Annotated in this window: 55 protein-coding genes and 1 tRNA gene (1 of these 56 running past the window's edge); 38 read left to right on the top strand and 18 right to left on the bottom strand. The window is 58.6% G+C overall.

Features of this window, described 5'->3' with window-relative positions:
* Together AC1Q6D_RS08580 and AC1Q6D_RS08575 are read right to left on the bottom strand one after the other, a co-directional pair.
* Positions 1-700: the 5' portion of a glycine-rich domain-containing protein gene (locus AC1Q6D_RS08580; RefSeq protein WP_492573987.1), read on the bottom strand. Its footprint begins 161 nt before the window's first position; the window shows 700 of its 861 coding nt (coding positions 1-700); it begins with the start codon at positions 698-700; the stop codon falls past the left edge of the window.
* Positions 697-1,116 (bottom strand): hypothetical protein, encoded by a 420-nt coding sequence (locus AC1Q6D_RS08575; RefSeq protein ID WP_103404684.1) that lies wholly within the window; start codon positions 1,114-1,116, stop codon positions 697-699. The genes AC1Q6D_RS08580 and AC1Q6D_RS08575 overlap by 4 nt, the downstream gene beginning before the upstream one ends.
* A 145-nt stretch (positions 1,117-1,261) precedes the next feature.
* Here AC1Q6D_RS08575 and AC1Q6D_RS08570 point away from each other — a divergent pair, with 145 nt between their 5' ends.
* Positions 1,262-1,705, top strand: a complete 444-nt coding sequence (locus AC1Q6D_RS08570) for a hypothetical protein (RefSeq protein WP_256590275.1) — start codon at positions 1,262-1,264, stop codon at positions 1,703-1,705.
* A gap of 14 nt (positions 1,706-1,719) precedes the next feature.
* Here AC1Q6D_RS08570 and AC1Q6D_RS08565 read toward each other — a convergent pair whose 3' ends face one another.
* Entirely contained in the window at positions 1,720-1,938 is a 219-nt protein-coding gene (locus AC1Q6D_RS08565; protein WP_103404685.1) for a hypothetical protein, read from the bottom strand.
* Between the two features lie 272 nt (positions 1,939-2,210).
* Between AC1Q6D_RS08565 and AC1Q6D_RS08560 the strand changes: the two genes are divergently transcribed.
* The 6 genes from AC1Q6D_RS08560 (at position 2,211) to AC1Q6D_RS08535 (ending at position 5,733) form a co-directional block, all read left to right on the top strand.
* Complete coding sequence (locus AC1Q6D_RS08560; protein ID WP_103404686.1) at positions 2,211-2,690, top strand: hypothetical protein; 480 nt, start codon at positions 2,211-2,213, stop codon at positions 2,688-2,690.
* 47 nt (positions 2,691-2,737) lie between these two features.
* Positions 2,738-3,325, top strand: a complete 588-nt coding sequence (locus AC1Q6D_RS08555; protein WP_103404687.1) for a hypothetical protein — start codon at positions 2,738-2,740, stop codon at positions 3,323-3,325.
* The gene (locus AC1Q6D_RS08550; RefSeq protein ID WP_103404688.1) at positions 3,322-3,660 is read left to right on the top strand and encodes a hypothetical protein; all 339 of its coding nucleotides are present in this window, start codon (positions 3,322-3,324) and stop codon (positions 3,658-3,660) included. The genes AC1Q6D_RS08555 and AC1Q6D_RS08550 overlap by 4 nt, the downstream gene beginning before the upstream one ends.
* Positions 3,661-3,993: 333 nt before the next feature.
* A complete protein-coding gene (locus AC1Q6D_RS08545) occupies positions 3,994-4,395 on the top strand; it encodes a hypothetical protein (RefSeq protein WP_103404689.1) in 402 nt (133 codons plus the stop codon).
* 44 nt (positions 4,396-4,439) lie between these two features.
* Positions 4,440-4,682 (top strand): DUF4224 domain-containing protein, encoded by a 243-nt coding sequence (locus AC1Q6D_RS08540; protein ID WP_103404690.1) that lies wholly within the window; start codon positions 4,440-4,442, stop codon positions 4,680-4,682.
* A 1-nt stretch (position 4,683) separates the two neighbouring features.
* Positions 4,684-5,733, top strand: a complete 1,050-nt coding sequence (locus tag AC1Q6D_RS08535) for a phage integrase (RefSeq protein WP_103404691.1) — start codon at positions 4,684-4,686, stop codon at positions 5,731-5,733.
* Positions 5,734-5,833: 100 nt separating this feature from the next.
* Here the strand turns inward: AC1Q6D_RS08535 and AC1Q6D_RS08530 are convergent.
* Together AC1Q6D_RS08530 and adhP are read right to left on the bottom strand one after the other, a co-directional pair.
* A tRNA-Cys gene (locus AC1Q6D_RS08530) sits at positions 5,834-5,907 on the bottom strand.
* A gap of 409 nt (positions 5,908-6,316) precedes the next feature.
* Positions 6,317-7,327, bottom strand: a complete 1,011-nt coding sequence (adhP, locus tag AC1Q6D_RS08525; protein ID WP_103404692.1) for an alcohol dehydrogenase AdhP — start codon at positions 7,325-7,327, stop codon at positions 6,317-6,319.
* An 852-nt stretch (positions 7,328-8,179) separates the two neighbouring features.
* On the opposite strand from adhP, the gene AC1Q6D_RS08520 reads away from it, so the two are divergent.
* Both AC1Q6D_RS08520 and AC1Q6D_RS08515 read left to right on the top strand, forming a co-directional pair.
* Positions 8,180-8,569 carry a DUF2946 family protein gene (locus tag AC1Q6D_RS08520; protein WP_047529603.1) on the top strand — a complete coding sequence of 130 codons (390 nt, stop codon included), beginning with the start codon at positions 8,180-8,182 and terminating at the stop codon, positions 8,567-8,569.
* 112 nt (positions 8,570-8,681) lie between these two features.
* Positions 8,682-10,769, top strand: a complete 2,088-nt coding sequence (locus AC1Q6D_RS08515) for a TonB-dependent receptor (protein ID WP_103404693.1) — start codon at positions 8,682-8,684, stop codon at positions 10,767-10,769.
* A 390-nt stretch (positions 10,770-11,159) separates the two neighbouring features.
* Here AC1Q6D_RS08515 and AC1Q6D_RS08510 read toward each other — a convergent pair whose 3' ends face one another.
* The 4 genes from AC1Q6D_RS08510 to hpaA all read right to left on the bottom strand — a co-directional run bounded on the left by AC1Q6D_RS08510 (position 11,160) and on the right by hpaA (position 14,569).
* Positions 11,160-11,603, bottom strand: coding sequence for a GlcG/HbpS family heme-binding protein (locus AC1Q6D_RS08510; RefSeq protein ID WP_103404695.1), 444 nt, complete (start codon positions 11,601-11,603; stop codon positions 11,160-11,162).
* Positions 11,604-11,651: 48 nt separating this feature from the next.
* Complete coding sequence (locus AC1Q6D_RS08505; protein WP_207291503.1) at positions 11,652-12,917, bottom strand: MFS transporter; 1,266 nt, start codon at positions 12,915-12,917, stop codon at positions 11,652-11,654.
* 74 nt (positions 12,918-12,991) lie between these two features.
* Positions 12,992-13,414: a homoprotocatechuate degradation operon regulator HpaR gene (hpaR, locus tag AC1Q6D_RS08500; protein ID WP_103404696.1), complete on the bottom strand. Its 423-nt coding sequence runs from the start codon at positions 13,412-13,414 to the stop codon at positions 12,992-12,994.
* A 249-nt stretch (positions 13,415-13,663) separates the two neighbouring features.
* A complete protein-coding gene (gene hpaA / locus AC1Q6D_RS08495; RefSeq protein ID WP_103404697.1) occupies positions 13,664-14,569 on the bottom strand; it encodes a 4-hydroxyphenylacetate catabolism regulatory protein HpaA in 906 nt (301 codons plus the stop codon).
* A 178-nt stretch (positions 14,570-14,747) separates the two neighbouring features.
* Here hpaA and AC1Q6D_RS08490 point away from each other — a divergent pair, with 178 nt between their 5' ends.
* The 8 genes from AC1Q6D_RS08490 to hpaI all read left to right on the top strand — a co-directional run bounded on the left by AC1Q6D_RS08490 (position 14,748) and on the right by hpaI (position 22,043).
* Positions 14,748-15,407 (top strand): fumarylacetoacetate hydrolase family protein, encoded by a 660-nt coding sequence (locus AC1Q6D_RS08490; RefSeq protein ID WP_103404698.1) that lies wholly within the window; start codon positions 14,748-14,750, stop codon positions 15,405-15,407.
* Between the two features lie 11 nt (positions 15,408-15,418).
* Positions 15,419-16,189, top strand: a complete 771-nt coding sequence (locus AC1Q6D_RS08485) for a fumarylacetoacetate hydrolase family protein (RefSeq protein WP_103404699.1) — start codon at positions 15,419-15,421, stop codon at positions 16,187-16,189.
* Positions 16,190-16,194: 5 nt separating this feature from the next.
* Positions 16,195-17,655 (top strand): 5-carboxymethyl-2-hydroxymuconate semialdehyde dehydrogenase, encoded by a 1,461-nt coding sequence (gene hpaE / locus AC1Q6D_RS08480; protein ID WP_103404700.1) that lies wholly within the window; start codon positions 16,195-16,197, stop codon positions 17,653-17,655.
* Between the two features lie 104 nt (positions 17,656-17,759).
* Positions 17,760-18,617, top strand: a complete 858-nt coding sequence (gene hpaD, locus AC1Q6D_RS08475) for a 3,4-dihydroxyphenylacetate 2,3-dioxygenase (protein ID WP_047529646.1) — start codon at positions 17,760-17,762, stop codon at positions 18,615-18,617.
* Positions 18,618-18,662: 45 nt separating this feature from the next.
* Entirely contained in the window at positions 18,663-19,055 is a 393-nt protein-coding gene (locus tag AC1Q6D_RS08470) for a tautomerase family protein (protein WP_047529648.1), read from the top strand.
* Positions 19,056-19,106: 51 nt separating this feature from the next.
* Positions 19,107-20,411 (top strand): MFS transporter, encoded by a 1,305-nt coding sequence (locus AC1Q6D_RS08465; RefSeq protein WP_103404701.1) that lies wholly within the window; start codon positions 19,107-19,109, stop codon positions 20,409-20,411.
* A gap of 12 nt (positions 20,412-20,423) precedes the next feature.
* The gene (gene hpaH / locus AC1Q6D_RS08460; RefSeq protein ID WP_103404702.1) at positions 20,424-21,227 is read left to right on the top strand and encodes a 2-oxo-hept-4-ene-1,7-dioate hydratase; all 804 of its coding nucleotides are present in this window, start codon (positions 20,424-20,426) and stop codon (positions 21,225-21,227) included.
* A gap of 15 nt (positions 21,228-21,242) precedes the next feature.
* Complete coding sequence (hpaI, locus tag AC1Q6D_RS08455; protein WP_047529654.1) at positions 21,243-22,043, top strand: 4-hydroxy-2-oxoheptanedioate aldolase; 801 nt, start codon at positions 21,243-21,245, stop codon at positions 22,041-22,043.
* A gap of 104 nt (positions 22,044-22,147) precedes the next feature.
* Here hpaI and hpaR (AC1Q6D_RS08450) read toward each other — a convergent pair whose 3' ends face one another.
* Complete coding sequence (gene hpaR, locus AC1Q6D_RS08450) at positions 22,148-22,570, bottom strand: homoprotocatechuate degradation operon regulator HpaR (protein WP_103404703.1); 423 nt, start codon at positions 22,568-22,570, stop codon at positions 22,148-22,150.
* 288 nt (positions 22,571-22,858) lie between these two features.
* Here hpaR (AC1Q6D_RS08450) and AC1Q6D_RS08445 point away from each other — a divergent pair, with 288 nt between their 5' ends.
* From AC1Q6D_RS08445 to AC1Q6D_RS08420, 6 genes are all read left to right on the top strand, one after another.
* A complete protein-coding gene (locus AC1Q6D_RS08445; RefSeq protein ID WP_103404704.1) occupies positions 22,859-24,157 on the top strand; it encodes an NAD(P)/FAD-dependent oxidoreductase in 1,299 nt (432 codons plus the stop codon).
* 31 nt (positions 24,158-24,188) lie between these two features.
* Positions 24,189-24,554: a cupin domain-containing protein gene (locus tag AC1Q6D_RS08440; RefSeq protein WP_047529659.1), complete on the top strand. Its 366-nt coding sequence runs from the start codon at positions 24,189-24,191 to the stop codon at positions 24,552-24,554.
* Between the two features lie 52 nt (positions 24,555-24,606).
* Positions 24,607-25,266: a helix-turn-helix transcriptional regulator gene (locus AC1Q6D_RS08435; RefSeq protein WP_103404705.1), complete on the top strand. Its 660-nt coding sequence runs from the start codon at positions 24,607-24,609 to the stop codon at positions 25,264-25,266.
* Positions 25,267-25,351: 85 nt separating this feature from the next.
* Positions 25,352-26,173, top strand: a complete 822-nt coding sequence (locus AC1Q6D_RS08430; RefSeq protein WP_103404706.1) for a molybdenum cofactor biosynthesis F family protein — start codon at positions 25,352-25,354, stop codon at positions 26,171-26,173.
* Positions 26,166-26,966 carry an SDR family NAD(P)-dependent oxidoreductase gene (locus tag AC1Q6D_RS08425; RefSeq protein WP_103404707.1) on the top strand — a complete coding sequence of 267 codons (801 nt, stop codon included), beginning with the start codon at positions 26,166-26,168 and terminating at the stop codon, positions 26,964-26,966. The genes AC1Q6D_RS08430 and AC1Q6D_RS08425 overlap by 8 nt, the downstream gene beginning before the upstream one ends.
* Positions 26,959-27,726: an SDR family oxidoreductase gene (locus tag AC1Q6D_RS08420; protein ID WP_103404708.1), complete on the top strand. Its 768-nt coding sequence runs from the start codon at positions 26,959-26,961 to the stop codon at positions 27,724-27,726. Before AC1Q6D_RS08425 ends, AC1Q6D_RS08420 begins: the two co-directional genes overlap by 8 nt.
* Positions 27,727-27,767: 41 nt before the next feature.
* On the opposite strand, the gene AC1Q6D_RS08415 is transcribed toward AC1Q6D_RS08420, so the two are convergent.
* The 4 genes from AC1Q6D_RS08415 to AC1Q6D_RS08400 form a co-directional block, all read right to left on the bottom strand.
* Positions 27,768-28,376 (bottom strand): TetR family transcriptional regulator, encoded by a 609-nt coding sequence (locus AC1Q6D_RS08415; RefSeq protein ID WP_103404709.1) that lies wholly within the window; start codon positions 28,374-28,376, stop codon positions 27,768-27,770.
* A gap of 164 nt (positions 28,377-28,540) precedes the next feature.
* On the bottom strand, positions 28,541-29,503 hold the full coding sequence (feaR, locus tag AC1Q6D_RS08410) for a transcriptional regulator FeaR (RefSeq protein ID WP_047529668.1): 963 nt from the start codon (positions 29,501-29,503) through the stop codon (positions 28,541-28,543).
* A 117-nt stretch (positions 29,504-29,620) separates the two neighbouring features.
* On the bottom strand, positions 29,621-30,205 hold the full coding sequence (locus AC1Q6D_RS08405; RefSeq protein ID WP_103404710.1) for a DUF3156 family protein: 585 nt from the start codon (positions 30,203-30,205) through the stop codon (positions 29,621-29,623).
* Entirely contained in the window at positions 30,186-31,685 is a 1,500-nt protein-coding gene (locus AC1Q6D_RS08400; protein WP_047529671.1) for an APC family permease, read from the bottom strand. Before AC1Q6D_RS08400 ends, AC1Q6D_RS08405 begins: the two co-directional genes overlap by 20 nt.
* A 289-nt stretch (positions 31,686-31,974) precedes the next feature.
* Here AC1Q6D_RS08400 and AC1Q6D_RS08395 point away from each other — a divergent pair, with 289 nt between their 5' ends.
* Positions 31,975-33,303: an alginate export family protein gene (locus tag AC1Q6D_RS08395; RefSeq protein ID WP_103404711.1), complete on the top strand. Its 1,329-nt coding sequence runs from the start codon at positions 31,975-31,977 to the stop codon at positions 33,301-33,303.
* Between the two features lie 39 nt (positions 33,304-33,342).
* On the opposite strand, the gene AC1Q6D_RS08390 is transcribed toward AC1Q6D_RS08395, so the two are convergent.
* The 3 genes from AC1Q6D_RS08390 to AC1Q6D_RS08380 all read right to left on the bottom strand — a co-directional run bounded on the left by AC1Q6D_RS08390 (position 33,343) and on the right by AC1Q6D_RS08380 (position 36,642).
* Complete coding sequence (locus tag AC1Q6D_RS08390; protein ID WP_103404712.1) at positions 33,343-34,314, bottom strand: methyl-accepting chemotaxis protein; 972 nt, start codon at positions 34,312-34,314, stop codon at positions 33,343-33,345.
* Between the two features lie 145 nt (positions 34,315-34,459).
* The gene (locus AC1Q6D_RS08385; RefSeq protein WP_090462240.1) at positions 34,460-35,416 is read right to left on the bottom strand and encodes a p-hydroxyphenylacetate 3-hydroxylase reductase component; all 957 of its coding nucleotides are present in this window, start codon (positions 35,414-35,416) and stop codon (positions 34,460-34,462) included.
* 56 nt (positions 35,417-35,472) lie between these two features.
* Positions 35,473-36,642, bottom strand: a complete 1,170-nt coding sequence (locus AC1Q6D_RS08380; protein ID WP_103404713.1) for a p-hydroxyphenylacetate 3-hydroxylase oxygenase component — start codon at positions 36,640-36,642, stop codon at positions 35,473-35,475.
* A gap of 271 nt (positions 36,643-36,913) precedes the next feature.
* On the opposite strand from AC1Q6D_RS08380, the gene AC1Q6D_RS08375 reads away from it, so the two are divergent.
* The 11 genes from AC1Q6D_RS08375 to AC1Q6D_RS08325 all read left to right on the top strand — a co-directional run bounded on the left by AC1Q6D_RS08375 (position 36,914) and on the right by AC1Q6D_RS08325 (position 48,124).
* Positions 36,914-38,401 (top strand): aldehyde dehydrogenase family protein, encoded by a 1,488-nt coding sequence (locus AC1Q6D_RS08375; RefSeq protein WP_103404715.1) that lies wholly within the window; start codon positions 36,914-36,916, stop codon positions 38,399-38,401.
* Between the two features lie 1,172 nt (positions 38,402-39,573).
* Positions 39,574-40,467, top strand: coding sequence for a LysR family transcriptional regulator (locus AC1Q6D_RS08370; RefSeq protein WP_092234976.1), 894 nt, complete (start codon positions 39,574-39,576; stop codon positions 40,465-40,467).
* A gap of 488 nt (positions 40,468-40,955) precedes the next feature.
* On the top strand, positions 40,956-41,168 hold the full coding sequence (locus AC1Q6D_RS08365) for an AlpA family transcriptional regulator (RefSeq protein WP_046482923.1): 213 nt from the start codon (positions 40,956-40,958) through the stop codon (positions 41,166-41,168).
* Between the two features lie 36 nt (positions 41,169-41,204).
* A complete protein-coding gene (locus tag AC1Q6D_RS08360) occupies positions 41,205-42,068 on the top strand; it encodes a ParA family protein (protein ID WP_092234975.1) in 864 nt (287 codons plus the stop codon).
* Positions 42,052-42,312: a hypothetical protein gene (locus tag AC1Q6D_RS08355; protein ID WP_092234972.1), complete on the top strand. Its 261-nt coding sequence runs from the start codon at positions 42,052-42,054 to the stop codon at positions 42,310-42,312. Before AC1Q6D_RS08360 ends, AC1Q6D_RS08355 begins: the two co-directional genes overlap by 17 nt.
* Complete coding sequence (locus AC1Q6D_RS08350) at positions 42,305-44,011, top strand: ParB family protein (RefSeq protein WP_092234969.1); 1,707 nt, start codon at positions 42,305-42,307, stop codon at positions 44,009-44,011. The genes AC1Q6D_RS08355 and AC1Q6D_RS08350 overlap by 8 nt, the downstream gene beginning before the upstream one ends.
* Before the next feature lie 11 nt (positions 44,012-44,022).
* Complete coding sequence (locus AC1Q6D_RS08345; protein ID WP_092237371.1) at positions 44,023-44,583, top strand: DUF2857 domain-containing protein; 561 nt, start codon at positions 44,023-44,025, stop codon at positions 44,581-44,583.
* Positions 44,583-45,773 (top strand): STY4528 family pathogenicity island replication protein, encoded by a 1,191-nt coding sequence (locus AC1Q6D_RS08340; protein WP_103404717.1) that lies wholly within the window; start codon positions 44,583-44,585, stop codon positions 45,771-45,773. Before AC1Q6D_RS08345 ends, AC1Q6D_RS08340 begins: the two co-directional genes overlap by 1 nt.
* Before the next feature lie 619 nt (positions 45,774-46,392).
* The gene (locus tag AC1Q6D_RS08335) at positions 46,393-47,220 is read left to right on the top strand and encodes a PFL_4669 family integrating conjugative element protein (RefSeq protein WP_092234963.1); all 828 of its coding nucleotides are present in this window, start codon (positions 46,393-46,395) and stop codon (positions 47,218-47,220) included.
* Entirely contained in the window at positions 47,217-47,732 is a 516-nt protein-coding gene (locus AC1Q6D_RS08330; protein ID WP_092234960.1) for a DUF3158 family protein, read from the top strand. The genes AC1Q6D_RS08335 and AC1Q6D_RS08330 overlap by 4 nt, the downstream gene beginning before the upstream one ends.
* Positions 47,729-48,124, top strand: coding sequence for a single-stranded DNA-binding protein (locus tag AC1Q6D_RS08325; protein WP_092234957.1), 396 nt, complete (start codon positions 47,729-47,731; stop codon positions 48,122-48,124). Before AC1Q6D_RS08330 ends, AC1Q6D_RS08325 begins: the two co-directional genes overlap by 4 nt.
* Positions 48,125-48,325: 201 nt before the next feature.
* On the opposite strand, the gene AC1Q6D_RS08320 is transcribed toward AC1Q6D_RS08325, so the two are convergent.
* On the bottom strand, positions 48,326-48,523 hold the full coding sequence (locus AC1Q6D_RS08320) for a DUF7740 domain-containing protein (RefSeq protein ID WP_235861014.1): 198 nt from the start codon (positions 48,521-48,523) through the stop codon (positions 48,326-48,328).
* Between the two features lie 463 nt (positions 48,524-48,986).
* On the opposite strand from AC1Q6D_RS08320, the gene AC1Q6D_RS08315 reads away from it, so the two are divergent.
* From AC1Q6D_RS08315 to AC1Q6D_RS08305, 3 genes are all read left to right on the top strand, one after another.
* Positions 48,987-50,030, top strand: coding sequence for an ATP-binding protein (locus tag AC1Q6D_RS08315; RefSeq protein WP_310650596.1), 1,044 nt, complete (start codon positions 48,987-48,989; stop codon positions 50,028-50,030).
* 1,671 nt (positions 50,031-51,701) lie between these two features.
* Positions 51,702-53,726, top strand: a complete 2,025-nt coding sequence (locus AC1Q6D_RS08310) for a DNA topoisomerase III (protein WP_103404718.1) — start codon at positions 51,702-51,704, stop codon at positions 53,724-53,726.
* A gap of 1,536 nt (positions 53,727-55,262) precedes the next feature.
* Positions 55,263-55,976 (top strand): DUF5983 family protein, encoded by a 714-nt coding sequence (locus tag AC1Q6D_RS08305; protein WP_092234949.1) that lies wholly within the window; start codon positions 55,263-55,265, stop codon positions 55,974-55,976.
* Positions 55,977-56,087 lie beyond the last annotated feature (111 nt).

The following is a 56,087-nucleotide window of genomic DNA, read 5'->3' as shown; positions in this document are numbered from 1 at the left end:
ACGTGGCAGGACCCAGACCAGATGATGTTGCCCCCCAGCTTGATTGATTAGCGCTCCTACTTGCACTTGCCCCATAAAGCCAAGAGCCGCCACCAGTGCAATCGGCCCCTTGGTTGTTATAGCTGCCGCCTGCGCCACCATCCAGCGATGTGTCGCCATACCAAGTGCCGCCGTTAGACCCGCCGTTACCGCCAGCGGTGGTGTAACCTCCTGCGCCCCCTCCGCCTCCGCCTCCAGAAACATTACCGAATGTCCTGCCGCCAACCTTACCGTTCGGGGTAGGCGCGTCGGGAATAACCCCAAGTATTCCTCCGCCAGGGGCATTAACAACTTTGCTAGCCCCTCCGTCTAGAGAAAGATAACTTGTCCCACCAGCGACAGCGTTCATCCCTGACGTATAACCCGCCGCTCCAACCACCACGGTCAATACTTGGCCGGGGCTTACCGCAATATCATTACCGTATGCCAGCGCCCCGCCATTTCCGGGGAAATAATTTGAGGTGCTACCCGTATTCCCAAAACCGCCGCCGCCACTAATGGCTACACAGCAAATAGATCTTACGCCGGGTGGAACTACCCACTGGTAAGTGCCCGGCACTGTCCACGAAACTTCGCCGCGTACGGCCTGCTTTAGGGCACTATTACGCGCCAACCCCAGCGGGTTACCGAGCGGGCTGCCTAAAGGATTACCAAGGCTCATAGGTCGGCCTGCTCAGCGTAGAAAACGATCCCGGCAGCAAGAGCAACTTGCGAGCCCACATAGAGCATGTCTCCAGCTTCAAGGCGCAATGGTGTAGTCGGGGCGATGTTGCCGAATGCCGTCTCCGGAATCGCAGTCGTTGCCGCCAAGGTATAAGCCGCCATCAGTTCGGAGTCGATCAGGTTGTAGACAGCGGGGGCGCTCGCCTTCACCAAAAACAGGACCAACGATGCAGCGGTTACTGTTGCGCGTGGAATGGCGGTGACCTTGGTCACCAGCGCGCCGTTGGTGCCAGCGGTAGCAAGCAGGACTGCGCCTGTCACAGCAGAAGTGCCGATGCCGGTCAGAGCCGCGGTCACAGCTGCTGCGTTAGTCTTGTAGGTTTGCGCAAACGGCGCGGTAAATGTCTTGGCCATGGTGATTCCTTAGAAAGAGAGGGCGACGGCGTGGAGTAGCGCGAGATTGCCGATAGAGCCGGAGGCCGATTCAGCGGCAGTAGCTGAGGCGGCGGCATTGGTTGCTTGAGTAAAGCGTGCTGCGCTCAGCGAAGAGGAATTGAGGTTGCGCGTTCCGCCCAGCACACGCCATGCGCTGGCCAAGCTCATGGAATGGGCCGAGATTACTGAGCAGGGCGAGGCGCTGACATTGATGATTCATCATGTCCAAGACCTGGGCCCGGAAGGCGTTGTGCGGTTTGTTGGCTCGCGCCACAAAATCGAAAATAGCCAAAACGTGGCGCGCATTACAGACAGCGCGCCGATCAGGTTCGGCGCCAGGCCGGGAACCCTGGCAGCATTGGATGACTTGGTGAAATGGACTGGCGCACACGATCAAAGCGCGGCCATGAGGCTGATAATTCCGGCGCTTCATGAGGTCGGACCTCAGCAAGCCCTTTGCTTCCTGGCGCCGCCACCGCGACAAAAATACGAAGTGCCCGAGCCCGTGGCGCGAAAGCTTGAGCTGGCCTACAAGCGCGAAGCCCTGCGCATCTGTCGTGACGAATAATCTCGCTTGAGCAATTACGGTCCTGCAGTGCTCAACGCCATCTCATGAGCCTTGTTCATCACTTGAATGGCATTTGATACATGCGGGTGCCCTACCCAACGGTATGGCGCGTTACCCAACAAGCCCGCCGCCGCGTCATCCAGCAAAGTTTTTACATCGAGTCCGCTGGCAATGGCCGCGCCAATGATGGCTACCAGCGCCTGCTCAAGCGCAACTTCACGATCTGTAATCATCCGCATTTACTCCTTTCGGCTGAATACCGGGCGGAGAGAAATACTCCAAAAATATTAAACCAATATCTACAACCTCTAACTTTGAGAAAACTCAACAAAATGTCGCATCCGATCACGGAGGGCGGCGCCTATGGCCCTCTGGAATTCCAATTATTTTTTTATGCTTGTCAATCATTGAGCCCTCCTCGGCCCTACTCCATATCTCATCTTAACCAATACCCCGCCTCTACGAATAACTCCACCGCCCGGGCATGACCCGGAAAGGACGCCCCATGCCCGCAGAAAACAAACCGGCCGCGCCAGTCACAGCGGCAGAAGAACTCGACGCAGTGCTGCACTGGCGCGGCAAGCATGCCCAGGCCATCAAAGAGCGTGACGCCCTGCAGCTGCGCCTGAACGCAGCGGAGCAGCGGATTGATGACTTCGCCGGCGGCGAATGCGAGTGGCACCGTGAAGCTGACAGCGGCATCTGGAACAGTGGCTGTGGTGAGACTTGGTCATTCCACGAGGACGGCCCGGAAGAGAACGGCATGAACTTCTGCCATTCGTGCGGAAAGTCGCTGGTGGTTGCGTCCGATGAGGAAGTGCCGGACTCGGATGACGACTGGCGCATGAACCCGTGCAAGCAAGGGCACCGCGATGTAGGTGCCGCCGGCGGCGTTGCGCACTGCTACCAGTGTGACGAGAAGATCGAAGCAGCCACCACGCAAGAAGCCTTCGAACGCTGGAACGCAACACACCCCAAGCAGTAACCCCCTCCCCCTTCAAAGTCAGCCGCTATAGCGGCAAAGGAACAGTCATGCCTGCACAAAAGCCAATCATCATGTTCGACGCTCCGGAAGCGGCCAGCCTAAAAACGGTAACCGGATGGGTTTCTGCCGACGGTCGCTTTTTCGGAGCCGACGAAAACCTTGCCCGCTACTGCGGCGCTACCCATCGCCGCTGTGACGTGAACCCTGAGCACCAAATCTATCAGGTGAACAGTTCCTGCAATGAGTGTCGCCAAGCGCGGCGCCAAGCAAAATTCGCGGCAATGCCAGTCAAAGAGTGGGCCGGCGAGCCGCTGGTTATCTTCGACGGCGATACGTATTTCTTCGACGAAGACAGCCTGCGCGACTACCTGATCGACAGCGATATCGAACTGGCCGACCTACAGCTCTGCATCTGCGAACCGAACTATCCAAGTCAAATCAACCCGGCAGACCATTTCTGCGATGACCTGCCGGAAGACGGCGAGATCCGCGATGACCAGTTACTTGCGGCATTCGAACTGCTGAACGAGATGATCCGCAAGTCTGAACCCCTATCGTGGTCGGAAGGCGAGTTCGCCGCACAGCTCCCGCAATCGCTCATTGATGAAATTGCAACAGCACGGGTGGCGCCATGAGGCTGACAGAAAAGCAGCAGAGCGTCCTCGACGAGCTGCGCAAGATCGGTCGGGATAACCTCTACCGTTATCGCGACGTCGAGCCTTACCTGTACCAGCGGGATTGCGAGAAGCTGGCCAAGGGTGATCGGGCTTGCGTGTTCGGCCTTGGCGGCCTGACCTGTCAGGTTGGGTTCCGCCTCGGGATATCCGCTCCATCCGTGCTAAGCATCTTCAAGGTGCTTCAGCGGAAAGGACTGGTGCTTCGGGAGGACACCCACCCAGATTACCAGCGAGCGCGTTACTGGTGGCCTGTTGGTTTGGCTGCGGAATTGACTGGCGAGGTGACCCCATGATCGCCCTCGCCTGGTTCGCCTGCGTGCACTGCTACAAGGGGCCGCGGTGAATCAAAATCGCCCCATCAGCCACCGAATGAACCGGACAGGTGTTCGGCAACTGATGAGGCGTAAGCTTAAACAATAGCTCACTTGATCAGTTTGTCATGGGCGAAGCCATGGCGGTAAGGGTTCGCCCCGCCAGCCACTTCAGAAGGGGAGCTGCGAGTTACGCAACTGGCGAGGCGAACCAATAGACCATAGCTCGCCTGCTCAGCCTCCCTTTCACCCTTCATCTGATTTCACAATCCATCTACAAGTCTGCCGGTGAACGGCGGGCGGAGCTATGCACGCATGACCAGACAAACCGTAAAAGATGTTCTCGACGAAATGACCAAGGAAGACCTGGTGGCCTGGATCAGAAGTCACCACTTCTCGCGCCCCAAACGAAGCGATGTTCTGTATCTGCGCTGGGAGAGGCAGTCGGCCGAGGTGCTCGAGGAAATGCAGAAGGAAACCCGCGCACTCGATGGTGTGGATTTCAAAGAGCGCGACCGACTGGCTGTCAGGTTCAACGAATCTAAAGACCCAGAAGAGAAGATGCGGTTAATCAAGCTTATAGAGCCTTATGACAAAGCAATGTCAGACCACATCAAGCGGTCTCAGGCCATCGACAGAAAAAGTAAAAAAGTCGACGCCCTGTATGAACAGATCGACCTGGAGCGCCAGAAAGAAAGCGGGCGCCGATCGGCCTAACCCCTCCCCACCTTCTGCCGCCACGCGCGGCATGGAGAATCATCATGGAAACAGAAATTCTCTCGGACGAAGAATTGGCCGAACTCACCGGCTACAAAGCGAGGGCCTACCAGCGGCGCTGGCTGATAGATCGCCATTGGGTGTTCGTCGAGAGCCGCGGCAAGCGCCCACTCGTTGGCCGAATGTACGCCCGCATGAAGCTGGGCATGGTTTTTCCGGCAATCGCTGACCCAAACCCGCCTCCGGCGCGTCCGGCCTGGACGCCAGACTTTTCCAGAGTGAGATGATATGCGCCCCCGCAAGACAGAAAATAGGGATTTGCCACCAGGCATGGTGCGGCGCAAACGCCCCCGCAAGAACGGTACTGTTTGGGTGGGGTACTACTATCGGGATGCGAACGGCAAGGAGCTATCGCTTGGCAGTGACTTCGACAAGGCAAGGTTGAAATGGGCCGAACTGGAAGCCAAGGCCAAGCCCGCCGACCTGAAGGTCATGAAGGGGATTTTTGACAGATACGCGCGGGACATTATCCCGAAGAAGGCTCCACGCACCCAGAAGGACAATAGGGCTGAGCTCAAGTATCTAAGAGATGCGTTTGATGACGCGCCGATCGATGCCATCACCCCGTCCATGGTTGCGCAGTATCGGGATGCAAGGACGGCCAAGACCAGGGCGAACAGGGAAATTGCCCTGCTGTCCCATGTGTTCAATATGGCGCGGGAATGGGGCTTCACCGATCGGGAGAACCCATGCGCAGGCGTTCGGAAGAACAAGGAAAAGGTCAGGGACTACTACGCCAATGACATGGTCTGGGCGGCAGTATATGGACAAGCTCCGCAGGAGCTGAGAGACGCGATGGACTTGGCCTATTTGACGGGGCAGCGCCCGGCCGACGTTATCGCAATGACGAGTGGAGACATCGAGGGGGATTACTTGACTGTGCAGCAAGGAAAAACCAGCAAGCGCCTTCGAATCCAGATGCAGGCCGATGGCGTGAAAAATAGCCTGGGCCTTCTCATAGAGGACATCATGGAGAGGAACAAACAGCAGAGCTCGCAGCACTTCATCCTCAGCAAGTCGGGGATGCGCGTTTCTCAGCAGATGTTACGTAATAGATGGGATGACGCCCGGGAAGCGGCTCGAACACTGGCGGTCAGAGAGGGCCGGCCTGACGACGCAGAGAAGATCCGCCAGTTCCAGTTCAAGGATATCCGACCAAAAGCAGCGTCGGAAATCACTGACATTGCGGACGCGAGCCTCCTGCTGGGCCACTCTGAACAAGAGATCACCAAGCGCGTTTATCGTCGTATCGGGGCGATCGCCCAGCCGGCAAAATGAAATAGTTTCGGAACTCCACCCCCTAAAGTTTCGGAACTTCTGCACTTTCCTGAGCCCAATAAAAAACCCCGTAGACGTTAATCTACGGGGTTTCTAATAGTGGAGGCCGAGGTCGGAATCGAACCGGCGTAGGCGGATTTGCAATCCGCTGCATAACCATTTTGCTACTCGGCCTCAAAACATTTGTTGTGAGTAGCACAACAACAAATGCGTACAAACTTGATGAGATATGACAGATTCAAACTTGCGCTATCTCATTGAAAACATTGAGCTTTTTCAGCAGTCAGTGCTTTCGATGGCGTGAATTATGTACTCATTTCTTGAGGCTGGCAACCCCTTGATTTCAAAAAAAATTCTGGGGCCTGGTTTCATTACTCATTGAGGTCAGGCCCCTTTCGCCACGGTGTACTCGCCTCTGATAGTTCAAGACAAGGCCGGAAAATGACAGCGTTCAGACAAGGTCAGGGGGATCGCATAATTCGATCACGCGAGTGGAACATGGCGCGAGCCGGCAAGTGATCGGCACCAGGTCCCTTCGCCCAGCAGCGTTGGACACTGCGCTCCCGATCCCCCCGATGGCCTGTTAATGACTCAAATCAATGACCATCCGGCCTTTGATTTTGCCCTGCTGCATTTCGTCGAAAATCTCATTGATATCTTCGATCGGACGCAACGTTACCTTCGGCACCACCTTGCCTTGCGCGGCAAACTCGAAGGCTTCAGCGAGGTCTTGTCGAGTGCCGACCAGTGAGCCAACCACCTCAATGCCGTCAAGCACCAACCGCGGAATATCGAGGCTCATGGCTTCAGGCGGAAGCCCGACTGCGACCAGGCGTCCACCGGCACGCAGGGCATCCACCGCAGAGTTGAACGCGACCTTGGCGACGGCCGTCACGACAGCGGCGTGAGCGCCGCCGACCTTCTCCTGAATAACTTTTGCGGCATCCTCGTTGCGTGAGTTGATGACCAGGTCGGCGCCCATTTCCTTGGCGAATTGCAGTTGATCGTCATTGATGTCCACGGCAATGACTCTGGCGTTGAACACATTTTTTGCATACTGCAACGCCAGATTCCCCAAGCCGCCCAGCCCGTAGATCGCGATCCATTGCCCAGGACGAATGTTGGAGACCTTCACGGCTTTGTAAGTCGTCACTCCGGCACAGGTCACGCTGCTCGCTGCAGCAGAATCAAGCCCATCAGGCACTTTCACGGAGTAATCGGCGACGACAATGCACTCTTCGGCCATGGCGCCGTCCACGGTGTAACCGGAGTTTTTTACCTCACGGCAGAGTGTCTCGTTTCCGCTGTTGCAGTACTCACAATGCCCGCACCCTTGGAAGAACCACGCGACGCTGGCCCGATCACCGGGTTTCAGCGAGGTGACGCCCGGCCCGACCTCTTGCACGATACCGATGCCTTCATGACCCAGGATCACTCCGGTCTTATCACCGAAATCGCCGTTCTTGACATGCAGATCAGTGTGGCAGACGCCGCAGCACTGCATTTTGAGGCGCGCCTCACCATGCTTCAGAGGCCGTAAGGTTTTTTCAGTCACGTTCACGCGCTGCCCTTGGGCAACAACTGCAGCTTTCATGCTTATCTCCTTGTATCCGTGAGTGAGCTTGCATTACAGCAGGTCCAACAAGTGCCAGAGCCGTACAGCACAATTCTTCAAGCGTTCCGAAGTCTGGCGCAATGCCCGCCATCGGGTCGCCGATGCTCCCGATCTTATGGCACAAGTCGCAGCAAAGGGGGATGCCTATTAGTCAGGTAATCCGCGCAAGGACGCCTCTTCTTCGCCTTTCTATGACAAAGATCAACTGGCGAGGCTGCTCGGCAGAGCATCGTCAACCCCGGCGCATGCACTCAGCGACGGTTTGATCCATCAGTCGAAACGGTTCTGGGATTGTCGTGGTCGATCTCGACGCACCGTTCTGAGTGCCGACGCAGCCCTTTGTCCCTGGAAATCGAAATCGAGGAGACCTGGCATGGTGAACGTCATCGGGATCGATCACTTGTCCATTCGTGTCAGTGATCTGGAACGCTCAAGGGCGTTTTACGTTATCCGGATTATGGCGAGGGCCCGATGGCCTGAAGCTTGAGGTGATGTTTTTCCTGGAAAAACAAAAGCGTCGCCAGCTCGGAAGATCGAGGAACTGACGCGCGGCGAAACCAGCGACTGCCACTGGCGGCATCCCTCTGATTCCACTGCCGAAACTGCGACAGCTTGCACACCCAATACTCTCGTCCAGACGGATGCCCTCACCCTCCGAGCCAGTACCTGGAGATTGCCCCCACGCCGCGCCAAACTGCGTCAACGTGTCCCATGCCTGCCTTGTGGATGACCGCAACTTCCGGTCACGGAGCGCGAAAAAATCAGGCAAGATAGCGCCCCATTGAACGTTGCCCGTTGCAATCGAATACCGCCCCGCCGCTGGACTCGTCGATGTTCTCACTCAAGCGCATAAGCCCCTGGATCGCCTGCCTGGCTCTGCTCCTGAACATGCTGGCCATGCCCATGAGCCGCGCAATGCAAACGCCAGATCTGCAGTTGATGCTCTGGGGAGGCTTTTGCTCGGGCGGCAGCTCCCAGGCGCTGCCGGCTTCATTCGATAAACGACTGGTCCCGCTGCCGACGCCCCCGAACAAAAGCGTCATGCAACATGGCGATTGTTGCTGTGGGCATGCAGGCCTCGCGGCTGTGCCAGGCGATTACTATCGCCATTATTTACCGCGCTACAGCGCCGATATCGCCTTCGATAACCCGCCACTGCCCACCCTGCATCCCAGGGTACGCTGGCCAAGCCTGACACCTCGCGCCTCCCCCACCGCCTGATTACCGACCCTTTGCCCGCCGTCACCTGTTCGGCGTGGTTTTCTATTGCCTGGGCGTTGTGCACACCAATGTGCTCCCCGGGAAAGCTCTTGGTCATCAGGAAATCTGAGTTATGCCTGCTTTTTCGACTTTGCTTCGCGCAAAGGCTGTGCCCGTGTCTCCTTTCAAATGCTCGCTGCTGACGTGCGGTCTGTTCGCCTTGGCACCGTTGCCTTGCGCCCTCGCGGAAACCCCCAAGGTCGAAGACTCGACCCTGACCCTGGGCACCGTGACGGTCCAGGGTGCCACCGGCAGCAGCGGCCCTCTGAGTACCAGCAGCGTGCTCAGCTCGGTGGATATCCTTGGCGCCGACATTCTGGAAAAAATGCCGGTCACCTACAGCTGGGAACTGTTCAGTCGCGCCCCCGGAGTGATGCTCACCGAATTCAACCAGGGCACCACTTCCGGCAAGATCTCCTTTCGCGGGTTCAACGGTGAAGGCGAGGTCAACGCGGTGAAGCTGCTGATCGATGGCATCCCGAGCAACAGTAACGACGGCAACATGCCGTACATGGACATGATTTTCCCCATGGAACTGGACAGCATCGAGGTGGTACGCGGCACCAGCGATGCGCGCTATGGGCTGAATAACATCGCCGGCAACGTCAATATGCTGACCCGCACTGGCGGTGACTACACCAAGGCACGAATTCGCTACGGCAGTTACAACACCCAGGAAACTCAACTGGCCAAGGGCATCGAAGGCAGCAACTGGACGCAAAACTACTTCTTCGCCTACCAGAAGTCCGACGGTTATCGCGATCACGCCGAGGCCGACAGGTATTCGATGTCCGGCAAATGGTTCTACACCCCGGACGACAATAGTTACCGCATCGGCCTGATCGCCCGTCACTACGAAACCGAGGCGCAGGAACCCGGTTACTTGAGTGAAGAGGATGCTCACCAACACCCGACCATGACCAACAGTTACAACGCCACCGACAAAGGCACGCGGCGGATGAACCAGGTCAGCGTGCACTTCGACACCGAGCTGGCCGACTCACTGGCCTGGTCGGCAAAAACCTACGTCAACACCTTCGACGACCGGCGCTGGACACAATACTGGAGCACCAGCGCCCAACAGGAGCGCGACACCTACGAAACCCAATACGGCGCCCTCACCTCCCTGACCTGGCGTCCTGAGGTCAGCTGGCTGCATGACTTCGCCCTGGAGGGCGGCGCGGACATGCAGCAGCAACAGAACAAGAGCGAGCGCTACCGCACCAGGGAGCGTACGCGCCTGGCACAAACCCGTGATCAGCCATTCGACTTCGACACCTACGGCGCCTACGTGCAGGCCGAGATCAAGCCGTTCGAGTCGCTCAAGATCGTCCCGGCGTATCGCATCGACAAGATCCAGGGTGATTTCTCCAACGAAATGACCGGCATGAACTACGACATCAATGACTACGGGCTGATCAAACAACCCAAGCTCAGCGTGGTGTATTCACCGTGGGACGTGGCCAGCCTCTATGCCAACTGGGGGCGCACCTTCCAGGTGGGCACAGGCGCAGCGGCCTACAAGATTCCACCGCGCAACACCGACCTGGCCCCGTCCATCAACGATGGCTGGGAAACCGGCATCAAGTTCACCCCGGCGGACTGGATCGACGGCCGCGTGGCCTATTGGCAACAAGAGGCCAGTGGCGAAGTCAGTCGTCGACTCAACGACCCCAGTGGCGAGTCGGATAACGTGGGCGAAACGCGGCGCTGGGGCTATGACGCACAGATGAACCTGCACCCGAACGAGCGCACCGACCTCTGGATGGCCTACTCCTGGCAGTATTCGAAAATCCTCCAGCCAAGCTCGACCTTGCCCAACAGCAAAGGCCAGGAAATCGACCATATTCCTCATCACCTGTACAACGCCGGTGTCAGCTACAAGGCCACGCCTGCCCTGCAATTGACGGCCTGGATGAATGGCCAGACCAACTACTACCTGGAGCGCGAGAACACCAAGGGGACCTACGGCGGCTACGTCTTGATGAACCTCGGCGCCACCTACCAGGTGACCGAGTCCGTCAGTGTCGACCTGCAATTGAAAAACCTGACCAACCGCTACTATGAATACGTCTGGTATGACCCGGATGGCGCCAGGGCCTCGCTGCACTCGCCGGGTGACGGGCGAGCGCTGTATACCGGGGTGACTTTGGACTTCTGAGTTGACGAGTCGCTAGGGCTCAATGTTTACGGCCTGGATCCGAGGGTGGGGGAGCGAAACTTGAACAGCGAAGGTAACGCTCCCGCCACAGCTCAATCCAGCGCCCTGGCTGGGCATCCGACTCGGCGGCCAATTGAAGCGGGAGGTTCCGGGTCAGACCGGGCTATCGAGACCAGCGCCCCGAAACACCAAGGGCGTAACCTCGAAGTGATGTGGCTGTTCAATCGGCTCAAATTCGACTTCAAAACCATCGCCGACTTTCGCAAAAACAACAAACACGCCTTTTGTAGCGACGTGCGGTTCGTTCGGACACCTCAAAAGATCACCAAAAATGGCACAAGCCTTTCGCACGTAAAGCAGCCAATCTCAAGTGACAGATCCAGGCGGGCCTCAGGATGAAATCAGCAGTGCTCGGACCTGTTCAACGGCGGCGCAGGCACAACACTCATCAATGGCTTCGGAGGCGCCGGAAACACCAATGGCACCAATCACCTGTCCATCATGCAAAAAGGGCTCTCCCCCACCGAACATCGCCATGTTGCGCTGCAGCGGTAAGCCCTGACGGACGCCTTCCGAGCATTTTTCCAGACGCTCCTGCCAAGCCTTGGTGGAAATGCCAAACCCTGCGGCAGTTAGCGCTTTGTTCAGCGCGATATCCCGCGATTGCCTGGGCGCCATGTCCATATGCGCGCTGTGAATCGGTTGCCCGCCAGCATCGACGACCACAATGCTGATGCGTACTTGCTCTTCTTCGGCCTTGTCCAAAGCCGATTGCAGCGCCTGCATGGCCAGTCTCAGGGTGATGGTGGATTGCTGTCTTACAAGTTCGTTCATGCTGTGGCCTTGTCTCTTGGGCATACGTTGAGGTTTGTGCCTATCCGATCAGCGTGTCGCCCTGTCATTTGCCTGAGCGCTCTGCCGAGCGGTTATGCGCTGCGAAATCAATTGCCACGCACAGTAAATCAACAGGAAGGTGCCGGCTATTTGCATTGCCCAGGGGCCACCAAACCTTGCGGCCAACTGGCCGGCGATCAGGCCTCCAATCGCGTCGAAGCCAAAGCGTGTCGAGGTGTAGATCGACACCACCCGACCACGCAACACTTCCGGCGCCTGGCTTTGCAGCAGGATGTTGGTGCCGACATTGTTGATCGTTACGCCGAAACCCAATACGGCCATTGCAACCAACGACAACGCCAGGTGGGTGCTGGCCGCAAACACCAACAAGGCGATAGCACTGAATACGGCTGTGAGGATAATCAAACGTTGCAGTTGCTCGGCGGATTGGCGACCGGCGAGCAGCAGCGTCGAAAGCAGTGAGCCGAATCCCGCGGCCCCCCAAAGCCAGCCCAGCGTCCTGGCATCACCGGAAAAGATATCGCGAGCGAACACCGGCAATAATACGGCGTAGCTGGAAGCGCTAACGTTTACGACCAATACGCCCAGGATCAGGCCGCGCACCGACGGCGTTTGAAGGGCGTAGGCCAGGCCTTCGCGAAAGATGTTGCCCATGGTGCCGTTGGCACGCACGCCCGCGCTCATGCGAACGGCCAGCAGGCCGAAGATGAGTGCAGCGTAAGACAGTGCATTCAATGCAAAACAACCCGCCTCGTCGACCATACCGATCAGTAACCCGGCCAGCGGCGGACCGACAAAACGAGAACAAGTGAATAGAGTGGCATTCAACGCCAGGGCATTCGGCAGGTCTTCGATATTGTCGACAAACCGGCTCAGCAGCGATTGGCGCAGCGGCGTGTCCACGGCGTTCAGCACACCCAGTGCGAATGACATGATGACAATCAGGTTGGCGCCAATATGGCCACTGTAGGTCAGCAGTGCCAATAGCAGTGCCTGGATACCCAGCAGCGTCTGAGTGAACAACAGCAGTCGACGTTTATCATGTCGATCAATCCATGCACCGGCGATCGGGCCGACCAGCAACTGCGGCAATAAACTGGCGCAGGTCGTGACACCCAGAAGGGCTGCGGAGCCTGTAAGACGGTAGACAAGCCAGGACAGCGCCACCATCTGTATCCAGGTGCCCAGCGTGGAAATCGCATGGCCAATGAAGTAAAGGCGAAAGTTGCGATGGCGCAGTGCCCGAATGGAGTACGGCCAACGAGACGACGCAGGTGCTTGGAAGTCATTCACGACAGAGATTCCGTCAGCGGCAAATAATGTTCACATGTTAATTTATTATCACCCTTCGCGTGATCAGTCCGCCGTCAAGGCTTGATACTTTTCAGGTCATTGAGCAACGCCACTAGCTGCTCCATTTTTTCCGCACCAAACTGCTCCTCAATCTTGAGGTAGTTGCTTTCCATGCCTTCGCTCATGGAGACAAAGCATTGCTGGCCGCGCTCGGTGAGCGCCACAAGCACCCGCCGCTGATCCTGGCTTGACTTGTGTCGACGCACCAGGCCATCACGTTCCAGGCGACTCAAAACCCCCGTCATGCTCGGTTTCAGAATGCAGGCCTGATCGGCAAGTTGGTGGCTTTCAAGTTCGCCCTGCTGGCGCAGTATCCGAATGATCCGCCACTGTTGTTCAGTCAGGTCATGTTTGTTGAGTGCAGGCCGGAAGAAGGCCATTGCGGCTTCGCGCGCTTGCAATAAGGTCAATGTCAAAGAAGGTCTGGGGTTGGCCATGACGAAACTACTTGAATGGACGAGTCGGCAGCTTAGTGTCGCCAGCCAACGGGGGCAAGCTGCGGACCAACACTCGTTTATTCGCTTGTTACTGTTTTCACAACCTGCCCCCAGTGGACCTCGCCCAGCGGCAGCGCCTGTGAAAAGTACAATCGGTTCCCCGTAAAAGCCATTCTGTCAAACAGCGGCGGTGGCCATGATGATCCGGACAAGATCAACAAGACCGACGCAAAAATACCTATGCCCTGCTTAACGCAAACCCGATTGACGCTGGCGGTACTCCCCCGGAGTGAGCTTTGCATAGCGCTGGAAAAAACGACTGAAATAGGCCGGATCCTTGAACCCGAGCTGGTAGCAGATTTCGTTTGCAGAGCTGCCCGTGAACAACAGCAATCGTTTGGCCTCCTGCATCAACCGCTCCATGATCAAACGCTTGGAAGGCAGGTCGGCGATCCGTCGGCAGACATCGTTGAGTCGTGCTTCTGTCACCCCGATGCCTTCAGCGTAACGCGACAAAGGCCAGTGCTGCTGATAATGGACCTCGATCAGCTCATTGAAACGATGGAATATTTTCAGATCCTCGTGCCTGGCAGGCGTGGCTTTCAAGGAGTTGGAGCACAGCCGCAACAGGCTGACCATGATCAATCGCGTCAAACTGTCCAGGGCGGCGCTACGCCCGGAACGTTCAGCGATCACCTCCTCGCTCAGTTCCTCGAACAGATATTCCAGTCGGCGGACATCACCCGCCTCTTCCGGCCCCAAATGAGCCAGCGCGACACACGCCGCCGGCAATTTCGCTCCGGCCGGCGCCAGGCTGGAATCGGCATCGATCAGTTGCCATACCAATTGCTGACGCACCGTCAGCACGTGCCCATCGCTGTCGGGCTCGGTCACAAAGGAGTGCGGGACGGTGGGGGGTGTCAGGAAGAACATCGGCCCGGACTCAACGTATTGCTGATCATCCAGATACACCCGCACTGTTCCGCTTTTCACGTAGTGAACCTGGAAGAACCGGTCATGCCGGTGAACCGGCATGTTACGGCCGAAGAAACCCGCCAGGTTACCCAATTTGTCGTAATGGACTTCAGCGTCGCTATAACGCTGATCGTAGACCTGGCCAATGTTGATGTTCGGGATCGGTTGACGGTCGGTCATTGCACACTACTCATTTTCTTGATTCACGCTTCGCAGTCGCTTTCATCCTGCACCCAAATCGGTCCCACAACCACTGTGCGGACAGTCTGCCACGCTTGACGATAATTAACATATTAATTATAACTGTTAACACATTAACGAAATTACAGAGCCCTCATGGCTCTGCCAGGAGAAAAGCATGAGCCGTGCCTTGCATGACGTCGCGACCGGCACCCTTTTCGGTGTCGCGCTGAACTATCAGGGACTGCTGAAACAGCGCCTCGCCGAATTCGAACAGCCGCCTTATCAGAAACCGCCCATCAAACCGGTGCTGTTCATCAAGACGCCCAACACGCGCAATCAGCACGGGGCCGATGTCGTGCATCCCGGAAATGGCGAGCGTCTGCAGCCAGGGCCGGCATTAGGGGTTGTGATCGGCAAGACAGCCAGCCGGGTCCGTCCAGACGAGGCACTCGATTACGTGGCCGGCTACACCATCGTCAACGAATTCAGCCTGCCGGAAGACAGCTACTACCGCCCTGCTGTCAAAGCAAAATGCCGTGATGGTTTCTGTGCCATCGGCCCCGAACTGGTCCCGACCACACAACTCGCCGACCCACACAGTCTGGCCATCAAGCTGTACGTCAATGGCGTGATTCGCCAGCAAAACACCACAGCCAACTTTGTCCGCAACATTCCTTTGCTGATCGCCGAAATCAGCGAGTTCATGACCCTGCACGAAGGCGATGTCCTGATCACCGGAACCCCGGAAGATCGCGTCGATGTGCAGCCGGGCGACATCGTCGAAGTCGAAATCAGCGGCCTGGGCCGCCTCGCCAACCCCATCGTGGCCGAGTAACAGGAGCCTCCATGAAACACGCCCGCATACACTTTGAAGGCGAAGTCCACCTCGCCCATGTCGAAGACAATAACGCCGTACGCCTGGCTGACGGTCGCCTGCTGGCCGAAGATCAGGTGCAATGGCTGCCACCGGCGACCGGCAGCATGTTTGCCCTGGGTTTGAACTATGCCGACCACGCCGCAGAACTCGCATTCAAGCCGCCGACCGAACCGCTGGCATTCATCAAATCCCCGGGGACTTACACCGGCCACAACCAGGTGACATGGCGCCCCGACAACGTCGCGTACATGCACTACGAGTGTGAGCTCGTTGCCGTCATCGGCAAGCCGGCACGCAACGTCAAGCGTGAAAATGCCCTGGAGTACCTGGCCGGGTACACCGTGTGCAACGACTACGCGATCCGCGACTACCTGGAAAATTACTACCGGCCCAACTTGCGGGTGAAGAATCGCGACGCCACGACCCCCGTCGGCCCTTGGATCGTCGATGTGGCCGACGTGCCGGACCCGGGCAACCTGAAGCTGCGCACCTGGATCAACGGTGAACTGCGTCAGGAAGGCAGCACCAGGGACATGATTTTCGACATCCCCTACCTGATCGAATACCTGTCCAGCTTCATGACCCTGCAGCCGGGCGACATGATCGCCACGGGCACGCCTGAAGGTCTGGCCGATGTGGTGCAGGGCGATGAAGTCATCGTGGAAGTCGAAGGTGTAGGCCGCCTGGTCAATCGGATTGTCAGCGAAGCGGAATTCTTCTCCGCGCAGAAAGAGGCTTGAGCACCATGATCAAACACTGGATCAACGGCCGCGAGGTCGAAAGCAAAGATGTGTTCGTCAATTACAACCCGGCCACCGGTGAAGCGATTGGTGAAGTCGCCAGCGGCGGTGCCGATGAAGTGGCTCAGGCGGTGGCCGCAGCCAAGGAAGCGTTTCCAAAGTGGGCTAACACGCCAGCCAAGGAACGTGCCCGGCTGATGCGCAAGCTTGGCGAACTGATCGAGCAAAATGTGCCGCACCTGGCCGAACTGGAAACCCTCGATACCGGCCTGCCAATTCACCAGACCAAAAATGTATTGATTCCACGCGCTTCGCATAACTTCGACTTTTTTGCCGAAGTCTGCACGCGCATGGACGGGCACAGCTACCCGGTCGATGACCAGATGCTCAACTACACCCTCTATCAACCGGTAGGTGTTTGCGGCCTGGTTTCGCCCTGGAACGTACCGTTCATGACGGCCACCTGGAAGACCGCGCCGTGCCTGGCGCTGGGCAATACCGCCGTTCTGAAAATGTCCGAGCTGTCGCCGCTGACCGCAAACGAACTGGGTCGCCTGGCCGTCGAAGCCGGCATTCCCAAGGGTGTACTGAACGTTATTCAGGGCTATGGCGCGACGGCAGGAGATGCCCTGGTGCGGCACCCGGACGTTCGCGCAATTTCCTTCACCGGCGGCACCGCCACCGGCAAGAAAATCATGCAGACCGCAGGCCTGAAAAAGTACTCCATGGAGCTGGGCGGCAAGTCGCCGGTGCTGATATTCGAAGATGCGGACCTTGAGCGAGCCCTGGACGCGGCGCTGTTCACCATCTTCTCGCTCAATGGCGAGCGCTGCACCGCTGGTAGCCGTATCTTCATTCAGGAAAGTGTTTACCCGCAGTTCGTGGCTGAGTTCGCGGCACGTGCCAAACGCTTGATCGTCGGGGATCCGCAAGACCCGAAAACCCAGGTCGGTTCGATGATCACCCAGGCCCACTACGACAAGGTCACCGGCTACATCAAGATCGGTATCGAAGAAGGCGCCAGCCTCGTCGCCGGCGGCCTGGAGCGTCCGGCCAACCTGCCAGCTCACTTGAGCAAAGGTCAGTTTATCCAGCCGACGGTGTTCGCCGACGTGAACAATAAAATGCGCATTGCCCAGGAAGAAATCTTCGGCCCGGTGGTGTGCCTGATCCCGTTCAAGGATGAAGCCGAAGCCCTGCAACTGGCCAACGACACAGAGTACGGCCTGGCGTCGTACATCTGGACTCAGGATATCGGCAAGGCGCACCGCCTGGCCTATGGCATCGAAGCGGGCATGGTGTTCATCAACAGCCAGAACGTGCGCGATCTGCGCCAGCCGTTCGGTGGTGTGAAAGGCTCTGGCACGGGCCGTGAAGGCGGCCAGTACAGCTTTGAAGTGTTCGCCGAGATCAAGAACATCTGCATCTCGATGGGCAGCCATCACATTCCCCGGTGGGGACTGTAACCGGCCTATCGATTGCTGAAGTCCGCGAGGGTCGCGCATCGGCCTGTCGCGGCTTCGCTCAATGTCGGGTTTAAACGCATAACAACAATTTCAGGAGAATCATCATGGGCGAAGTCGTCCTGGCCGCGAAAATCTGCCACGTCCCCTCGATGTACTTGTCGGAGCTTCCCGGCAAACACCATGGCTGCCGTGAAGCGGCCATTGCCGGGCATAAGGAAATCGGTCGTCGCGCCCGTGAGCTGGGTGCCGATACTGCCGTGGTGTTCGATGTGCACTGGCTGGTCAACAGCGCTTACCACGTTAACTGTGGCGAGCATTTCAAAGGCATCTACACCAGCAACGAATTACCGCACTTCATTAAAAACATGGAGTACGAGTACCCGGGCTGTCCTGAATTGGGCGAGTTGATCGCCGCCGAGGCCAACGCCGCCGACGTGCGCACCCTGGCTCACAACATTCCCAGCCTTGAGCTGGAATACGGAACCCTGGTGCCGATGCGCTATATGCACATGGGAGTACCGCAAGACCAGAAATTCAATGTCGTTTCGATTGCCGCCTGGTGCGCCTGGCATCGCCTGCAAGACAGCTTCACCTTCGGCGCCGCCGTACGCCGTGCCATCGAGAAGAGTGACCGCAAGGTCCTTGTGCTGGCGTCCGGATCGCTGTCGCACCGCTTTTCCGATGATCGCGATGCCGAAGCCAACATTCATAACTGGACCCGTGAGTTCGACAAACAAGTCGACCTGCACGTCGTGAATCTCTGGCGCCAGGGTCGCTGGAAAGAGTTCTGCGCCATGCTCCCGGACTACGCCGAGCACTGTTTCGGCGAAGGCAAGATGCATGACACCGCCATGCTCCTCGGCTTGCTTGGCGGACCGAATTACGACAAGCCCGCCGAAATCATTACCGAACCCTTCGGTAGTTCAGGCACCGGTCAGCTCAACGCCATTTTCCCTGTTTGACTGTACGGCCGCGCGGCCCTCCCGCGCGGCCTGAAGGAGCCGTTCATGCCCCACTTCATTGCTGAGTACACCGACAACATTGAACAGCAAGCCGACTTGCCCGGGCTGTTCGAAAAAGTCCACGAAACACTGGGTAACAGTGGCGTGTTCCCCCTAGGTGGAATCCGTAGCCGGGGCGTGCGCCTGGACACCTGGCGCATGGCCGACGGCAAGCATGACTACGCCTTCGTCCACATGACCTTGAAGGTCGGTCATGGCCGTGATCTGGCCACGCGCCAGAAAGTCGCGCAGACACTCTTCGACGTTATTACCCGGCACTTCGCCGACCTTCAGGCTCAGCGCCTGCTGGCCTTGTCATTCGAAATGATCGAACTGCACGAGCAACTCAACTTCAAGGAAAACAACGTCCACGCCTTCCTCAAAGCTCAAGCCCGCTAACCCGGCCTGCCCGTTCGTTCCATCGGCCCCTCAGACAAAAAGTATAAAACCATGAGCACAGCCAATACCGCCGACACCCTCAACACCCTCGCACGCGACCGAACCCACAGCACCATCACCTGGCGGCTGATGCCGTTGTTGTTGATCTGCTACCTCTTCGCTCACCTCGACCGCATCAACATTGGCTTCGCGAAGATGCAGATGAGCGCCGACTTGAATTTCAGCGACACGGTCTATGGCCTTGGCGCCGGTCTGTTCTTCATCGCCTACGCGCTGTTTGGCGTACCCAGCAACATGGCCCTGGACCGTGTTGGCCCCAGACGCTGGATTGCCACGCTGATGGTCGTCTGGGGGGCGTTGTCGACCTGCATGTTTTTGATCGACAGTGCTATGGGGTTCTATGTCCTTCGCTTCTTGCTGGGGGTGGCCGAGGCCGGTTTTTTCCCGGGCATACTGGTGTTTCTCAACCGCTGGTATCCGGCCGGCCGCCGAGCGCAAATAACCGCACTGTTTGCAATCGCGGTGCCGATGGCCGGTGTCATCGGTGGTCCGCTCTCGGGTGGCATCCTCGAGCACTTTCATGACTTTGGCGGCCTGCGCGGCTGGCAATGGATGTTCGTCATCGAAGGTACGCCCGTCATCCTGCTCGGGCTGGTGGTGCTCAAGTGCTTGCCGGACAGCTTCGAGACGGTCAAGTGGCTGACCCTGCAGCAGAAGCAACAATTGCGCGAGCAACTGAACAAAGAAGAACACCGCAAATCGATCACCTCGCTATCAGCCATTCTCACTAACCCGCAGGTGTGGCTGCTGGTGGCGGTGTATTTCGCGGTGATGCTGGCGGTCAACACCCTCGCCTTCTGGATGCCTACGCTGATTCACGGAGCGGGGATCGGCAGCGACGGCAAGGTCGGCCTGCTCAGTGCCGTGCCTTATCTGGCCGGTTGCTTTTTTATGATCGGCTGTGGGCGTTCGTCCGATCGTCACCGTGAACGCCGCTGGCACCTCTGCGTTCCCTTGCTGATGTCTGCTGTCGGTATCGCTGTCGCCGGACTCTCCCCCACCAACCCGACGTGGGTGCTCAGTGGTTTGATCCTCGCCGGCATGGGGGCCAGCGCGGCGTTGCCGATGTTCTGGCAGTTCCCGCCCGCCTTTCTTTCCAACAATACCCAAGCCGCCGGCATTGCCCTGATCAGTTCCTTCGGAAGCATCGCGTCGTTTTTCGCGCCCTATCTGATCGGCTGGATGCGCGACACAACCCAGAGTGCCAGCCTGGCCCTTTATGTCCTGGCACTTCTCATCGCACTCGGTGGTTTTCTGGTGCTGCGCACCCAGGCCGCCATCGTCAACCCTCAGTAAGAGATCAATGTCATGCTTGACCAACAACTCATTCAGCAAGCCGCCGCCCGCCTCGACCACGCCGAGCGTTCACGCGAGCAGGTCCGTCAGTTTTCCCTGGATCATCCAGCCATCACCATCGAAGACGCGTACGCCATTCAACGTGCTTGGGTCGCGCAGAAAATCAAGGACGGCAGAAAACTGGTCGGGCACAAAATCGGCCTGACCTCGCGGGCCATGCAGGTCTCGTCCAACATCACCGAGCCGGATTACGGCGCTCTTCTCGATGACATGTTCTTCGACGAAGGCACCGACATTCCGTTTGAACGTTTTATCGTGCCGCGGGTAGAAGTCGAGCTGGCGTTCATTCTGGGCAAACCCCTGAAAGGCCCGAATGTGACGGTCTTTGATGTGTTGGACGCCACCGAATGGGTGATCCCGGCGCTGGAAATCATCGACGCGCGCATCCAGCAGATTGACCCGCAAACCAAGGCAACTCGCCAAGTGTTCGACACCATCTCCGACAACGCCGCCAACGCCGGCGTGGTCATGGGCGGTCGCGCGGTGCGTCCGACGGAGATCGACTTGCGCAAAGTGCCAGCCGTGCTCTACCGCAATGGCGTAATCGAAGAGTCCGGTGTCTCCGCCGCAGTGCTCAATCACCCGGCGAAGGGTGTGGCCTGGCTCGCCAACAAACTGGCGGCTTACGACGTCACTCTGCAACCCGGACAAATCATCCTGGGCGGTTCCTTCACCCGTCCTGTAGCCGCAAACCCTGGCGATACCTTCCATGTTGATTACGACATGCTGGGCTCTATTGCCTGTCGTTTCGTTTGACCGGAGACCCGCACAATGGATATGCCTGTTAACACCTTCAAGCTTCGCCTGCAAAGCGGTGAAGCGCAGATCGGTCTTTGGCTCGGGCTTGCCGACCCGTACTGCGCAGAACTGGCGGCCAACGCCGGTTTCGATTGGCTGTTGATCGATGGCGAACATGCGCCCAACGACCTGCGCGGTATGCTCGGCCAGCTCCAGGCCGTGGCGCCCTACCCCAGCCATCCGGTGATTCGCCCGGTCATTGGCGATACAGCATTGATCAAGCAAGTACTCGATATTGGCGTGCAAACGTTACTGGTGCCCATGGTTGAAAGCGCGGAACAGGCACGGGAACTGGTCCGAGCCATCCACTACCCACCCAGCGGCGTTCGCGGCGTAGGCAGTGCATTGGCCCGCGCATCGCGCTGGAACAGTATCCCCGGCTACCTCGACAAGGCCGATGAGCAAATGTGTCTGCTGGTTCAGATCGAGAATCAAGAGGGCCTGGCCAATCTGGACGCGATTGCGGCGGTAGAGGGTGTCGACGGGGTCTTCATCGGCCCGGCGGACTTGAGCGCCTCCATGGGTTTTCGCGGCAATCCGGGCCATCCCGACGTTCAGGCCGCGATCGAGGACGCCATCGCCCGCATCCAGAAAGCCGGCAAAGCGGCCGGCATTCTCAGCGCCGATCAGAAACTGGCCAGGCGTTACATCGAATTGGGCGCGGCGTTCGTGGCTGTCGGCGTCGACACCACCGTCTTGATGCGCGGCCTGCAAACCCTCGCTGCCACCTTCAAAGATGCTCCGGCGCCTACCAGCTCCGGCGGCGTGTACTGATTCCTTCGAGATAGCCGACGAGACTCAACGATTTGAAACTGCTGCGCGCACAGATTTACGTCAATGGCCAATGGATCGAAGCCGATGACAGCAATCGTTTCCCGCTAGCGCTTGAGCGCTTTCAACTCGTTGAGCAACGTCAATAACGTCTGCAACTTCTCCTCGCCAAAACCAGCCTGCAGCCGCTGATAATTCGCTTCCATACTCTGACTCATCGAGCTGAAGCAGGCCCGCCCCTTTTCCGCCAGCCGCACCAGCACTCGTCGTTGATCCTGCTCCGCCTTACGCCGTTCGACCATGCCTGCGGCCTCCATGCGCACCAGCACGCCGGTCATGCTCGGCTTGAGGATGCATGCCAGCTCCGCCAGGCGATTGATTTCCAGCTCCTCGTGCTGACTGAGGATACGAATGACCCGCCATTGCTGCTCGGTCAACCCGTGCTGATTCAAAGAGGGACGAAAAAAACCCATTGCGGCTTCGCGAGCCTGGAGCAATGTGAGGGTCAAAGATTGGCGCGGCCTGGACATCGGAATACGTTCGAACTCATCGTTAGTTAATAAATTAACTAAACTCTATCATCCTCCGCTCAGCATTGCGCGTTCCTGATCATTACGAAGCGTCGTGAAATCCCGTTGCGCTTGATCGGATTCTCGCGCGGACCGCGAGCCTTTCCAATTCTGGCAGCCACGGTCAAAACTCGCGGCACACAGGATCAAGACACCTACCGGTCGGAAGGCACTTAATACCACCCAACAGGTACAGAGCTTCTTGTAGGCCCTGCAGTTGAGTTTCCCTTCACTTTTCCAGGCTGCGCCATGATCAATATCGAAACGCCTACCTACTACTCGGCAACCAAAAAATACAACCTCAGCTTTCCGACCCTTGAGCAGGACGTGGAGGCGGATGTCGTCGTGATTGGTGGCGGTTTCTCCGGCATCAACACGGCGCTGGAACTGGCTGAAAAAGGCATCACCAATATCGTGGTGCTGGAAGCGCGTTACCTGGGGTTTGGTGGTACTGGCCGCAACGGCGGACAGATCATGGCGGGCATCGGCCACGACCTTGAAAAGATCAAGAAGCACGTGGGCGAGCAAGGGCTGCGCGAGATCTTTGAGATCAGTGAGCTGGGCGCCGGCATCATCAAGGATCGAATCGCCAAATACTCAATCGATGCTGACTTCTGCAACGGCTATGGCTACATGGGCTTCAACGCCCGCCAGGAAAAGACCCTGCGCGCCTGGGAGAAAGACTTCAAGTCGATCAATACCAAGGACGAAATCCGTTTTATGGCAGGGTCCGAGGTCAAACAGATCATTGGCTCCGATGCTTACACCAGCGCGCTGCTGCACATGGGCGGCGGGCATGTTCACTCACTGAATCTGTTGTTGGGCGAAGCCAAGGCACTGGTCGGGCACGGTGTGCGCATCTACGAACACAGCCCGGCCCTGGAAGTCAGTTATGGCGAACGCATCACCGTACGCACGGGCCGGGGCTCGGTGAAAGCCTCCAAGTTACTGTGGGCCTGTGACAGTTTCCTCAACAAACTGGAACCGGAACTGCACAAGACCACGTTGAACACTTACGCCTTCCAGTTGATGACCGAACCGCTATCGGAAGAAATGATTAACCGCATCAGTCCAATACGCGGCGCCTACAGCGATATTCGGCCAGTGATCGACTATTACCGTGTCACCAATGAAAACCGTCTGCTGTTTGGTGCCGCGACGCCCTTTGTCGAGCACATCCCGCAAGACTTGAAGGCGTGGAACCGCAACCTGATGCTGAAAATTTTCCCGTACCTGAAGGACGTAAAAATCGACCTGGCATGGGGTGGTCCGATGGCGACCGGGGCCAATCTCTTCCCTCAAATCGGCACGCTCAGCGGTCGTCCCAACGCCTTTTTTGTGCAGGGTTACGCCGGCTTCGGGGTGACGCCCAGCCACATCATTTGCAAGGTATTGGCAGAGGGCATGAGTGAAGGATCTTCCCGCTACGACCTGATCAGCTCGGTCAAACATGCGCAAATCATGGGCAAAGATCACATCCGCCCGCTGCTGCTGACGGCCGGCAAAAGCCTTCACCAACTCTCGGGCTATTTCAACGGTCGCCGTTGATCCCCACCCTTTCATTCACAGGAGAACTGCCATGCCCGTTACCACTCTCAAGAAAGACATCCAACTGTCCGAGCTCGACGCCTGGGGCACTGTCGCCGACCTCGGCTCCGAAATCCTCGAAGGCGAAGTCAAAGCCTTTGGGAAAATGACGTTCGGCGCACCGACCGATCCAGTTAGCAGCGCGTATTTCGGCACCACCCAAGGCAAATTCCGCATGGTCTACCCATTTTCAGAACAAGCCACCGTGGTCACCGGCGAAGTGGTCTTGACTGACGAATCCACGGGCCAGAGCACTCGCTACAAGGCCGGCGACAGCTGGTTCGTGACCAAGGGCACGCCTGTGCTCTGGGACATTGTCAGCGAAAGCTTCGTGAAGCATTATTTCGCGGTTGCCTGACCGTTACCCGCTGCCGGCTCACGCCGGCAGCCTTTTGGCGAAGTGACCGACCATGAACGCCATCCCTGCCCAGGAAGTCGCTGGCCATTGCCTGCAGGCTTTCACTCAAATCGTTCCTGCCAGCCAGGCCGCGTTTTATTGTGTCGACCGACAGCTGCAAGCCCGCGACTTCCGGTTGCACCAGATGAGCGGTGAAATGCATCGCGATTATCTGGACAACTATCGTCAATTCGATCCGCTGCAACCGCGCAATTGTCAATCAAGCGGTCTGGCGGTGGTACCTCTTGGTTTCGCCATGGCCCGACAGCCCAGCCGTGACAGTCGCCGCTATCGAGACTTCCTGCAACGCTACGGTGTCGTCGACGTCGTAGAGATACTTGCTCATCGCTCCGGCCAGCCTCAGGCCGCTATCTCCTTGTTGCGCACCGCTGCACAAGGTGCTTTCACCGCAGATCAGTTGGCTCAACTCAGTGCTTTGCAGGCGCTGCTGCAAATGGCGGTTGCCAACATGCAGCCCTTTGAAGATTCGCTGTCAGGACTGACCCCCAAAGAGCGTCAGATCGCGTTGTTGTTGCGCCAGGGCGCCAGCAACAAACAACTGGCCCTGGAGCTGGATGTCGGTCTTCCCACCATCAAGACCCACTTGATCAACCTGTTCCGCAAGACCGGCGTGACCAGCCGCACCGAACTGGTGGGGGCGCTGTTTCTGTAAGCCGGTTCAACCATCTGGTTGATAGGCGAACCACTGTCCCGGCCGCATGCTCCAGGTTGTCAACTCATTCAACCGGAGCCATGCAATGACCACACAATCTGACTGGATCACCGTAGGTGCCCTCGCCGACGGTTTCGCCCCAGAAGCTTTTATCCTGCCCAACCTCGCCGATCTCAACGGCAAGACCTTCACGCTGCACTTCGCTAACGGCTGGCAGATCGAGCATCGCTTCGAAACAGCAGAACTGAGCTGGAACGCCGCTGACGGTCACTCCAGCGGATCTGCCGCGTACCGCGCCACGTCCGTGCGTCCTGGCCTGTATCTGGTCGATTTCATCAAGCGCGAAGCCGGTCAGGCGTGGTCGGTGAGCCTGGTCCTGGACACCGCCACGTCGTCGTTCACCGCCGTGATCGCGAGCATGCCGACGCAGGCAGAAACACAGGAAGGACTGTACAGCCGCGCGCTTGCCGGTAAACCCCTGACGTCGGTTGAGGTGCAATTTCTGCAGGGCAGCCTCGACCGCCCCTGGCAAGAAGGCCAATGCCCACACGCGCCGACCCGAGAATTGGTCGGGTTGCGCAACCTGTATCGCTATAGCCCCAGCGAAGTGTACGAGCACATTTATCTCAACGATCAGTTCTATGCCTGGCAGTGCCTCAAGGGCGTAGAGCAAGGCTTGTGCGATACCGACCGTTGCCATTACTACAAGATCGCCGAGCAACTGTACCTGTTCGTCTGGCGTGAAAAGATCATCCCCACCCTGGGCCTGGTATTGATCGACCTGCAACAGCACCGCAGCGACGGCAAGATCTTCGGCTATGCCGGTGCGTCCTTCGATGAGCTGTCGAACTTTCCGGTCAGCTCCTACTGCCAGGTCCTCAATCGCACGGAGTATCCCGATGCCTGAGTCACGCACGATTGTCATCACCGGGGCCGGAACGGGCATCGGTGCCGCTTGCGCGAGGCTGTATGCGGCCGAAGGTGCCCATCTGGTTCTGGTCGGTCGTCGACGCGAGCCTTTGGAGCAGGTTGCTCGGGAAACCGGCGGCCTGATCCTGGTCGGCGATGCGGCCTGTCCGGACACGTGGGAAGGATTCGTTGCGCAGATTCGTGAGCGCTTCGGTCGGCTTGATGTACTGCTCGCTTGTGCCGGTGGCCATGGCGTGGGCAGCGCGACTCAGACCAGTCCGCACACCTGGGAAGCATCGCTGCGCAGCAATCTGGACAGCGCGTTCTACAGTGCCAGGGCCTGCCTGCCGCTGCTGATCGAACATGCCGGCAACATCGTGCTGATCGGCTCCATAGCCTCTCTGGCCGCCGGACCCGAAGTGTGCGGCTACACCACTGCCAAGCACGCATTGCTTGGGCTCAACCGCTCACTGGCCAGGGACTACGGGCCACGCGGCGTGCGGGTGAACGCGGTTTGTCCGGGCTGGGTCACGACCCCGATGGCCGATGAGGAAATGCAGCCATTGATGAGTTTCTATGGCGATACGCTGCAGCAAGCCTACGACCGGGTTTGTGCCGATGTGCCCTTGCGGCGTCCTGCCAGCGCCGACGAAATCGCCAGGGTTTGTCGCTTCCTCGCCAGCGCCGACGCGTCGATCATCACAGGGGCGACCGTGGTCGCCGACGGGGGTTCCAGCATCGTCGATGTGCCAACGCTGGCTTACGCTCACATGGAGGCCGCCCATGCGTGAAGACTTCAATTTCAGCGGTAAAACGGTACTGGTGACCGGTGGCGCGCAGGGCATTGGCCGGGCAATCGTCGAAGCCTTCGCATTGCGCGGGGCGCGAGTGATGATCGCCGATCTTCGTCTGGCTCAAGCTCAGGCGGTCGCTGCAGACTTGAAGGCGCGAGCGTGCCAGGTTGAGGCTGTGGACATTGATCTGGCCGACGCGACAGCGGTAGCCAAACTGGTTCAAGGGTTGGAGCGAGACTGGGGGCGGTTGGATATTCTGATCCATAACGCCGGCTACTTTCCGCTGACGCCGTTCGCCGAGATCACCCCCCCGATTCTCGAGCGCACGCTGGCTGTCAATCTCTCGGCACTGTTTTGGCTGACCCAGGCCGCCTTGCCGATGTTCCAGCGTCAGGGTGCTGGCTGCGTGCTGGTCACCTCGTCGGTCACCGGTCCACGGGTGGCCTATCCGGGGCTGAGCCATTACGCGGCGTCGAAGGCCGGGGTCAACGGTTTCATCCGCAACGCCGCTCTGGAACTGGCCTGTCATGGCGTGCGCGTCAATGGTGTCGAGCCCGGCATGATTGCCACGCCAGCCATGGCCAATCTGGGCGACGATCAGGTCAATGGCGACATTGCCAACCGGGTACCGTTGGGACGACTCGGCTCTGCCGAGGATATTGCCGGGGCCATGCTCTTTCTTGCGTCTGACCTGGCCACTTACATCACCGGACAGACTATCGTCGTTGACGGTGGATCGACCTTGCCAGAGGTGTGATTTCGCACCTCAGGCAAACGACCTGAGCCGCCTGGACACCATCAGCCACGGCTTGCACCTTCGAGCATCGACAGGGAATCCCTGAAGACACGCGACAAGGCTGCAAGCCGTTTGACGTAACCCTGCGGCGTCGCATAGATCAGCTCCACATGCAGGCTGTCGACAATGCCAAGATAGGCGTCGCAGAACACTTCCAGCTGCTCAGGCTGAACCCCCACCGACTGGTATTTGTCATGCGCGGCGCTCTGAAAGCACCGGCGAATCCGTGCCAGGTAACCCTCGAACCCCGTGGTAATCACTGTGCGGATATCCGCCGGCGGGAAGTAGGCCGTGCGCAATAGAAAACGCAGATGCGCCGACACGTCATAGCGTCCGATCAAACGTTCGAGGTGTAATTGACCGGGTATATCCGTGTGCCGGGCCTCTTCCTTGAAACAGGTGCTGATGTACTGATGCTCATGTTCCAGGGCGATCTCGAAGACCGTCTGAAACAGGTCATCCTTGCTGACAAAATGCGCGTAAAGCGACGCCTTGCGCATGCCCGCCCGGACGGCGATCTCGTTGAGGGACGAAGCGTCGTAACCGCGATCGGCAAAGTGTTCGACCGCTACTGCGCAAATATTGCTGGCCGACGGGGTGAGCGGTTTCATGACATCGTTTTCCCTGACTCATAAAATAAGGACTCAGTGCTCGGTCCTGACAAGTCATGGCCAGCGACATCAGTGCTAGTGGTGGCTTCCTGCCCGTCGGCAGGAAGCCTTCGCCAGCTTATCCAGCACCTTGGTCAACATCAATTCGTTAATAGATTAATGACCTACGCAGCTCCGACCGCTTGTTGCAAATGGGTCGAGCGGAAGTCCTTGGGCGAGAGGTCGAACTGTTTCTTGAACGATCGACTGAAGTGAGCGGAATCGGTGAACCCCCACTTGTAGGCGATCGATGTGATCGACTCACTCTTCAAGAACGGATTCGTCAGGTCATCCGCGCTTCGTTTGAGTCTCGCACGCTGAATGTAGCGGCAGACACTGTCGTCCTGCTCTTCGAACAACCGGTACAAATGACGAACCGAGATGTTCAATCGACTGGCGAGCCCCACCGGGCTTAGCCCCGGCTGAGTCAAGGATTCCTCAATGACTTTCTGGACATAGCTACGCAGATTATTGCCCTGCAGGGATGCAGCGCTGTCACCCTGCGTGTCATCCATTTCGAAGGCGGAACCGAGCAGCGAGACAAAGGCTGATTGCAGCGCTTCACCTTCTGCACTCGAGTCCTGCCCGATCTGCCCTTCCCTGCACAGTTGATCCATCAACACATGAAGCATACGGCCACAGGCCTTGCTGGAAGAAATCTTGCCAAAGGTTCTCGAAGCGCTTCCCAGGTGTTTGTACACCTCGTTGCGCGAGAGCGACAGCGAGGCATGTTCGATAAGCCCGAAAGGGCTGATCTCGATCGACCCTGTGGAGTCCATCAACAACATATCGCCCGGGGCCAACTGAATGACCTGGCCATTTTGGGTGATCTGACAATAGCCACTGCGCTGGCTGACCAGGAAACAATGTTGATCGTTATCGTGATCGGCATTGGGCCGGTCGCGGGAGATCAAACCGGCGTTGGTACGCAGATTGGCCAGTGACAGACCACCCCTGGACTGTTTGGAAACCTCGCCGATGAACAGCGAACGGTTGTAGGCCAGTTCAGTGTCGAAATGGCCACAGGCCGCTCGCAAATCCCGAGTCCAGTTTTCTAATCCATGTTGCGCAGACTGATAGGTGCTCATGGGCATCTCCGCAGTGGCATCTTGTTTTTGTTGGCTAATAGTTAACATGTTATCTATATAGACGCAACAAATCCGTGGTACCGACTACAGAAGCACTTATGGTGCCAACTCCTGAATTCAGAGCCCGCTCAATACCCGCTGAAACCCCACCAGCACATTGAGCAATTCCTGACGTTGCTCGCCGCTCAGGGCGATGTAACGACGAAAGGCCGGCATTCGGTTGACCACCTCGCTACCGCCCATATGCTCCAGCCGAACCTGCCATTGAGGCCCGTCCAGGTCGATTTGCAGGGTCTTGAAATCAAGCACCATCAACGATTGATGCAATGCCTGGTCTTCTTCCAGGCAGGCCTGGAGCCTGGCTGCCAAAGCGGGGTCTCCCGCCCGTTGCCGACACCTCAATCCCGTACGTCGAATCGACCCGCCATGGTGCAACTCGAAGCGAGCACTGCCCTCCTCTGAGGCGGGCACCCTGATCATGAATTGCGTCATCACCAGGTGCATCAGCAATTGCGATTCGGTGCGCTCGACAATGTCGATCTGAAGGTCGGCTTCTTCCAGAATCAGCACGGCCTCGGCCGGGCCTGTCGAGGTAAAACCCTCCCGTGCGAGGTTACGCCGCAGGTACTCCAGCGTGACCCCTGGTCGGTAACCTGCCGGGGCTCGCTGGGCACTGAATATCTCAGACAGTTTTTGCAGCATGGTCGAGATACCCGTTGTGAGGGTTGCCAAGCTCATGGGAAAACTCCTTGGCCAGCACTTCTTCGACCGAAGCTGGCTTGAATGGATTGACTCGCTGCACCACCAATGTCCAGAACAGGGCGTACGACGCCGTTATCCCGAGCATCACCCCGAACGGCACGTAGATATCCGCCGGGTTCATCCCTGGCGGGGTAATGAACCACATGCCCAGCAAGATGCCGACGCTGGAGAGAATCTGTGGCAACGGGAAGAATGGCGAGCGATAAGCGCGTGGCAGATCCGGACGACGAATCCGCAGGATGACCACGGACAGAGTCACCAACAGGTAGGCAAAACTCCACGCACAGACCGCCGCCAGTACCAGGTGCATGATGTTATCGGTGTTGCCGCCCAACCACAGGGCATACAGGCACGGAATCAGCATCGCCACCAGAATGCACAACAGCGGAGTTTTGAAACGCGGGTGCAAATACGTGAACATCTTGGGCAACGCACCGTCCACCGCCATGCCGTAGAGAATTCGCGGCACGCCCGCCATCAGCGTGTTGATCGTGGCGGCACCGGCAAACAGAAAGCCGATCCCCAGCCACATCGGGCCGACATGCCCCATGACCTGCTCGGCGAACTTCGGAATGGCCATGGGAGTATCGAGCAGATGCACACCCGTGGCAGCATCCAGCAACACGTTTTCGACCTGACGCTTCATCGCGGCGCCATAGATGAACATGCAGGCGGCCACACTCAACAGTCCCAGAATCATGGCCTTGGGCATGACCTTGGCCGAGTTGCGCAAGTCCGGCGCCAATGGCGTCACGAACTCGCAACCGACGAACATGAACATGGCCATGCCCACCAGCGACAAAATGGTGATCAAGTCGGTACCCACCAGAGAGACGCCGAACCAGCCATCCAGTTGTACCGCCGGTGCCGCGATCAGCCCCAACACGCCAAACACCATCAACGTGGTCCACATGCCGAAGGTCAGAATGATCTCGGCGCGACCAAAGGCGCTGACGCCGAACGCATTGAGAACCCCGAACACGACGACGAACCCTACCCCGAGCAACCAGGAACCGCCGGCATTCTCTGCCAGGGTATTGAGGTGCTCGAAGTTCACCAGCGCCATGACCCCGGACAGAATGGTTTCCGCGGTGCCCGCGAACACATGCACGATCAGGTACGCCGACAACGTGCCGGTGATCGCGAAGAAACGCCCCATCCCGCAATTGATGTAGTCGTAGACCGAACCGGTGGTTGGCAGGATCGACGCCGCTTCGGCAAAGGTCGTCGCCTGGGCGAGCATCATGACTGCCGCAATCAGCATGGCCACCGCGAATGCGCTGCCGCCGATACCAAAGCCCATGGTCGCGGTGAGAATCACCGGACTGGCCATGATCAGGCCGATGGTGCTGGCCAACGCGGTTGGGAAACCAACGCTGCCCCGTTTCAGATGCTGTGTGAGCCGGTCATTGATCGACATGGTGCGGATCCTCGAAAGCGGATTTCTTGATGGATGTATCGAGCCGTTCAAGGAGCCGGCGATGAAGCCCTCCCCAGCCAGTCCCTGATCGAAACGGCCTCGTGTTCAGGATCACTTTGCGCTCGTCCCGGTCCGTCGTCTTGCCCATGTCTGCCGCCGGTTTTGTTGCTGCCTGCCAAGGAGCACTGCCTGGCTGGCAGAGTCAATTGCGTGGCACGCAGATCAAAGACTTCCCTCCCTCCCAGTCATCCTAATGCGCCCTCGACCAACAATGCTGGGGAACGTAACAATGGAGCAAACGCTGAAAACACGATCGCTTTCCAAGGCCATTGGCCTGGGCGTCGCGCTGTTGACCGCCAACTCGTCCACCTACGCCTACGAGCTTTATGCCGATGAAGACACTAAAGTCACAGGCAACTTCCTGGCTGTCTACGGGATGTTTAACAGCCGCAAAAACTATGACGGTACCACCGGTGGCTCCAGTTGGCGCGAAGGTTTTATCAAATATGGACTCAGTGTCGATCAGACACTTGGCAGCGCGGGGAGCGTCTATGGAACGGCCAACCTGGTCAGTTCGGGCACCTGGGGGGACGGTGATGCGGCGGGTATTACGGATGGCACCGAGCGCACCACGAAATTCGACGAAGCCTTTGCAGGATGGCGTTCGGGCGAACTCTTTCCAGTCCTGGGCAAGGACGGCGTAGACCTGTCGTTCGGCCGCCAGATCATCACCCTCGGCGACGGCTTCATCATCAACGATGACGGCCTGAATTTTGGCAAGGGACCTGCCGACGGCAAGCTCAATCGAGGAGGCGCCTACTATCTGGCCGCTCGACATGCTTTCGACGAGACTGCTGTCGTTCGCCTGGGGGGCAAAGACGGCATACACGGCAGCATGATGTGGATGAAGTCCAACAATCGCTCACAAGCCAACACCGAAATGGCCGCCGGCACGCTGGAATACACGGCAGCACCGGGTACCCTGGGCTTGACCTACATCCACGGCATCGACGTTGACGACCGCTACGCCAGCGACTTCCAGAAGCAACGCGAAGGCATGAACATCTATAGCCTTCGTGGCGCGGGCAATGCCGGGATAGAAAACGCCCACTTTGCTTTCGAATATGCCTGGCAGGACAAGGACGCCGGCGACGAAAAAGCCTGGTACACCGAAGCCGGCTACACCTTCGCCGATTTGCCCTGGTCGCCCGACCTGACTTACCGCTACAGCCGCTATTCAAAGAACTGGGATTCGATGTTCAACGGCTTCAACCGCGGTTATGGCACCTGGTTCCAGGGTGAAGTGGCCTCCAATTATTCCGGCCCCTTCAATAGCAACACCTCGGTCCAACATGTCGCGTTGAAGGTCAAACCGGTCGACGTGGTGACGGTCGGCGCACTGTTCTTTGACTACAAGACACTGCACAAAAGCGACGCACTGAACCTCGATGGTCGCGAACTGGATCTGTACGCCGAATGGGCTGTGAGTGAACACCTGATCGTCACTCCACTGTTGGGCCTGTACAAGCCGAATAAAGACGAAAGCAACAGCGGGAATCAGGTGGGCGGCAATGGCACCAACGTTTACAGCCAGCTCACCGTGGCCGTACCGTTCTGATGACCTTCAGGAGCTGCACTGCGCAGCTCCTGAGCCAACCTACTGTTTGTGTTCAAGCAACATGGTCTGAATCCGATGCGTGGCCTGGCGGGTACATTCCGCCAGCTTTCGGACTTCGTCGGCCACCACCGAGAACCCACGCCCGATCTCTCCTGCCCTTGCCGCCTCGATCGCGGCGTTCAGCGACAGCAGGTTCGTCTGGTCCGCAATGCCTTTGATGACACTCACGACGGTTGCGATTTGCCCGTAGGTCGCCTGATTCTGCTCAAGCATCTGACGGTGGGTTTCCCTGGCCGAACGCTCATCACTGATGTCACGTACTGCGCCGATGACGCGGGCCAAACGCCCCTGCTCGTCACGGGCCGCACGACCACGTTCGCGACACCAGATGTAGTCGCGGGTCCTGTGGCGCATCCGGTACTCAAAGACATACTCGCCACTGCCCTGTGGACTGAGAATCTCACGATCAAAGATCGCCATGATTTTTGGCAGGTCATCTGGATGAGTGATCCCGACTTGTGCATCCCAGCCGTCGGGCAACTCTTGGGGGCCGTAGCCCATGAGAAGGCGGAACTGGCTGGAGAAGCGCATACAGCTGGCAGGGTCCTGGACATCACCGTTGACCACATTGATGTCCCAGCAACCTTCAGTGAGCGTTGACTGCAACAGGTCCCAGATTTTCGCATCCTGCTCATGTTGGCGGGCATCCAGAACGCGCCGGTTCAACTCGATTTCAAGTGATTGTTCACGAGCGCGCACCTGCTCCAGTTGCTGACAACGCTCGGCAAGCGACTGTTCACTGCGTTCCAGCTGCAGGCTCAGGTCCCGGGTCTGCGACTCGGCGGCCAGCCGTTGATGCGCAACCTCAGCGCTTTGCCTGACTAACTCATCCAGGCACATCTGCAATTGCGGGCAGGCGCCAAGCCCCTTCACCTCAAAAGCCTCGCCGGCCAGCAGGCGCTGCAAAGCCTCAGCGAGTTCAAGCATCTGTTTATGTTTCTTGAAAAACATCAGCCAGTCCTTTGTTCATCGAGTCTAAGGACTGGATCTGACAGGAGGCTGAAGAGAATTGCTTGTACGACGCTGCAGCGCCGTTTGCTCCTGCCTGCCATGAATGCAAACGGCGCCCTTGAGCGCCGCAGAAATGCCTGGAGAATCAACAGCGGCTGACAAGCGTCTTCAATACCGACTTGAAGGTATCGATCTGTTCGTCGCTGAAATCGGCGAATACCTTGTCCTGCTGCTCCCGTGCGATGGCCCACAAATCGTCTGTCTGCTCGATACCCGCAGCGGTCAACCTGACGCGACTGTCATCATCGTTGACCAGCCCCTTGCGTTTTAGATTGGCTATCGCCTCATCAATTTCCCGGACCGGCATCGCCACCTCGCGCAACAGGTCGCCGGGACTGAGCCTGGCGTCGTTTTCCAATACCATCAACATCCGCGCCTCGCTGGTACGCAGGCCCGTGGACAACTGCCGGGGCTGATAGCTCGACTGGTAAGCCCGCACTGCCTGCGTCATCAGGTAGTACAAGTTGTGGCTAAGGCGGCCCTGAAAATGACTGCTCGGCGGTTGGCTTTCATCGCGTTTGGTCATGCGGGTATGAGGCAAGACCATGGAGTAGGCGCCCTGGTGATACAGCAATGGCGAGCGACCGAAATCGTCGAAGGCCACCACCTTGCCGATCATGATCCAATGGTCGCCACCGTCCACCTGCTGGTACTTCTCGCAGTGAAAACGCGCCGAGCAATCGGCGAATACCGGAGAGCCACCCTCCCCGGATTCATACTCGATCTCGGCGAAGCGATCTTCCTTGGGGCGGGCGAAGTTGTTGGAGAGATCGATCTGGTCGGCGGCCAGTACGTTGACCGCGAAATGGCTGGCCTGCTCGAACACCTCGTGACTGTTGGAGCGTTTATCGATACTCCACAGCACCAGAGGCGGATCGAGGGACACCGAGTTGAAGCTGTTGGCGGTGACCCCGACTTTGCGCCCGGAGGCGGTGGCGGCCGTCACCACGGTCACCCCGGTAGCGAAGTTGCCCAGTGCCCGGCGAAACGCCCGCGGGTCGAAGGTGGTTTCAGTGGCTGCGCGAACGCTGTGATCAGTCATGCAAGACTCCCGGACGGCTTCCATGAGCAGTCCTGATTGTTGTTATGAAGGCGGGTTCAGATCATGCTCGGGTCGGGCTCCAGACCCATCAGTTCGCGACCGAGGATCTGTGCACAGACGTCGTAGTCGGTGTAGGCATGGGCCCCCGTCATGTGTGAATCGCGGAACAGGCGCTGCATCTCGTTATGTTCGAACCAGGCATTGCCACCGGCGGCCTCGAACAGCCGATCCACGGCCTGGATGCACATTTTGGTGGCGTACGCCTGATTAGTGCGCCAGAACGCCAGGGTTTCGCGGCTTGGATAGCGCTGCTGTTCACTGTGTTCAGCGTGCTCCTGCCAGGTCTTCTCGAGAAAAGCCCGGGCGGCGGCGACCTGGTGAGTCGACTCGGCCAGACGCATCAACGCTGGGGTCGCGGCACCGACCGCCGCACCGGTGTAGGCCCGCACGCGGGTCTTGGTCTTTTCGCGGAACACTTCAAGCATCCGCTCGGCCACCCCCAGGCTCACGGTGGAGAACCCGCTGGCGAAATAAGGACGGTACGGCGAGTAGAAGATTTTGCTGTCCGGGTACAAACCGAAGCCCGCGGACTTGCCTTCCATCATGTCCTTGGCTTTCTGGATCCGGTGTTCCGGCACCCGCACATTGTCGATGATCAAGGTCTTGGTGCCGCTGCCTTTCATACCGGCGGCGAACCAGTCGTCACGAATCTGATAATCACTGCGCGGCAGAACCGCGAAGCAGTAATCCTGAGTGCCCTCGGCGTTCTTGCGACGGAAGCCGACAATCGCCCACTCGGCGTGGTCGCTGCCGCTGCTCCAACCCATTTCACCACTGAACAGCACTCCGCCTTCTATTTCTTCGGTGCGACCAAAAGGCGCGATGCTGCTACTCGCGGTGGCATTCGGATCATCGCCCCAGACTTCCTGCTGCAGTTCGGCCGAGAACAGCGCCAATTGATGACTGTGGGTGCAAAGCAGGCTCATGGCCCAGGCAGTACTGGCACAGGCCCCCGCGAGCAAGGCAATGCAATCGGCAAACTGGGGCAGCGATAGCTCCATGCCACCGAAGGCTTTCGGCTGAAAGGCACGGTGCAAACCGATGCTTTTGAGCAGCGCAATATTCTCGTCGGGGACCTTGCGATCCTGCTCCGCCTGGAAGGCGTTTGCAGCGATGGTCGGCAGGATGGACTTCAGGTCTTCAAGGAGCGGGTTTGGCTTTTTCATGGATGGCCCTGCTTATTATTGGATGTCCAGGCGACTCTCGAAATTGCAGAGTGGCGCCGGATGCAGAGCCAGTATGGAGACACCCATCCTGGTAGAAAATGCACCTTCCAGAGCCAAGATTGTACTTTTCAAAGGCGATGAGCCAAACCTGCCGAACACATCCTTACGGCGCTGGCAGCCACAGACATAGGCGCCGGCAGCCACAGTCAAGCCAGCCTGGAACCCATGGATTAACCTCGCGCTTTTCTTTATTCGCGACCAGGAAAACCCCATGAGCGATATTCCACTGCTGCCCGAAGTTGAAGCCTTCCTCAGTCGAAGCCATGCGCTGTTCATCGACGGTGGCTACGTTCAGGGTCATTCCAGCCAGACGCTGGACGTGATCAACCCTGCCACTGGCCAGGTCATCGCCCGAGTCGCTGACGCAGATCCTGTCGATATCGATGCGGCAGTGGCGTCGGCCAACCGCGGCTTCAAGCATTGGTCCCAGGTGGCACCGGCGACTCGCGCAAACGTGCTGATGAAACTGGCCGACCTGCTGGAGCAAAACCGCGAGGAGCTGGCGCAGATCGAAACCTGCCAATCGGGCAAGATCATCCAGATTTCCCGGGCCTTCGAAGTCGACCAGGCCGCACATTTTCTGCGTTATTACGCTGGCTGGGCGACCAAGATCAGCGGTCAGACCCTCACCCCGTCACTGCCCTCCTTCGCTGGCGAACGCTATACCGCCTTCACCCTTCGCGAACCCGTCGGGGTGGTCGTCGGGATCGTGCCGTGGAATTTCTCGACCATGATCGCCATCTGGAAACTCGCCTCGGCACTGGTGACCGGCTGCAGCATCATCATCAAACCCAGCGAATTCACCCCGCTGACCATTCTGCGGATCGCCGAACTGGCCATCGAAGCCGGCCTGCCTGCCGGTGCCCTGAACGTATTGACCGGTGGCGGTCTGGTGGGTAAAGGCCTGATCGAACATCCAGGCACTGACAAGGTTTCGTTCACCGGCTCGGTGCCGACAGGCATTGCCGTCGGCCAGAGCGCCATGGGTGCCGGGCTGACCCGCGCCACACTGGAACTGGGCGGGAAAAACTCCGCGGGTTTCCTGCGCGATGTAGATGTGGACAAGGCGGTCAACGGCATCATCGAAGCCGGTTTCCTGCACTCAGGGCAAATCTGCGCCGCCGCCGAGCGGTTCTTCGTCCATCGCTCACAGATCGATCCGGTCATGGACAAACTGGCCCAACGCCTGGGCGCACTGAACATTGGCTCACCGCTGGATGAGCGCACCGAATTCGGCCCGGTCACCAATCGCCAGCACCAACTTAAACTCGGCGAGTTTTTCGCCAAGGCACGAGCAGAAAACAACACCATCATTCACGGTGGCAATCTTATCGACCGCCCGGGCTGCTACGTCGAACCCACGGTGATCCTCGCTAACACAGTCAACGACACGCTGCTCAACGAAGAAACGTTCGGTCCGATTGCGACGTTCTTCCCTTACGACAGCGAAGAAGAGCTACTGGAATTGATGAACAACACGCCTTACGGCTTGAGTGCCAGCCTCTGGACCAATGACCTGAGCAAGGCGCTGCGCATGGTATCTGCCATCAACGCCGGAACGGTCTGGGTGAACATGCACACCCTGCTTGATCCGGCAGTTCCCTTTGGTGGCAATAAATCTTCAGGGGTCGGTCGGGAGTTTGGCAGTGCTTTTATTGAGGATTACACCGAACTGAAATCGGTGATGATTCGCTACTGATCGTGCGAGAAAAACCAGGACCGCCCGGGATTCGTGAACCGGGCGGCCTTGGGCGTGCCGTGCGACAACGCTCTAGGGCCAGGATTCTTGAGAGCGTGCCATGGCGCCCTGCCTTCAGCCCAGTCTGAAGGGCTCCTCCCACCGATCGAACATCGCCTCGAAGGCATGCTCTGTCGCAAGAAGCAGCACGGCGCGGCGCACGCGCTTCTGCTTGCCCGCCCAGCAGTACCGGTAAAGCCGGACTTTCCACTGAGGGCCGTCACTGGCAGCGAGTATCCAATCCATGCCAATGATTCGGACATGCCAAACAGACCTCTCTGAAAGTGCCATCGCGAGCCCCTGATCAGCGTCAGGGCCAGATGCTCATCTCACTATCCAGACTGCTCCAGCAACAAACCGATTCAGTGCGCGTCCGAATTCAAGTCGGGACTTAAAACACTGGGTGGTGCTGGACTTGAGTGGTTCCTGCAGAAACGAAAAAAGGACCCGAAGGTCCTTTTTTCGATCGCCGCACACTTCAGTTGAAATATGCAGCGCTATGTTTGGAGCGGGAAACGGGACTAGAACCTAGCCTCTAACCTTCTGATTTAAAAAGGTTTTCCTTGCTTCCTACCTCAGGAATGGACGCTATTCTGGACTTGTTCTGGCCCATTGGCAAGTCCTATACCAAGTTTTTTTCCATTGATGGCCACAGACGGCCAACAACAACCATGACTCACCCTTCACACGCCCCTGAGGCGAGTTGTTCGTGGAGGGGCAATAAGACCTCGTTGCCCCAACGAGACGGTCGCTCGGCAGTGCATGTGAGGGTGTCATGACAGGCCGCCCCTCATCCTCAGACCAGCCCAAGCCCAAGCCCAAGCCCCGCTCGTAACGCAACGTCTCGGCGATTGCCAGCAGTGATCTGCGCTCGGCAAAGCACCAACGCGCACGGCTGGCCCGCCCCACCGATCAAGCACCTATCGCAACTGAAGGGGCACGCAGCGACGCCGGTAGGATCAACACTTAAGGAAGCAGACACACAATTACGATTTGTGCGTGTCCACTTCGGCCACGTCAAAACTTGTGGATTGCATCACACAACGGTTCACCGAAACCACTACCAGTGCGCGAATAACAGTGCACCGCCCGCTGTCAAAGAGCATGTCAACAAGCAAAAAGGAAGATACACCATGAGGATACGTCACCTGCGCTATTTCCTTATCGTCGCTGAAGAACAAAGCTTTGCTCGTGCGGCGGCCAGAGTTCACATCGAACCTTCCCCGTTGTCGAGAGCCATAAGAGATCTTGAATCCTATCTCGGTGTCCGACTGCTCCATCGCACCAAGGGGCGTATACAGCTGACTTGGCCTGGGGAGATTTTCCGTGAAGAGGCTCGCCGCGTACTTGCCTACATGGATAACGCCCTGACACGAGTGCAATCGGCGTCTCAGGGCTATCGCGGCCGGGTACGCATCGGCATCGCCGACAGCCTGGCTCAGCCTCGGCTGACACAGCTGCTGGCTCGATGCCGAGAAGAGGAGCCTGCCACCGAGATTCGGATCGTTGAAATGACCGTCAACGAGATGCACAAAGCGCTCTTACACGACGAGATAGATGCGGGTTTCACTGTCGACAGCACAGTAGCCACCAATGGCCTCACAAAGTTTAGGGTTTGGGCCGAACGCCCTGCCATTGCTATTCCCACTCACCATCCGCTGCTTTCCCTGGATAAAGTTCCTCTTGGGGAAGCACTCCGGTACCCCCTGATTCTTTGCCATCCTGAACATTGCGCCGGCGGACGCAATGTCATTAATCATTGGTTTGAGGACGACTCGCTGCCCTCTCCCACCATTGCTGAACATGTTTCTGGTCATGAGCCCATGATGATGCTGGTGGCCGCTGGCTATGGCATTGGTATCGGGTTGGAATCGCAGCTTTCCATTTACAACCACCCTGACGTCATTGTTCGGCCGGTTATCGACGATATCCCCGACACCGCAACATTCATCGTTGTACCTGACAGGCCAATTTCAGCAGAACTGGAGCGCTTCATTAAAAGAGCGCAACAAATCGGGGAAGCATGACCGATGCGTGAGCAAGAATGATCACCCCATCCTCAGTTTTGGACTCTCACATTAAGTTCCATACATTTTTGTCTGGAGCACGACCCAAATATCCCCTTCATCGTCGCGAGATAAAGGGGATAGCCTTTGAATTCAGTGGGTGTGCACCGGCTCATGCACAAGCGCGCTAGCTTGTAGCGCTTGTCAATCGCAACCTACCGTTACTGACGGACATTTTTTGTCGCCCGCATGACAGAAAATGCCGCGCTCACTCGCGCAAAGATTAAACAGCGAGCGTCCGCCAGACGGACTATTTATCAAGACGCCGAACCTTTTAACAGTATCCGTTCCACGGATAGAGTTGGCCGCAATGCTTTGCCTCGCAGCCGGATGACGGAACATCAATACGGTGGTCAGTACCGTCCTATTGTTTGATGTGCTTCAGGGGTGGCAGCGATTCAATACGGGTCAACCCGAGAAGTGCCACTGAGCATTAAGGAGTGACCGCTATGTCTGAACAGAACCCTGCTCCAGCCCCGGAGCGACGCATCCTTCGCCGCCCGGAAGTTGAGGCCAAGACAGGCTTCAAGCGCGCCTATCTTTACAGCCTCATGAAGGCGGGCCAATTCCCCAAAGCCATAAAACTTGGCGTCCGCGCCGTTGGTTGGGACTCCGCAGAGATCGACCAGTGGATCACTGACCGTCTTAAAGAACGCGTCTGACTGAGCTCCCCATTCCTTGCCGAAGAGGAGCAAGCCATGCAGGTGATTTCTGTTATCTCGACCAAAGGCGGCGTAGGAAAAACCACGGTCGCCGCCAACCTCGGCGGTTTCATTGCTGATGCCGGCCTGAGGGTCCTGCTGCTCGACCTGGATATGCAGCCCACATTGTCCTCGTACTACGAGCTTACCCGTCGCGCGCCGTGCGGGATCTATGAGCTGCTGGCATGCAACGAACGCGACATTGCGCGACTGGTATCGCGCACCGTCATAGACCGTCTGGACGTCATTCTGTCCAATGACGAGCATCGGCAGTTGAACACCCTCTTGCTGCATGCACCGGACGGGCGGCTTCGACTGCGGCACCTGCTACCGGTGTTTCAGCCGCACTACGACCTGGTGCTACTCGATACGCAAGGCGCTCGCAGTGTGCTGCTGGAGATGGCCGTGCTTGCCTCCGAGCAGGCGGTCTCGCCCGTCACGCCCGAAATTCTCGCCGCGCGTGAAATGCGCCGAGGCACTCTGCAGCTCATCGAAGACATCGCCCCCTATCGGCATCTGGGCATTAACCCGCCACACCTTCATCTCCTGCTCAACCGCGTACCTGCTGTATCAGCCAATGCAAAATTGATCCAGCAGACACTGCGTTTGATCTTCAGAGATCAGGAAGGGGTTCACGTCCTGCATACCGAGATCCCCGCGATCGAGGCATTTCCCCGAGCGGCAACGCGTGGTTTACCGGTCCATCGGGTTGAGCACCGACGGCCCACTGGCCGAGTCGCGGCAGCCGCACTGGACATTGTGCGCGGGTTGGCCAGTGAACTGTGCCCGCAATGGCAGGAGCAGTTCGCCCTGGTCAGCGGGAAGTTTGAGGGGAGACACTCTCATGTCAAACGCCCATGAACTGGCCCGTGGCCACAAGCGACTACTTCCGCTGATTGAACATGCCCTGAGCGAGGGTTGGAATGTCTCCCGGACACCTGGGGGGCACCTCAAATTCGTCAAGCCGGGCTTACCGCCGATTTATACCAGCGCGACAGCCAGCGATCACCGGGCAGAACGCAATGCACGCGCCATGCTGCGTCGCGCACAACGCCACGCCACGGTGGTCGAGCACCCCGATCAAGAGGGAGCCGACTATGGCTAATGTCTCCCCGCAAGAGATGGCCAACAAGCTGATGAGCGACGGTTTTAGTCGCTCCGGCCCTGTTGCAGAAACCTTGACAGACCCGATCACCGATACCGCGATGGTGGTGACGCTGGACCAGTTGCGCCCCTATGAACTGGACCCGCGGCTGACGCGCAATCCGCTGTACGAGGAGATCAAAGCGTCCATCCGCCAGCGTGGGCTGGATGCCCCGCCGCCGATCACCCGTCGCCCCGGTGCCGATCACTACATCATTCGTAACGGCGGCAACACGCGCCTGGCGATACTGCGCGATCTGTGGAGTGAGAGCAAAGACGAACGATTCTTCCGTATCGGCTGCCTGTTCCGCCCATGGCCGGAGCGCGGTGAGATCGTCGCCCTGACGGGACATCTCGCAGAAAACGAACTTCACGGTGGCCTGTCGTTTATCGAACGTGCCCTGGGTGTTGAAAAAGTCCGTGAGCTCTATGAACAGGAGGATGGTAAATCGCTGTCGCAGTCAGAGCTTGCCCGACGCCTCAAGGCTGACGGCTACCCCGTGCCTCAGCCCCACATCAGCCGCATGCAGGAGGCCATCCAGTTCCTGCTGCCAGCGATACCGAACGTGCTCTATGCCGGCCTGGGACGCCCCCAAGTCGAGCAACTGACCAGCCTGCGTAGAGCCGGTTCCCGGATCTGGGATGCGCGCGTCACCAAGAACAATCTAAGCATTGATTTTGCAACGCTGTTCCAGGATGTCCTGATGGTATTTGACTCCCCAGGGAGCTTTACGGCGCAACGGGTGCAAGATGAACTGATCGGCCAGATGTCCGAGTTGCTCGGGGTGGACTATGACACGCTGGTGTTCGAAATCACCGATTCCGAAAAGCGCTGGCAGTTGCTTACTAGTGAACCGAACACACCGCCAGGTACGGAGACCACAGGGTCGGTCTCCACGACCAAGCCAACATCTCCATCCGTAGTCGCACCGCCCACGTCATCATCCACACCGCGGGTAACAGAGGCACCCAGGATACCGGCAAGCGATACCCTTTCGATTCAAGAGGGGCCTGCGACACATCCTCTGGCCGACGTGAATGACGATCAATATGCTAAGGCCGATCACTCGGCCTTACTTCAGGAGCATATCGTCTCACCTGCCGAGACCACCGAGCGCCTACAGTCGATCCAACGATTGGTGACCGAGCATGTCGGCGAGACGCCACCTGATTTCGAAACCAGCGTGCTGCAGGCCATCCCTGTTCAGGCAGGCGGTCTCTACCCCATCTCGGATGTCTGGTACATCGATCCCGGCCTCGATACGCCGGATCGGCTGCGCGTCCACATCGCTCAGTTCGCGCGTGAGATCGCCAACGAAGCGGGTCTGGAAGAGGCCATTGTCGCCTGCGACGAGGGCATCGGCTTCACATGCGCGGGAATATCTACCGATGCGAACACGCACTCAAATCTCCGTGGTGCATTACTGCTGCTGCATAGCCTGAGCGTTCCCTACCAGCCGGACCGGACTCCGCCTTTACGGATGCCCGGGGATTTGGGCGCTCTTCTGCTGGGGCTGGAACACAGCCCTTCATCACAACCTACCGCTAGATTGAGCGATACGAGCCTGGTGAAGCTTTTCCGCTTGGTGCGACTCGCCCGGCGACTGCTGGACATCGAGGCGGACATCACTGATGGCGATGCCGCCCTGAACGGATCATGAGGGCGCCGACCATGCCCGAACCGCATCCGCTCAATCAGGCCGTCATCGCGCAAGCGCTCCACGATTTGCGCAATGGCCAGTTGCGCCGGGCCAAGTCCATGGGATTTGACGATGCTGCTCTGGATGCACTCAAGCATCCGGCCATGGCCAGCCTCCTGGCCAACGCCACCGTCTCATGGTGTTCCGTGAGCGTGAATTCGGAAGTGCTGCGACGCCTTCTGAGCCAGGTAGACAATCTCTCACGGGAAATCGAGGAGATCGATCGGTTCCTGCGACTGGGTGCGAGCACAGAACTCATCAGCAGATTTTATGGCCTGAACCATCAGGAAATCGCCCTCAGGCGCGACGTCATCGGGCTACCGAAACGCAAGGGCCGGCATCCGGTTCTGACAGAAGAGCAGGACTCCGATCTCTGGCATCGCTGGTCTGAAACCGTAAAAGAGCGTGGCACTGCGCTGACCGACGACATGGCCATGCTTGCCATTACAGCTGATCTTGCGGAGTCTACGGGCCTGCCCATCTCTGTCATTTGGAGCGCTATCCGAGGGTGGATTGATGAAGGGCTGATCTGATGGGCAGTCCACGTCATTCACGCGGTCCCGTATCGCTGGGGGAGTTGTTCGATCAGGCGCTGCAGCACATGCCGCCTCCCCCGACCATGGCAGCGGCACCACCAGCTCCGTCTGATGGATTCATCTTCAGTGGTAATCGTCATGACAGCGTGCCACGTGCGTTGTTGCTGGACAATCGACTGACCCCGCTTGAACGAAACGCCTGGCAAGTCTTCCGTCTGCTGCTCAATGATGACGGGGTCACGGCCTTTCCCACTTATGAACAGCTCGCTCCCTGGCTGGCCTCAATGCCGTGTACGACGCGCGCATCCCATGAAACTGTTGCCCGCGCGCTGACCCTGCTAAGGCTGACGCGCTGGATCAGCCTGGTGCGTCGCAGGCGTGACCCGAAGACCGGACGGATATTGGGTAACCTCTATGTGTTGCACGATGAACCCCTGACGCCCTATGAAGCCATCCAGCTCGACGCCGATTATCTGAGGCTGGTCAGCCGGTCCTTGGCCCACGCTAGCAAGTCCATCCAGCGCGTCGGTGTGCATGTGCTGAAAGAAATGGCTGAAGATCCGTTGCTCAGCGGCCAGATGCTTCCCACCCGGTTACAGGTACTGTCGCAGCGCCTGGCCGCGCAGGGTTGGGTTCAGACGGCGACTTATCCACAGCCTGGGGATGCCCACAATTCCGAAGAAGGGCCAGAAAGCCTTCTTCGGAATCAGCCGCGCCCGACTTCGGAATCCGAAGCAGGCGAAAAGCCCAGTAAATCCGGCTCACTTCGGAATCCGAAGACCGATAGTACTGTACGTAAAGAAAAAGAAATAAAAGAAGTACGTACTGTACCGCGCGCGCACGAGTTGGGAGTGCTTCGGCTCCCCGAGCGCTTCCTGTCACTCAAAGCAGAGCAGCAATCAGGCGCACTCGCCGCCCTACAGGCCGTGGATACGCAGTTGCATCAGGCTGTCCTCGACGAATGGGATGCCCGCTGCCAAGCCAGCACGGTACACAATCCCGCCGGGTACTTGTTCGGCATCATCCAGAAAGCCATGCGTAGCGAGTTCCGCGCCTGGGCTGGACAGAAGGCAGCCAGCGTCACGACAGCACCAGAGTCGCAGCCCCAGAAATCACCGCCACCTGCGGACCCCGCCGTGGCACAGGAGCATATCGCCCGTCTGCGGGCACTGATGCGCCTGCCCTGAACACAGCCGTCGCAAACTTTCTAGATGACGAGCATGCCATGACTCGATCTGTCCAAACGCTGCGGCGGCCTGCGCGTGCGTCCACCGAGTGCCAGGGTCGCCTATACCACGGGTATAGCTGAACACGCTGCCTTCCCTGCAATGCATCACTTCCAGCTCCGGGTCATCAGCATGGAGGAGTCCACCAAAGTCCATAGTCGCCTATACCACTGGTATAGTTGAACACACTGCCTTCCCTGCAACGCATCACCTCCAGCCTGGGGGCATTCGCAGGAAGAGTCCACCGAAAGCCACTGTCGCCTATACCACTGGTATAGCTGAACAGACTGCCTTCCCTGCAATGCATCACCACCAGCCCCAGGATCATTCGCCTGAAGAGTCCACCGAAGGCCATGGTCGCCTATACCACTGGTATAGTTGAACACGCAGCCTTCCAGAAACTGCGAAGGGCAATGGTCACGATATACATCTCGCAGCCGGTCAGCCCCGGCGAAGCGCAAGACTTCACGGCAGCCGTGTGAACGCCTAAACAGGCATTCATGCGGTGCGGTTTGATGACTGACACCCTTCCGGTCAATGCCGATGCTGGCGACTCGTTTCCTTACCGAGAGTCGTCACGATGGCCACCGAACCCAAATCTTCCCTGCAGTTGAACCTTGGTTCACTGCGCAGCGCGATGTCGCTGACGCTGCACACCCATCATGCATCCCGCATCTGGCACGGACGCGCGCCCTCCGAGGGCAAACCCGGCATTGTCGGGCTCAACGGCTTTGTCGCCATCATGACCAAGCTCAAACGCGGCGCCGAGCAGGATGATCCCTACTCCGACTGGTGGATGCTGCGCATTGAGGACAAGCTCAGCACCACCAAAGAACAGCTTCAGGCCTTACGCGAACAGGTTGATCAGGCGCTGGCCGATGTGCCGGCTGCACTCAGCCTGGGCGAGAACCTCAACGTCCAGCCGGTAAAGCTGCCGCTGTTCGTGGCCTCGCAGCTCGGCTTCATGGCGGTCTATCTGCTCGCCGACTACGACGATCTGGCCCGGCGTCTGATCCTGGCGCATCACACCGCCTTGATTGACCGCAGCACGCTGGAGCGCTGGCTCAGCGAAGGCGCGCATGCGTTGCGCAGCCTTTTCAGCCTGGCGCAGCAATACCGCTACTCCGGCACGAAGCGTGACGATTTTGCCGCGAACAACGCCGCGGCGCGCGCGGCCCTGGAGAAGTACGGCGAACTGCCGCAGGACGTGCTCGAAGGCACACGCCGTTCACGCTTTGCACCGCCGCTTCTCCATCGCCCTTCTCCGACATCCGCGCCAGGCCTGTCGACAGTTTCAGAGGTTGCGCCAGCCAACGACATTGACACCGTTGAACCAGCCATATCAAACGAGGAGGATCTGGACGGCGGTACACCTGCGTCTGTCGACAGTGAGGACGAACCAGCATGACCGCAGCCAACCGCTTCTTGGCACTAGAACAGGCGGACTTCCAGAGGCTGGAACAGGCTGCCTACCTAAAAGGCCTTTTAAAGCCTTTTAAAGGTAATGGGGAGCTTGCGACCTGGGCCAGCCAGTGCCAAGCGCTGCGGGACGATCTAATCGGACTGGCGCAGCGCAAGGTGCTGTCGCAGGCCCGCAGCCACCCCTTCAACCTGCTTGCCGTGCAACTGGCCCAGCAAACCACTGGCGCAGGCACGACCTTTCTGCGTTGGCGCAACCTCGATCGTTCGCGCATGGGTACTGCTTTGTGGGAGGAGCTGCTTGCCAGCCCCGGCACACCGGCATCGCTGATCGACGACCTCTTCGCCATCGAGGTGCAGCGCATCGTGCTGAACCTGCAGATCAGCCTTACCCACAGTATCGCCCGGCAAACCTCGGCATGCGCCAGCAAGTTGGCCCATGCCGAGGGGGCTTACCAACGGCGTGTCCACGCCACCAACCCCAAGGAGTCACACTCATGAGCACGCATTTCTACGGTGAGGGCAACATCGGTTCGGCGCCAGAATTCCGCGAGTTTCCGAACGGCAATAACGAGCCGCGTAGGCTATTGCGCCTGAATGTCTATTTCGACAACCCTATTCCGACAAAGGACGGTTTTGAAGATCGCGGAGGGTTCTGGGCCCCGGTCGAGATTTGGCATCGCGACGCCGAACGTTGGGCTGCGCTGTACCAGAAGGGCATGCGCGTCCTGGTGGAGGGGCGGGCCGTGAAGGACGATTGGGAGGATGCGGAGGAAAACGAGCGCGTGACCTTCAAGATTGAAGCGCGCCGCGCCGGGATCCTGCCGTATCGCCTTGAGGCGGTCGTGCTTGGGGCCAAACCCGCAGCAGCGGAGCCAGCCGAGAACGAGTGATCATTCCCGCCCTGCGTGCACCTTTCCCGCTGAGCGATTGCGCCAACCACCAGTCGCTCACCGGGCAACAGCCAGCGTCCATGGAGTTCCACTGAGATCCACAGTTCGCGGCACATGGAGAAGCTCCCGGAAAACCAACCTACGGCCTCCATTCGCGGCCCCATTGCTTCCGACTCTTGCAGACTCTCCTCGCTTGCTACATCAGTCGAGATTCTCTGCGATATGGAACACAAGCCTCAGCGGCTCCTTGCTGTCCACGATCTGGTACATCACATCCCGCTTGCTTCTCGGCAGCGTTTTGGCACAGCGCTTCGCCGTATCACGCACGGCGGCATTCGTACCGTGGATGGTCGCCGCCAACAGCAGCACTAGGTATGCATCGGTCAGCGTCTTCGCCATCACCTCACTCTCGTTGCAAATCGCCACTAACACTTGACCCATCACATAGTGTCTTTCTTCGGCTGATCAGGGGGGAGCTTAATGGCCATCACTCGCTGTACCGCCACTTTGCACCCACCCGCTTGGGTCTGGATCATGTCAAATTGCTCCACTGACGTCCACTGAGGTCGCAGCCCGCGGTACATGACGATGCTCCCGACGCGCCATCTCACGACACGTTTGAACCTCCTGAGAACTCCATCACACGCCACTTACGTCGGTCTGATCACGCCCACGCACGCTGAATACGGATGAGCAGTGGCTCGGTTAGGTTTTCGACAAACCCGGTAATCGCCGGCATCAATGATCGCGTGTCCATCCTCTTCCGGTGCACAGATCGAATGCCGGGCGCTTCATTGTGCATCGGCAATGAGATGGACGGCGTATTCATCAATATTTTGACCTAACGCTACAAGGAGGGTCCATGCGTCTGCCATTCGAGCTCGATCCGCAGATCATCCACCACATCATTTACAGCCAGGCGGGCTCCATCGGCAAAGCCCTCATCGAGTTGCTGATGAACTCGGTCGATGCCAGGGCCAGTGCCGTACATCTTTCGCTGTCCCGCACCGGCTTCACCTGCAGCGACGACGGCCAGGGCTTTGCCCGCCGCGAAGATGTCGTTCGGTACTTCGGTCGTTTCGGCACGCCACACGATGAAGGCGACGCCACCTACGGCCGTTTCCGGCTCGGACGCGGCCAAATCATGGCCCATGCCACAACAGTCTGGCGTTCTAACGCCTGGATGATGACCGTCGATACACGGGCGATGGGCTATCACTACGATCTTGACGACCTCCACGACGCGTCGCCGGGCTGCTCGATCTCTGGCGAATGGTACGAAGTCCTGAGTGATGCGGAGCTGATGTCGACCATCCAGGAGGTTCGGGACCTGGTGCGTTACACCCCCGTCAGTGTTGAGCTGAATGGCCGGTGCATCACACGCGATCCCCGCACCGAGCGCTGGGATGCTGAGGACGAATTCGCCTGGTATCGCGTGAAAGCGGACGGTGCTGTCTCCATCTACAACCAGGGCGTACTGGTACGTCACGATCCCGCTCACACGTGGGGCGCGGGCGGCCTCATCGCTTCCAAGAAGGCCATATGCCTGAACGTGTCCCGTACCGAAATCCTGCGCAAGACCTGCCCGGTGTGGAAATCAATTGCCAGGCAATTTGGCCAAATGGCTGACCAGATGGCGTCCCGTCATGGTGACCACCGTAAACCGAGGCTCGCCGTGAAAAATCCGCGCGGGCATTACTTTCGGGCGATGCCAACATCGTTCAAATCTATTCTCAGGAAGAGGTCGTCACGCTTCTGCCCGGCAAGCGGCACGTGTCGTTGGAGGACTTTCTGCGCAAATGCCGCTATAGCCACAACCAGCGGCAAGGCGGAAGGTTCGCGGTCGTCGATAACGCCTTCGATGTCCCGAAGGGTGAAGCCATCGCCCGCGAAGGTATCGCCGTGATCGTTCACCCCAGCACACTCGACCGCTTCGGTTGCTACAACGCACAGGATTTTGTCGAGTGTCTCGTTCGGGTCCATGCCAATCTTCACCACGACGTGGAGCAGAATGGCACACAGTACTGGTGGCTCAACGGCCTCTTCGTTCCGGACTTGCTGGCTTTCTCCACACTGCGCGACGCGTTCATTGAGCGGACCCATATCGTGACGGAAAAAGATGCGCTCGATCACGAGACACGCCGCGCCTGGACGGCGTTGCGTTGGTGCCTGCATCACTACGCCGCCCTGTGCACGGGTGGCCGCCCTGCATACGGGGGGCAGGTCCGTGACGGTAAATCGCTGCATATTCTGCTTGGGCAGTCCAATATTGCCGAGGCATGGACCGATGGCAGCAGCTACATCGCCGTCGACGTCACCCTTGTGAAGCGGCTCAAGTCCAGTCCGCTCAGGACTGCGGCCTACATTTTTTCCCTCATCGAGCACGAGGCTGCCCACGAGGGTGACAGCCTCGACTGCGGCCACGATGAAGCGTTTTATCAGCGCCTCCATGACCTCGCCCTGCAGCACAGCGAGCAACGCCAGCGCTACACGCACATGTGGCTGATGAAGTACACCATGAGTCTGGAGGGTGAAGGGAAGCGCGCGCGTGGCGAGCCCTGGCGTGAACGCTTTCTGATCGACCGTGCCGGCAGCGGTCGGGAGAAACGCGGCCTGCCGCCGACCATCGAAGATGTCAGCAACGACCCTGTCGTGGTCGGTGCGATTCCAGACGAAAACATGGACTTCATCGACTACCAGAACACGCTTCTTACTGTGGCTGACACCGGCTCCCCGGCACCCGACTGGTCGGAGGTCCTGACGCGTGCCGAGGCAGACCAGAAGCTCATTGAGGCGCAGAACCGGGTTGACACAGCACAAAGTGTCGCAGCGCAGCGCCAGCATGACGACGAAACCGCTTATTGGGCCGAGATCGATGCTTATGAGAAAGCCCAGACCGAGGCCGACGAAGCTGCACGGCAGCGATTTTCCACGCTGTTCCATGTACAGGTCGAAGAGGTCCATCCTGACGCTCTGTGCTACCTGATGCGTGAGGATCTGAGCGCTGACCAGCTTCATACCCTGTGGGCTGCAAAGCCCTGGGAGGCTTACGAGCTGGAGGGCTCTGCCTATTACGAATTTGAAGACGGTGACCTCGATGAAGCCGACGGGCACACCGGTCGTCACCGGGCTGCCGAAGACCTGCAGGTGCTGATTCGCCCCGGCGAGACTGCATTGACGCTTGAGCGCAATGCGGCCGCCGCCGGCTTCTTTTGGGTTGATGACTATCTGAAGTGGCGTGAAGAACCCGATGCCTGATCCGAGGGCGGCTGTAGCAGTCTATGGTCGCCTTCAATGCGCCAGATCCTGTCGGCCTGAAAAGCACCGGTCTCTATCAAACACCTCTATACCCAAGGTATAGCGCCATAGACGTCCACTGAACTCCCCGCGCGCGACCAAAACGAAGCCCCTTCTCTGACGATCTCCTAAACGACCCTGGACTCAACTGTCGCAACCTTAATCCCCCCGTTCAAAAAGCCGGTCATTATCGAGTCCACCTTGTTTGCTGTCTCTCGCGCTCTCCCCGGACATGCTGGTACTCATTCGATGAACACCACGCCAACTCCGGGGAGGCTACATGCGCGTGTATCTGTGCGAGAAGCCTTCGCAAGGCAAAGACATTGCCCGCGTGCTGGGTGCGAAACAGCGCGGAACTGGCTGCTACAACGGACCAGGAGTTGTCGTGACCTGGTGCATCGGTCACCTGATCGAAGCCGCACCACCGGAAGCCTACGGCGAACAGTACAAACGCTGGTCGATCGAACAGCTCCCCATTCTTCCCGAGCGCTGGCGCAGCGAGGTCAAGGCCTCTACTGCCGCGCAATTCAAGGTCGTCAAACAGTTGCTCGGCCAGGCCAGCGAGCTGGTGATTGCCACCGATGCCGATCGCGAAGGCGAGATGATCGCTCGCGAGATTATCGAGCTATGCGGCTACCGTGGCTCCATTCAACGGCTGTGGCTGTCTGCACTGAATGACGCCTCAATTCGCAAGGCCCTGGGAGCGCTCAAGCCTTCGAATGAGACCCTGCCGCTGTATTACTCGGCACTCGCCCGCTCTCGCGCCGATTGGTTGATCGGCATGAACCTCAGCCGATTATTCACTGTGCTCGGCCGCCAAGCCGGCTACCAGGGCGTCCTCTCAGTCGGTCGTGTGCAGACGCCCACGCTGCGTCTTGTGGTTGGTCGCGACCGCGAGATCGCCCGGTTCGTGTCTGTTCCGTTTTGGTCCGTCGAAGTGCAGCTATCGCACATCGGCAATTCTTTCACCGCTAACTGGATGCCGCCCCATGCCACCACAGACACTGCAGGTCGGTGCCTGGCCCAACGAACCGCTCAGCAGGCAGTAAGCAAAATCGGCGGCGCTCGTGAGGCTCAGGTGCTGTCGGTGGAAACCGAGCGGGTCCGCGAAGTCGCGCCTCTCCCGTTCGACCTCAGCACGCTGCAGGAAGTCTGCTCGCGCCAGTTTGGTCTCGACGTGCAAGAAACACTGGACATCGCGCAAGCGCTGTACGAGACGCACAAGGCGACCACCTATCCCCGCTCGGATTCCGGCTACCTGCCGGAGAGCATGCTGGCCGAGGTGCCGACAGTGCTCGACGCCATGCTTGCCAGCGATCCCGGCCTGCGCCCATTGTTCGACCAACTCGACCGCACCCAACGCTCACGCGCCTGGAACGATGCGAAAGTCACTGCTCACCATGGCATCATTCCCACGCTGGAACCGACCAACCTTTCTGCCATGTCGGAGAAGGAGCGGGCCGTTTATGGGCTCATCCGTTCGCATTACCTGGCGCAGTTTCTACCTCACCATGAATTCGACAGAACAGTCGCCACCTTGTCAGCCGGCGGCCAGACACTGCAGGCGACGGGTAAGCAGGTTGCCGTCCTGGGATGGCACCGGGCGCTAATCAACAGCGGGCCGGGCACACCCGGCGGTGCGGACGACGAGCCAGCCCAACGCAGCCAGATCCTGCCGCCGCTATCCGAGGGTACACATTGCCAAGTCGGCTCTGTCGATCTGAAAGCGCTGAAAACACTGCCGCCCAAGCCGTTCACGCAGGGTGAGTTGATCAAAGCCATGAAGGGTGTCGCCAAACTGGTGACAGACCCACGCCTGAAACAGAAGTTGAAGGAAACCACGGGCATCGGCACCGAGGCCACCCGAGCAAACATTATCAATGGCTTGTTGAGCCGAAGCTTCCTGATCAAAAAAGGTCGATCCGTCCGCGCCTCCGAAGCGGCTTTCACGCTGATCGACGCTGTTCCAGCGGCCATTGCCGACCCGGGCACGACCGCTATCTGGGAACAGGCACTGGACATGATCGAATCCGGGCAGTTGACCCTGGACACCTTCATTGCGAAACAGTCGGCCTGGATCACGCAACTGATCCAGCAATACAGCGGCACCACCCTGGCGATCCGGATCCCGGAAGGCCCTGCCTGCCCTCTGTGCGGCGGCGCTACACGCCAGCGAACCGGCAAAACCGGTCCCTTTTGGTCGTGCAACCGTTATCCCGACTGTAAAGGCACCGTAGCGATCGAATCGTCCAGTGGCAAGCGAGCCGCTCCGCGCAAGCGGCGGACCGCTCCCAGGGCTTCCTGAAGCCTGCCAGACACGTCCTGCCCCAGCCGCACTTTCCAGCGGTTGTCAGGCATGGCCCCGCGACCCGCGGGGCGTCCCAAGCATGTCCCCGCCTTCTGCAATGGCATGTCCCTCTCCTGCGACTCGCGTCGCCGAGAGGATTGAAGGTGCTTTCCTGACCGGCCAGATAACACGGCCTGCTGATCGGCACTCTCTACGTCCGGCCCGAAGGGTCTCCTGGCGCCTTGTGCGCGAGATGCCAGGAGACCCTTCGGGGACGACGGTGTTCGCCCCCGGTGCCCGCCGGTGAAACAACGGGCTCCTTTTGTGCGCGGATGTGCGCCGAAAGATATCGACCCCAACCACGAAACGGGTCGGGTGCGATCTGCTCCAGCGACAGGCGTTGACGACGGCCAAGTCCCTGCGACAGCCACAGGTGGTTTTCCTGTCCCCCGCTGGAGGCGTAATGCCTCCAGCGCCTTGTTCCTCTCCGCATCTTGAACGCCGTCTGCCTGCGGGCTGTCCAGAACCGGGTGACTTCGCCACAACCAGAACAGAAGATGGACACATGCACCTTCAACCCCTTCGGTACGGCAGCATGTGCCGCCGCATCAAAGTCATGAACTTGACCGCCGAACAGGGAGAGTGGCATGTCGCCATAAATTAGGCGTCAGCACCGGTAATGATGACAAAAGCCCCATACCGGTGCCGAACTACGACCCTATTTCTGCTACTACGGGAATACCCCGGCACAGCGGACAGGTACCAATGACGGGGGCGCCGGCTAATGCCCAAGGAGTGCCGCCGCTTTTAAGGCATACCGGACGACTACACCCTGGTGCCGTATCGCGTGCACCTCGCTGCAAAGCCATTGGCAACTCAATGGCCGTGCCTTGCGGCCTAGCTCGGACGACACCTGCAACAGGTCTTGCAATAACAGGGGCGCGCAAAAAGCCCATTGTCGGCAGACGCCATGAAGCCGCTTTGCCATTCTGCCACCATCTGTTGCTAACTCCGGTCAGCACCATGCCAGCAGCCACGGTCCCCAGGCTGCGACGTGGAGGTTCCACGTAGACCGATCCAGTCCGCTTCGCATCGTTTTACGCGGATGTGCGCCACACCTAGCGCCGATGCTCTTCATTCCCGCGCAACCCCGCGTTTCTTCATTCGACGCATGGCACTGACCCGTTCAGAACTGCCGTCGTGTCGGCTTACGCGAATTCAATCCACCGCGGCCACGGCTGCCTCATCAACAACGAGGTGATATTCCACCCACGACTCAGCACAGGCACTGAATCTCGGCGAACAACTGCGCGAGGCCGTGCTGCAGAACCAGATCGATGAAACATCGTGCCTACTCAAGCGCTAGACGGTGAGCCTGCTTGTCGGCATCTCCGACCTGCATATTCGAGCGATCCTGCGAGCGCGCGTTGCGCAGCTTCTGCTTGATACGTCCGACGCTGAGTGCTTCGACTGAAGCACCTGCATTTATTCACCCACAGGGACCCGATCCTCAGTTGGGGATGGGCTCCGCCTAACCTCTGCTGGAGAAATACCATGTCTCAGACTCCCAATCCTTTCATCCGCGGCTACCAAAACCTGCATGTCGTTCGTACTCTCTGCATCACCTATGAGGACGACAGCCCGCCCGTATGGCGGCAACTTCATCCCAGCCAAGCACACCTTCTGGACGATCAAATCGCGCAGTTTCCCTGCATTCTCTGCAATGACTTCGTCCTGATCACGGAGGGCCAGGAGGTCGGAGACGACCTTGAGGCACAGTGCCAAACCGAAGGCATCGTCCGCTCTGTGGTCTACGCCGTCCTCGGCAGCGATGCCGGGCAGCCCATCCACATCGGCGATACCTACGCCGCTGAGGACGCACGGGAAGTTGTACGGCGCCTGACTTTTGAGACCGGCTTCTACAGCCGATGCTGGGAAATCAGCACGGCGCACATCACCGAAGAAGCTGGTTGCTACCTGACAGAGCTTGCAGACATCGCCACGCCGATCGGCTTTCTGTTCGTCGTTTTCCGGATCCCATACAGCCCGGCGATCGGCGTCAAGGTGATTGCCACGCCCTGGACCGATGCCAACCTGCAGTACGTCGAAGGCATCACCGCCGAGCAGTTGCGGCAGGAACAATGCGACAAAGGCATGCCAGAGTCGCTGGTGAATGTTCTTCATCTGGCCGCGCTGGCTGATGTCCGCATCCTGATCTTCGACGCCGACGCACCGGTACTCGACGGCTTGCCGTTGTACGAAGAATGACTCTTGCCACGACATACCTTCTAGCCCCTCGCAAGCACCTATACCCTAAAAATACATAGGATGTGGGTAAGTGACCGCAAGGAGTTGTCTAAATTGAATTTTTAGACCAAT

The sequence above is a fragment of the Pseudomonas sp. MT92 genome (assembly GCF_058792515.1).
Note: the sequence above shows the minus strand (reverse complement) of the source record. Positions and strands in the feature narration are given on the sequence as shown.

Excerpts from the sequence above, each read along its gene's own strand:
- AC1Q6D_RS08575 (WP_103404684.1), bottom strand. The coding sequence starts at position 1,116 with ATGGCCAAGACATTTACCGCGCCGTTTGCGCAAACCTACAAGACTAAC.
- AC1Q6D_RS08565 (WP_103404685.1), bottom strand. The coding sequence starts at position 1,938 with ATGATTACAGATCGTGAAGTTGCGCTTGAGCAGGCGCTGGTAGCCATC.
- AC1Q6D_RS08560 (WP_103404686.1), top strand. The coding sequence starts at position 2,211 with ATGCCCGCAGAAAACAAACCGGCCGCGCCAGTCACAGCGGCAGAAGAA.
- AC1Q6D_RS08555 (WP_103404687.1), top strand. The coding sequence starts at position 2,738 with ATGCCTGCACAAAAGCCAATCATCATGTTCGACGCTCCGGAAGCGGCC.
- AC1Q6D_RS08550 (WP_103404688.1), top strand. The coding sequence starts at position 3,322 with ATGAGGCTGACAGAAAAGCAGCAGAGCGTCCTCGACGAGCTGCGCAAG.
- AC1Q6D_RS08545 (WP_103404689.1), top strand. The coding sequence starts at position 3,994 with ATGACCAGACAAACCGTAAAAGATGTTCTCGACGAAATGACCAAGGAA.
- AC1Q6D_RS08540 (WP_103404690.1), top strand. The coding sequence starts at position 4,440 with ATGGAAACAGAAATTCTCTCGGACGAAGAATTGGCCGAACTCACCGGC.
- AC1Q6D_RS08535 (WP_103404691.1), top strand. The coding sequence starts at position 4,684 with ATGCGCCCCCGCAAGACAGAAAATAGGGATTTGCCACCAGGCATGGTG.
- adhP (WP_103404692.1), bottom strand. The coding sequence starts at position 7,327 with ATGAAAGCTGCAGTTGTTGCCCAAGGGCAGCGCGTGAACGTGACTGAA.
- AC1Q6D_RS08520 (WP_047529603.1), top strand. The coding sequence starts at position 8,180 with ATGTTCTCACTCAAGCGCATAAGCCCCTGGATCGCCTGCCTGGCTCTG.
- AC1Q6D_RS08515 (WP_103404693.1), top strand. The coding sequence starts at position 8,682 with ATGCCTGCTTTTTCGACTTTGCTTCGCGCAAAGGCTGTGCCCGTGTCT.
- AC1Q6D_RS08510 (WP_103404695.1), bottom strand. The coding sequence starts at position 11,603 with ATGAACGAACTTGTAAGACAGCAATCCACCATCACCCTGAGACTGGCC.
- hpaR (WP_103404696.1), bottom strand. The coding sequence starts at position 13,414 with ATGGCCAACCCCAGACCTTCTTTGACATTGACCTTATTGCAAGCGCGC.
- hpaA (WP_103404697.1), bottom strand. The coding sequence starts at position 14,569 with ATGACCGACCGTCAACCGATCCCGAACATCAACATTGGCCAGGTCTAC.
- AC1Q6D_RS08490 (WP_103404698.1), top strand. The coding sequence starts at position 14,748 with ATGAGCCGTGCCTTGCATGACGTCGCGACCGGCACCCTTTTCGGTGTC.
- AC1Q6D_RS08485 (WP_103404699.1), top strand. The coding sequence starts at position 15,419 with ATGAAACACGCCCGCATACACTTTGAAGGCGAAGTCCACCTCGCCCAT.
- hpaE (WP_103404700.1), top strand. The coding sequence starts at position 16,195 with ATGATCAAACACTGGATCAACGGCCGCGAGGTCGAAAGCAAAGATGTG.
- hpaD (WP_047529646.1), top strand. The coding sequence starts at position 17,760 with ATGGGCGAAGTCGTCCTGGCCGCGAAAATCTGCCACGTCCCCTCGATG.
- AC1Q6D_RS08470 (WP_047529648.1), top strand. The coding sequence starts at position 18,663 with ATGCCCCACTTCATTGCTGAGTACACCGACAACATTGAACAGCAAGCC.
- AC1Q6D_RS08465 (WP_103404701.1), top strand. The coding sequence starts at position 19,107 with ATGAGCACAGCCAATACCGCCGACACCCTCAACACCCTCGCACGCGAC.
- hpaH (WP_103404702.1), top strand. The coding sequence starts at position 20,424 with ATGCTTGACCAACAACTCATTCAGCAAGCCGCCGCCCGCCTCGACCAC.
- hpaI (WP_047529654.1), top strand. The coding sequence starts at position 21,243 with ATGGATATGCCTGTTAACACCTTCAAGCTTCGCCTGCAAAGCGGTGAA.
- hpaR (WP_103404703.1), bottom strand. The coding sequence starts at position 22,570 with ATGTCCAGGCCGCGCCAATCTTTGACCCTCACATTGCTCCAGGCTCGC.
- AC1Q6D_RS08445 (WP_103404704.1), top strand. The coding sequence starts at position 22,859 with ATGATCAATATCGAAACGCCTACCTACTACTCGGCAACCAAAAAATAC.
- AC1Q6D_RS08440 (WP_047529659.1), top strand. The coding sequence starts at position 24,189 with ATGCCCGTTACCACTCTCAAGAAAGACATCCAACTGTCCGAGCTCGAC.
- AC1Q6D_RS08435 (WP_103404705.1), top strand. The coding sequence starts at position 24,607 with ATGAACGCCATCCCTGCCCAGGAAGTCGCTGGCCATTGCCTGCAGGCT.
- AC1Q6D_RS08430 (WP_103404706.1), top strand. The coding sequence starts at position 25,352 with ATGACCACACAATCTGACTGGATCACCGTAGGTGCCCTCGCCGACGGT.
- AC1Q6D_RS08425 (WP_103404707.1), top strand. The coding sequence starts at position 26,166 with ATGCCTGAGTCACGCACGATTGTCATCACCGGGGCCGGAACGGGCATC.
- AC1Q6D_RS08420 (WP_103404708.1), top strand. The coding sequence starts at position 26,959 with ATGCGTGAAGACTTCAATTTCAGCGGTAAAACGGTACTGGTGACCGGT.
- AC1Q6D_RS08415 (WP_103404709.1), bottom strand. The coding sequence starts at position 28,376 with ATGAAACCGCTCACCCCGTCGGCCAGCAATATTTGCGCAGTAGCGGTC.
- feaR (WP_047529668.1), bottom strand. The coding sequence starts at position 29,503 with ATGAGCACCTATCAGTCTGCGCAACATGGATTAGAAAACTGGACTCGG.
- AC1Q6D_RS08405 (WP_103404710.1), bottom strand. The coding sequence starts at position 30,205 with ATGCTGCAAAAACTGTCTGAGATATTCAGTGCCCAGCGAGCCCCGGCA.
- AC1Q6D_RS08400 (WP_047529671.1), bottom strand. The coding sequence starts at position 31,685 with ATGTCGATCAATGACCGGCTCACACAGCATCTGAAACGGGGCAGCGTT.
- AC1Q6D_RS08395 (WP_103404711.1), top strand. The coding sequence starts at position 31,975 with ATGGAGCAAACGCTGAAAACACGATCGCTTTCCAAGGCCATTGGCCTG.
- AC1Q6D_RS08390 (WP_103404712.1), bottom strand. The coding sequence starts at position 34,314 with ATGTTTTTCAAGAAACATAAACAGATGCTTGAACTCGCTGAGGCTTTG.
- AC1Q6D_RS08385 (WP_090462240.1), bottom strand. The coding sequence starts at position 35,416 with ATGACTGATCACAGCGTTCGCGCAGCCACTGAAACCACCTTCGACCCG.
- AC1Q6D_RS08380 (WP_103404713.1), bottom strand. The coding sequence starts at position 36,642 with ATGAAAAAGCCAAACCCGCTCCTTGAAGACCTGAAGTCCATCCTGCCG.
- AC1Q6D_RS08375 (WP_103404715.1), top strand. The coding sequence starts at position 36,914 with ATGAGCGATATTCCACTGCTGCCCGAAGTTGAAGCCTTCCTCAGTCGA.
- AC1Q6D_RS08370 (WP_092234976.1), top strand. The coding sequence starts at position 39,574 with ATGAGGATACGTCACCTGCGCTATTTCCTTATCGTCGCTGAAGAACAA.
- AC1Q6D_RS08365 (WP_046482923.1), top strand. The coding sequence starts at position 40,956 with ATGTCTGAACAGAACCCTGCTCCAGCCCCGGAGCGACGCATCCTTCGC.
- AC1Q6D_RS08360 (WP_092234975.1), top strand. The coding sequence starts at position 41,205 with ATGCAGGTGATTTCTGTTATCTCGACCAAAGGCGGCGTAGGAAAAACC.
- AC1Q6D_RS08355 (WP_092234972.1), top strand. The coding sequence starts at position 42,052 with ATGTCAAACGCCCATGAACTGGCCCGTGGCCACAAGCGACTACTTCCG.
- AC1Q6D_RS08350 (WP_092234969.1), top strand. The coding sequence starts at position 42,305 with ATGGCTAATGTCTCCCCGCAAGAGATGGCCAACAAGCTGATGAGCGAC.
- AC1Q6D_RS08345 (WP_092237371.1), top strand. The coding sequence starts at position 44,023 with ATGCCCGAACCGCATCCGCTCAATCAGGCCGTCATCGCGCAAGCGCTC.
- AC1Q6D_RS08340 (WP_103404717.1), top strand. The coding sequence starts at position 44,583 with ATGGGCAGTCCACGTCATTCACGCGGTCCCGTATCGCTGGGGGAGTTG.
- AC1Q6D_RS08335 (WP_092234963.1), top strand. The coding sequence starts at position 46,393 with ATGGCCACCGAACCCAAATCTTCCCTGCAGTTGAACCTTGGTTCACTG.
- AC1Q6D_RS08330 (WP_092234960.1), top strand. The coding sequence starts at position 47,217 with ATGACCGCAGCCAACCGCTTCTTGGCACTAGAACAGGCGGACTTCCAG.
- AC1Q6D_RS08325 (WP_092234957.1), top strand. The coding sequence starts at position 47,729 with ATGAGCACGCATTTCTACGGTGAGGGCAACATCGGTTCGGCGCCAGAA.
- AC1Q6D_RS08320 (WP_235861014.1), bottom strand. The coding sequence starts at position 48,523 with ATGGCGAAGACGCTGACCGATGCATACCTAGTGCTGCTGTTGGCGGCG.
- AC1Q6D_RS08315 (WP_310650596.1), top strand. The coding sequence starts at position 48,987 with ATGCGTCTGCCATTCGAGCTCGATCCGCAGATCATCCACCACATCATT.
- AC1Q6D_RS08310 (WP_103404718.1), top strand. The coding sequence starts at position 51,702 with ATGCGCGTGTATCTGTGCGAGAAGCCTTCGCAAGGCAAAGACATTGCC.
- AC1Q6D_RS08305 (WP_092234949.1), top strand. The coding sequence starts at position 55,263 with ATGTCTCAGACTCCCAATCCTTTCATCCGCGGCTACCAAAACCTGCAT.